The sequence below is a fragment of the Ruegeria sp. CDSB117 genome, assembly GCF_059611005.1.
In genome coordinates, this window is the sequence record NZ_JBXWOS010000010.1 from 115344 (window position 1) to 170840 (window position 55497).

Sequence of the window (55497 nt, forward strand, 5' to 3'; positions counted from 1 at the left end):
GGCGTTGAATTCGGTTGCGTTTCAGGATTGGGACGGGGTGATCGAACAACACCGCCCGGTCAAAACGCCGGCTCAGATCGATCGGATGCGACAGGCCGCTCGTGCGGTCGAGGCGGGCATGGATGCCGCGCTGAGCACCATCGCGCCGGGGCGCACCGACAATGATGTCGCGGCGGCGCTCTATCAGGGGTCCATCGCGGCAGGTAGTGAGTATATCGGACATCCGCCTATGGTGGTCAGCGGCAAACGCTCGGCCCTTTGTTTTGCCTTGTGGAGACGCAAGGTGATCGAGCGTGGCGATGTGGTTTTGCTTGAGGGCGCGGGCTGCGTCGACCGGTATCATGTGATGATGTCGCGTTCGGCCGTGGTTGGAAAACCCACGGATGAACATAAGGGCACTGCGGATGCGCTGATCGGAATTCTGGAAACCGCGATTGACGTGATCAAACCGGGTGAGACCGCGGGCGAAATCGACCGACGCTGCCGGGCCGGGATCGAAAAACTGGGGCTGGGCAAGTACTTTAAAAGCCGCGTCGCCTATGGCATCGGGATCGGTTTTCCGCCCAACTGGGCCGAGGGACACATTTATGCCATCCGCCCGGACGACCCGCTGATGATCCAGGAAAACATGACCTTTCACATCATTCCGACCATGTTCCGCGAGGATTTCGGCATGGCCATCAGCGACAGCATCCGCGTCACCGCGACCGGTTGTGAGGTGCTGACGCAATACCCCCGCGATCTGGTGATCGTGGACTAAGACACAAACATTCAGGGAGATCAAAATGCTTGGAACATACATGAAAACCGGCGGTGCAGCGCTTGCGTTATCGGCAGCAGCGACACTGGCCCAAGCGCAGGAAAAATGGGATATGCCCGCCGCCTATTCGGGCAAAAACTTCATCTCACAATCTTACATCGCCTTTGCCGAGGACGTGACCGCCAACTCAGGCGGTGCGCTTGAGATCGTCGTGCATCCGGCAGGGTCGCTCTATAAAGGGTCCGAGATTCTGCGCGCCGTACGGTCCGGGCAGGTTCCAATCGGGGGCCGTTACATGGGGGCACATGCCAAGGAAGATCCGATCTTCGGCCTCGACACCGTTCCGTTTGTCGCCACCAATTTCGATGAGGCATGGGCGCTGTATCAAGCCTCAAAACCCGCGATTGAGGCAGCACTGGAAGAGCGCGGCATGAAACTGCTGTTCATGCCAGTTTGGCCGCCGCAGGGGCTGTTCTCGGCCAATCCGGTCGAAACCATGGCGGATATGGATGGTGCAAAGTTCCGCGCGGCGGATGCCAATACATCGCGTCTGGCCGTGCTGATGGGCGCGACACCGACCAAGACCGAAGCGACCGAGATCAGTCAGGCGTTTTCGACCGGCGTGGCCGACAGCATGATGGGATCGGGTGCCATCGGTGTATTCCAGAAGATGTGGGACTATGCCGATCACTTCTACACCGTGAATGCCTGGATGCCGAAAAGCGCCGTGATCGTTAACTTGGAAGCCTGGAACGGCCTGGACGAGGCCACGCAGAAGGTGGTCACGGATGCCGCCACAAAGGCCGAGGCTGATGTCTGGGCCGCCGTGGCAGGCGTGACCGATGGTTATAACGCCACCATGGCCGAAAACGGCATGACCGTTGCGGCGCCTTCCGATGAACTGGCGGTGTCGTTCCAAGAGATCGGCACGACGATGGCGCAGGAATGGGCGGACAACGCCGGGGATGCGGGTGCTGCGGCGCTGGATGCCTATAAGGCCGCAAAATAATCAGGCAATTTCAACACCAATTGGCAGGGCTGCCCCGGCTGCCCTGCCCTTAGGGCCGGAGGAAACATGCAAGACCTTATCGGACGCAGCATTGATGTCATCAGCCGCCTGTGCGGCGCGCTGGCCGCCGCGGCGATCATCATTCTGACCGGCCTTGTCGTCACCAGCGTCGTAAGCCGCACACTTGGAATTTATGTTCCTGGCCTGACCGATTATGCAGCCTATTGTCTGGCCTCTGCCGGGGCGATGGGCATGGCATACACATTTGGTCAACACGGGCATATCCGGGTGGAAATGATCATCGATCAGCTGTCCTCGGGCCCACGCTATGTGCTTGAGGTGCTGGTGCTCGCGCTTTCGGCCGCGATGACCACATACCTGGCCTATTTTCTGGTGCGGATGGCCCATACGTCCTGGCTGTATGAGGATCGTAGCGACGGCTCGGATGAAATTCTGATCTGGATCCCCCAAGCCCCCTTTGCCCTTGGGTTCTGTCTGTTTGCATTTGTACTGGTGCTGGCGCTCATACGCGCGCTGATCCGGCGCGACCTTCAGGGTCTTGCGGCTGAGCACAAATCCGAAAGCTGGGAATAACCGATGACCGAAACAACACTTGCCATATTAATGGTCGTTGCCCTTTTGGGCTTGCTCAGCCTAGGCGTCTGGATCGGGCTGGCCCTGATGGGGGTCGGGTTCATCGCAATGGCGCTGTTTACGTCGCGCCCGGTCGGTGACGCGCTGGCCACCACAGTCTGGAGCCATTCGGCGCTTTGGGGGCTCGCCTCGCTGCCGCTGTTTATCTGGATGGGCGAAATCCTGTTCCGATCCCGATTATCCCAGGGGTTATTCAACGGGTTATCACCCCTGATGCGTCATCTGCCGGGCGGGCTGATCCATGTGAATATCGTGGGTTGCGCCACCTTTGCCGCCATTTCAGGCTCGTCTGCCGCCACGCTGGCCACCATTGGCAAGATCACCGTGCCCGAGCTGAAAAAGCGCGGCTATCCCGACAATATGGCCTATGGCACGCTGGCCGGTGCCTCGACGCTGGGCCTGTTGATCCCGCCTTCAATCATCATGATTGTCTATGGGGTCACAGCGCAGGAATCCATCACACGCCTGTTCATGGCCGGGATTTTTCCCGGGCTGATGCTGGCGGTTCTGTTCATGGGCTACATCATCATCTGGGGCATGTTGAACCCCGCTGGCCGTGCCCTGCGCGAAGACCGCGCCTCTTGGTCTGAACGGGGTCGGGGCATTCTGCAACTTGCCCCGGTTGTTGGTCTGATCTTGATTGTCATCGGGTCGATCTACGCCGGTGTCGCCTCTCCGACCGAGGCCGCTGTTCTGGGCGTTCTTGGCGCGTTGATGCTGTCCATTCTCGAGGGGTCGCTAAACTGGGATAAATTTATCGACGGGTTGATGGGCGCCACAAAAACCACGGCGATGATCATGCTTTTGGTTGCCGGATCGGCCTTTTTGACGCTGGCAATGGGGTTCACCGGTTTGCCACGTGCTCTGGCTGAATGGATCGGCGGCATGAACCTCAGCCCCTGGATGCTGATCGCGGCGCTGACGCTGTTCTATGTGGTGCTTGGGTTCTTTCTTGACGGTATATCGTCCATCGTTCTGACAATGGCCGTGGTTGAACCTTTAGTGCGTGGCGCGGGGATCGATATGATCTGGTTTGGCATCTTCGTGGTGCTGGTCGCCGAGATGGCGATGATCACCCCGCCCGTCGGGTTCAACCTGTTCCTCGTGCAAAGCATGACGGGACGCGATCTGGGGTTCATCGCACGCTCAGCCCTGCCCATGTTCCTGCTGATGGTGGTAGGTGTCATTCTGCTAACCGTGTTCCCACAAATCGCGCTGTGGCTGCCCGAATACCTGACGTCGAAAGGATAACAGATGCCCCGACACATTCTGGTCGCCATCGACCTTTTGGACAAAGACTGCTGGGCCATGCTGCGCCCCGAGGTCCGTGATCTGGTAAAACCCGGCACCCACCTGCACCTGATGCATGTCGTCCCGGAACAAAAGGCACTCAGCCCGTTGGCACAGTTTATTCCCGAAGGGTTCGAAGACGCCCACCGGGCCGAAAGCCACAAGGCCCTGGAGGCGCTTGCTGAGGATCTGCCGAAGGGCACAGATGTGCATTTCCACCTGCGCAGCGGCAATGTCTATGTCGAGGTTCTGGAAGCTGCCGAAAAAATAGAGGCCGACCTCATCGTCGTCGGTTCGCAAAGCCCAGATCTAAAGGATTACCTGCTGGGGCCCAAAGCAGCGCGGATCGTACGACATGCCGAATGCTCGGTCCTGGTCGTGCGCGACAAAGGCAAGACGTAAATTACCTGTTCGAAGTGGATATGATCTGAATGGCTGAGTTTCTCATCCTTGCGCTAGGGCTCGGTCTGGCCGGTATCCTGGCAGGGTTTCTGGCCGGATTGTTCGGCATTGGCGGCGGTGCCATTCTGGTGCCGATCCTGATCACCGTGTTTCCCTATCTGAATGTGAACCCTGATGTCGTCGCGCATATGGCGGTGGGCACGTCCCTGGCAATCATCATCCCCACCGCGATCCGATCCTATCGGTCCCATCGCAGTCACGGCGCAGGCAATGCCGAACTGCTAAAGGCTTGGGTGTTCTGGGTGCCGTTCGGTGTTGTGATGGCTTCGCTGATTGTCGGCGGGGTTTCGGGCAACGTGCTGCGCGTGATCTTTGCCGCCGTTGCCCTTCTTATCGCGGTCAAAATGCTGTTCAACCGCGCAAGCTGGACACTGAGCAACCATCTGCCACCCCGTCCCGTCACCAACGGCGTAGGGTTCGGTATCGGATTTCTATCGACCTTCATGGGGATCGGCGGCGGCAATCTGAATAATCTGTTCATGACCAGCTTTGGCCAGTCAATCCATCAGGCCGTAGCAACGTCCGCCGGCTTGGGCGTACTGATCGCGATCCCGGCAACGCTTGGCTATGTCTATGCCGGATGGGGGCTGGAAACACTGCCGCCCTGGACATTGGGTTATGTGCACCTGTTGGGTGCCGCACTGGTCATACCGTTTTCAATGCTGGCCGCACCGTTTGGTGCACGATTTGCGCATAAACTGTCTCCCCGGAAGCTGGAGATCACATTCGGCATCTTTCTTCTGGTTGTCATCGCCCGAATGATGGCTGATGTCTTCGCGTAACCAAATCAGCCCATCGTTACAGAGATCGTTGGGCGTTCGGCATGAGCGGAAGTCACAGATTAGACTTGCGTGTTGCAAGGTTTGCTATCTACAGCATCACTGACATTAGCATTGGGTGCAGCATTTTGCAGTTCCGGGCTCAACCGAACCACTGCCGCGTTGCGACCTTAGGTCTGGTCTGGATTGGCGAACGGCAAGTGCCGCCCGCCAACTTGGTTCAAATGTCGATTTGCTCGGCGATGTTCAGCGCATCTTCAAGTTCGACACCAAGATATCTGACAGTGCTGTCAACCTTTGTGTGTCCGAGCAACAGTTGAACCGCCCGGAGATTTCCGGTCTTGCGGTAGATCTCCGCCGCCTTGGTCCGGCGCAGCGAATGGGTGCCGTAGCCGCTGGGTTCCAACCCAATCGCAGCCACCCAATCCCGCACAAGTCGGCCATATTGGCGGGTTGAGATATGTGGGCGGTCATGAAACCGGCTAGGAAACATGAAACGGCAGCCGATCATTTCCGGCGACTTGATCCATGCGGCAATGGTGTCCCGCGTGTTTTCAGAGAGTTCGAACTGAACGGGCCGCCGGGTTTTGCTCTGGATCACAGACACCCTCTCGCGAACTCGATCATCTCTGACCAAATCGCTGACGGACAGTTTCACCAAATCGCATCCGCGAAGCTTGCTATCAATCGCCACGTTGAACAGCGTGAGATCACGCAAATTCCTGGCCAATTCCAGCCGCGCGCGGATTGCCCACACTTGTTTCGGCAACAGCGGCCTTTTCTGGCCGATTATCCGGCCCTTGTTCCAGGCTCTTCGTTTTGGGGTTACAGCGGGAAGTTGGACTTTTGGCATATTGGGCCCTCCAATCCTCCCACTAGGCCCAGACATCAGCACCGCGCTGACACCCGAATTTTACTGTTGGTTTGAATGGCCGTTGTCCGATTGCTTGTTCTTCGGGAAATGCTGCGGGTGCGTTGGGCTGGTCTGAGCCCTTAGTAACGAATGCTGCACTCGGAACCAATGTCAGTTACCGGGTCAGTGTGCCTTGCATCGGGTGGGATTGGGCGGCAGTGATATGTAAGCGCTACATTACGTATAGAAAGTCGTCGACCCGTGCTAAGGTCAAGCCTCCACAAGGAACTAATCTATGTACCGTGTCCGACTTTTTGCCACCCGCCACGCACGCACATTTGAATGGATCTACAAGCGTGTCGAGCAGGTCATGGTGGCGCTGGACCCCTTTATCGCAAAAATTGGCTACAACCGTGTCGAGCGCCCGATTGCCCTTATCGAAAAGGGAGTGAAGACACTTCTTTTCGATTGCAAAATGTGCGGCCAATGCGTGTTGTCCTCAACCGGCATGTCCTGTCCGATGAACTGCCCCAAACAGCTGCGCAATGGCCCCTGTGGCGGGGTGCGGCATGGAGGGTATTGCGAGGTGAAGCCTGAAATGAAGTGCGTTTGGGCGCTGGGCTGGGACGGGGCCAGCCACATGAAAGACGGGGCCGCGAAGATCAGGGAGGTTTTACCACCTGTCGATCGTAGTCTGCAAGGCTCTTCCTCGTGGTTGCGCGTAAGCCGCGAAATGGCGACACTGAACCGCGAAAAACGGGATGCGGCCCGCATGGCCCTTGCTGACGCCTTTCCAGAGGCACGATTGCAGGAACCAAGCTCGGCTCCTCTGGCAGACGAGCCACCCAAGGCCACGACCTCGGGGCGCGGCACATGAGCGATACCTCACCCATCGAAAACACCCTGCTGCCCTATGCCAAGCCGCCTGAGGGTCATGTCTCTCACAGTCGGCTTGAGCGTGTTTTGCGCTCGGGCCGCTTTGCCGTGACGGCTGAATTGAACCCGCCCGACAGCGCCAATGCGGCGGATGTTTTTGATGCGGCCCAGCCCTTGGGAGAGGTCGCGGATGCGATCAATGCCACCGACGCATCGGGGGCTAATTGCCATATGTCCTCCATCGGCATTTGTGCTCTGCTGACCCGCGCGGGCTATTCCCCGGTTTACCAGATTTCCTGCCGCGACCGGAACCGCATCGCCATTCAGGGCGATGTTTTAGGGGCAGCCGCGCTGGGTGTCAGCAACGTGCTTTGCTTGACGGGCGATGGCGTGGGCGTGGGCGATCAGCCCGGCGCGAAACCGGTGTTCGATTTTGATAGCCTCAACCTGCTGCGCACCCTGCGCACAATGCGCGACGAAGGTGTGTTTCTGTCGGGGCGAAAACTGTCCAGCCCACCGCAGCTGTTCCTCGGGGCGGCAGAAAACCCGTGCATCCCACCTTATGAGTGGCGTGCGGACCGCCTGACCAAAAAGGTCGAGGCCGGGGCCGATTTCATCCAGACCAACTATATTTTTGACATTCCCCTCTTTGAGGCATTCATGGAGCGAGTGCGTGATGCCGGCATGGACAAGCGCGTGTTTGTCATCGCCGGGGTCGGCCCTCTCGCCTCGGCCAAGGCGGCGCGGTGGATGCGCAGCAACGTGCCGGGCATTCACATCCCCGATGCCATCATCGACCGGTTGGAGGTGGCGCAAAACCCTTCGGATGAGGGCAAGAAAATATGCATCGAGCTGATCCAGCAACTGCGCGAGATTGTGGGCGTCTCAGGCGTGCATATTATGGCCTATCGGCGCGAACACCTTGTCTCCAGCATCATCCTTGAATCGGGTGTTCTGGCAGGACGGCGCAGGCGGAAGAAAGGTTAACCTGTCTGGTCGGATAACCATTGCTTGTCGTCATTGAACTTTCGGAACAGCCGACCACTTGCAGCGATTGGCAGACTTCTAACCGTGCTGCTTTTCGCTGCAGACGCAGCATAAGCCCCTGCCCTGCCTTCCACTACCTAGCCATCGGCCCGTAGGAGACATCGGCCCTTAGCCGACATCCACCGGCTTGTCTTGATGCTGCAGTCGCAGCCCGCATAGCCGCCGTTCGTCGCGCGTGCGAAATCCTGTAGAACGGTAACTCACAGTCTGCGGACAAAGGGTGAATTCGCTGCGTTTGCACCAAGGTCTGCAATCTCGAGTAACCGGCCGCACGTGTGCGGCCGATCTTTCGATTTTACCGATCTGTGAGGAGATTTTCAGGTTGGTTCCGCTTCACCGGGGGGTGGAACGTTCAGCCGGTTTCACCAAATCCTTTCGGTACTGGCAAATCAGGCAAGGTTGCCGCTCGTTTTTGCAGGGCCCGCCCGATAACTACACGGCTGATTTCGGTTGTCCCGTCCACAATCCGCAGCATTTGTGCGAGGCGGGACAAACGATCCAGACCATAAGGCTGCAGCAGACCCATACCGCCCAACACTTGCGTACAGGTGTTCGCAACCTTCACTGCGGCATCTGGCACAAACCGTTTGGCATGAGCGGCCATCAGAGGGCCTTCGGGTGTGCCAAGGGATTCTGCCGCCTTTCGATAAAGCAGCTTGGAGGCTTCAAGATCGGTCGCAACCTCACCCAGCATCCACTGGATTCCGTCCAGATCGAGGTTCTTGCCGCCAAACATCTTGCGGTTCTTGGAATAGGACAGAGCCGTATCCAATGCGGCTTGCATCAATCCACAGCATCCTGACGCAATCGACACACGGGCGATATCGATCGCCATGAGCGAGCCTTGCAAGCCCTGACCGATCGGCAGGATGATGTTGTCTTCGCTCACCACCACCTTGTCCATGTACATCTCGGCCAGAGGCAAGAAGCTGTAGGACGGGGTATCATAGAGCGGTCCAAAGCTGAGGCCCGGCGCGTCGGCGGGAATGGCGATCATCGCCATATCCTTGTGGCCGGGTGCGTCACTGGTTTTGACCACGGTGAAATAGACATCAGCCTCACCGGCCAAGCTGACCCATGCCTTCGCACCGCTGATCGTCCATGTGCCGTCGTCATTGATCACGGCCCGCGAATACATGTTTGTGGCATCCGATCCGGATTGCGGTTCGGTCAGTGCAAAGTTCGCCAGTTTGCGGCCAGAGGTCAGGTCTCGCGCCCATTTTTCCTTGAAGGCATCTGTGCCATAGCCGCAGCCCGCGAACGTACAGATGTTATGCATCGACAGGGCAAAGGCATAAGCGCCATCTCCGAGCCCCAGCTGTTCGTAGACCTGAATGCCCTCTGAAAGTGGCAAGCCCTGGCCGCCAAACTCCTCGGGGGCGTAGAGCCCCGTCAGGCCAACGGCCCCGGCCTTGTCTGACGCATCACGGGGCCATGTCTTCGTGGCGTTCCAGGCGTCCACATTGGGCAGGATGACCTGCTCGGCGTGGTCGCGTGCGGCCTGGAGTATGGTGGCGAGTTTGTCTGACATTGATGGATCCTTTCAATGGCGATTGTTCTCAGATGACGCCACAACCCGGCAATCGTGGATGGCCGGACTGATGAGCTATGAAGGCGAAACTTCAGCTGAAAATGCTTCTCTGCGGCAAGACTTAGCGAGCCAGCCCGTTAAGCTCTATCTCGTGTGCTGACAGATAATTGTCCAAAAGTGACAAATGGCCGCTTATGTATGTGATTTGCGATATGCGCTGGGTGTACTGCCGGTCCAGCGTTGAAAGGCCCTGTGGAAATTGGCAGCCGAGGAAAAGCCGACATCATGTGCGATGGCCTCAACGCTTTTGCGTCCCGCTTGTAGATCGCGGATCGCGATGTCGCGCCGCAGGGCATCCTTGATCGCCTGAAACGACGTCCCATCCGACTGCAACCTGCGGATCAGGGTGCGCGGGGTCATGTGCATTGCGGATGCTGTCTGGGTCAGGGTCGCCGCGTCCCATCCCGTTTGGCCCAGATAAGTGCGCACCCGCAGCGATTGGGTGTGTTCACGCGAAGAGGTGAAGATCCAGTCCCGGGGCGCGTTTTGCAAAAACCGGTCAAGATCAGCTGTACTTCGAGTCTGCACTGGACCCAGTGCATTCGGGTCAAACGCGATGGCGGTGGCGGGTTGGCCAAACCGTAGCGGTGCGGGAAAGATGATCGCGTAATCCTGATCAAAGTCCGGGCGGTCAAATGCGAAATCGACGCCCCTGACCGGAACCTCGTGCCCTGCCAGCCAAGACATGAGCCCGTGGGCAAGTTTGAGGATCAGCATATGTCCAAACCGCTGAAGCGGCACTTCGCCTTGTGGTTTCAGGGTAAGCACCAACGCGTTGTCGGCGTCCTCCAGATCAAACTGATAATCATCCAGCAACAAGTTCCAGAACGTTGAAAACCGGTAGAGCGCCGATGCAAGAGACGTGGCTTCCCTGACAGTGGTCAGAAGATGTTGTAGGGCCCTCGGCCGGACGGGTCTGCTCCAAAGCCCCATCATCTCATCACCGGTCTCAACTGCGGCAAGTTGATAGAGGCAAACGATCTGATCCAGCGTGACGCGACCATTCGGCGAGCGCGTATCCGCGTTCAGACCGGACCGGCTAAGCAGCGACGCCATCTGCGCCTCTGGGCACAGGGCACGCAGCGCCGCCAGCCAGTCATCGACAAACTGGCTGGAAACCGTGGAAAGGATCGTTGGCGTGACATTGGTCATAACGCCTCAGGAGGTATCACCAATTCCGGTCGACATGAAACGCAGGCTTGCAGATGGCGGCCTTCGCAGATGACAGAATGTCAATGTCTCAACCAGATAACGCTCTGCTTGAACTCATTTCAGTGGGGTCAGGCGACTTCGAACAACGCTGCGGCCCCCATGCCTCCGCCAACACACATGGAGGTCACCACGTATTTTACGCCACGACGCCTCCCCTCAAGCAGAGCGTGCCCGACTTGTCTCGCACCTGTCATGCCGTAGGGGTGGCCAATCGATATCGCACCGCCGTTCACGTTGTAGATTTCGGGATCAATCCCAAGGTGGTCGCGGCAATAGAGAACCTGGCAGGCAAAGGCTTCGTTAAGCTCCCAAAGGCCGATGTCTTCGATGCGAAGACCTGCATTCTTAAGCAGCTTTGGAATGGCATAGATCGGGCCGACCCCCATCTCTTCCGGTGCGTTTCCTGCAACAGCCATGCCGCGATAGATACCTAGCGGTGTGAGACCCTGTTGCTCAGCCATTTTGCCTTCCATGAGCACACAAGCCGAGGCCCCGTCAGAAAGCTGGCTTGCGTTTCCGGCAGTGATCAGTCCTCCTTCGACAACCGGGTTCAGCTGGCCAAGTGTTTCGGCCGTCGTACCCGGCCTGTTGCCTTCGTCTTTTGACAAGGTCACTTCTTCCAGGGTTTCCTCTCCGGTTTCGCGGTTCTTGACCCGCTTTATCGCAGTGATCGGAACGATCTCGTCATCAAAGGCGCCAGCGGCCTGAGCCCGGGCCGTCCGACCTTGGGAAAGTGCAGCGTATTCATCCTGGGCGTCACGACTGATCCCATATACCTGCGCCACATTTTCCGCCGTCATCAGCATCGGCATATAGGCATGTTCAGATTGGGCGATAACGTTTGGATCTTTCTCATCGCCCGCCCATTTCAGATAGGCATTCTGCAGGATGGAAATATTTTCCTGCCCGCCTGCCACCGAGACATTCTGACCATCCACAATGACCTGCTTTGCGGCCGTCGCAATGGCCATCAATCCCGATGAACATTGCCTGTCGATCGTCTGTCCTGCCACCGTATTGGGAAGGCCCGCCGCCAGCGCCGACAAACGAGCGACATTCATGCCTGCTGTCCCCGCCGTAAGGACCGATCCGATGACGACATCTTCGATCGAACCGGGGTCCACGCCTGCACGTTCAACAGCGTGCTGAATGGCGTGCCCCATCATGGTAGGGGATTTGATGTTGTTCAGCGCACCCTTGAAGGCAACCCCAATCGGGGTTCGGGCGGTTGAGACGACAACGGCTTCTCTCATGATTTTTCCTTTTTGGCATCAAAATACGCGGTAAGTGTCACGCCCGAGGTTGCGAGTTCTTCCAGCAAAGGCGCAGGCGTGAACCACATCTCACCATAGGCACCAAGCGACTGCCGATAGTGGTTCATGCGTTCCAGAATCTGGCTTAATCCAAACTCGTCGGCATAGTGCATTGGGCCGCCGCGCCAGTTCGGAAAGCCATAGCCGTTGGTCCAGATCAGGTCGCAATCACCCGGGCGCGTTGCAATGCCCTCTTCAAGGATCAAGAAGCCCTCGTTGATCAGGGGAAACAGACACCGTTCAAGGATTTCCTGATCGTCGATGTCCCTGCGCTTCACACCATGCAGGTCCGCCAGATCGGAACTGATTTGAACTATCTCAGGGTCTTCGACCCGTGTCCGTCCCTCGTAGACATAGCTTCCACGCCCGGTTTTCTGACCCAGTCGGCCCAGTTCAAACAACCTGTCCTGCACAGCCTGGTATGTCGGGTCATGCGCGATTTCACTACGCCGTTCCTGACGCACGCGTGCGCCCACATCGACTCCGGCCAGATCTGCCATCGCATGAATGCCCATGGCCATGCCGAAGCCTTCAAGGACGTCATCCACCTGTTTCGGCGTCACCCCCTCAAGAAGCAGACGAGATCCTTCGCGGAAGTATGGTTCCAGCATCCGGTTTCCAACAAAGCCGTAGCACACGCCAACCGTGACAGGGAGCTTCCGGATCTTCTTTGCGACCGTGATTGCCGTTGCAATGACATCGGGAGCGGTCTTGGCGCCGCGCACCACCTCCAGCAAGCGCATGACATTGGCCGGGCTGAAGAAATGGAGACCAATCACATCCTCCGGGCGGGACGTGACCGCGGCGATTTCATCAAGATCCAATGTCGATGTGTTTGAGGCCAGTATCGCGCCAGGTTTGGCGTGCTGGTCTAGGCTCGCGAAAATTTGGTGTTTGACATTCATGCTTTCAAACGCCGCTTCAATGATCAGGTCAGCCTTCGCAAGGTCTGCATAGCTGAGCGTCCCGGTGGCGTTGGCGGCGATTGCCTCTGCCCGATCGGCACTGAGCCGCCCTTTTTGAGCCGCACGTTGGAAATGCTCCCGGACCTTTTCCAGCCCCTGTTCCAGCGCAGTTTGTGTGGTTTCCAGAAGCGTGACCGGATATCCCGCCTGCAGAAAGGCGATGGCAATGCCGCGCCCCATCGTTCCGGCACCGATCACGGCGACCGATGAAATGCTACGTGGTTGGTCAGCACGGGTAACGCCGGGAACCTTGGTGCATTCACGCTCTGCGAAGAACAGATGCCGCCCCGCGCGCGATTGAGGTGTGTCGAGCAGTTCAGCGAAACCTGCCTTCTCTTGTGCCAACCCCTCGGCCAGCGGCAATTCGCACGCGGCCTCGATGGATACCAAGCAGCGTTCAGGGGCGACAAGGTTTTTGGACGTGTGCGCTATCTGGTCTCGGAAACCCGTCAGATATCCCTTCGGATCAGGGTGTGTGACGGTCATATCCATGCAACCGCGTTTCGGATCGCCCTCATGGCTGACACGGGTGGCGAAACCCAAAACATGCGCGCGAAAATCCTGGTCGTTCTCAAATAGTGCGTCGACCAGCCCACAAGACAGGGCATATTCGCCTTTCACGGGATCACCCGAGAGGATCATTTGCGTTGCCGCTTCCAGCCCGGCAATCCGGGGTAGTCGCTGGGTGCCTCCGGCACCAGGCAGCAGCCCCAGTTTGATCTCAGGTAGGCCCATCACGGCATCCGGCGTGGCGACACGGTAATCACAGGCAAGCGCGATCTCCAGCGCACCACCCATCGCGGGACCTGCTATCGCGACGATAATGGGTTTCTTGCTGGTTTCAATCGTTTCACACAGGTCTGGCAAGTCCGGCTTGTCCCAAACTGCCCCGGTACGGAACTCGACGATGTCAGCGCCGCCGCAAAAGAGCGGCAGAGCCGAACATAGAACGATGGCTTTGACCTGTTCATCGGCGTCCAACTCGTGGATGGCCGAGGAAAGCGCCAGTCGCATCTTGAGACCAAGAGCGTTCACTGGCGGGGCATTCAGCTCAATGAAAGCGACACCCTCGGTATGTTTAATGGAAATCATGTTTGGAAACCTCAATTGGACTGTTTGGCAAGATCTTGTTCGATCTCTGCCCAATCGTCGAAGTGGATTACATTGCAGGGTGAATTCACGTTCTCGAGCCAGACAAAGACGGAGATGAATGGCTGGTCATAGACCCGGGTGGCGTGGGGATCGCCCGCCGCGTTCCAGATAAGTGATCCAGCCGGATAATCCTGCCAGTCACGGGTGCCAAACCGCCAACCAGATTTCTCGGAAAGGTTCAGGTACAGTTCTGGCGCGTCGTGGTTGTGGTCGCGATACAGCGTCCTTGGTCCCAGCATGAAAATGCCAAGGTTGAAATCGAGATGGTGATATCCACATGCATCCGGCCCGATCAGCAGAGTATGCAGGTTGCACCTTGTGTATCCCTCTCCCAAATCGGCACCGGGGGGATAGAATTGGGCGTTGTCTTCGCGCCAGATCAGATCATCCTTGGCCGCTTTCAGACAGCCTGCGATTTCCTGCAATTCCGGGGCTGCAATCCCGGCGACAGCGTTCTTCAGAACCTCATCATGCCGGGTTCCTTGGGGAGGTAAGTCAATGAGCTTCTCATCGGACAGATCCATGGCTGCCAGCTTGTCCAACGTCAGATCAACGCCGCGCGTGGCAGCTCTGTGAGCCTGCAGATAGGTGACAATCGATTGAATAAGCGCCTGAATACGACGTTGTTTGTCTGTCATGATTTTAGGTCCGAGCGCGTTGAAATATCTTGCCGCACGAGTTTCTTGTCGAGCTTGCCGACGCTGGTTTTAGGTAGGCGGTCGACAAAGATTAATTCGTCTGGAACTGCCCATTTTGAGATCTCGCCTGCGTCAACCCACGACTGGATTTCTTCCATGACTCTCAAGCGCACAAGATCCGGGTCGGCATCCTTTGCGGCTTGAGCGACCAACACTGGCCTTTCGCCCCATTTCGCGTGCGGCAGCCCGATTGCTGCGACGTCCTCAACGCCGCTGCAAGACGATGCTATGTTTTCCAGTGCCAGTGAGGATATCCATTCGCCGCCGGTCTTAATCACATCCTTGAGGCGGTCAGTAATCTGCAACGATCCATTCTCGCGGATATACCCAACATCCCCGGTATGCAGATACCCACCGTCCCAAAGCTCATCCGAGGCTTGCGCATTATCCAGATAGCCTTGTGTCAACCAGGGAGCCCGAGCAACAACTTCGCCGGTTGTTTCGCCGTCATGTGGGACGTCCTGCATATCCGGTGTCACAACACGAAGGTCGACAAGAGGGCCGGGAAAGCCGGTTTGCGCCTGCATCTCGGGGTCATTGCTGGACAAATCGGCCACCGTCAGAAACGGACAGGTTTCGGACATCCCATAGGCCGCATGTAAGGATATGCCTGCCGCCGCGGCGCGGTCCTGCAGGCCTCGCGGCAAAGCGGCCCCGCCAATGATCACTTTCCATCTGTCCAGGTCAATTTGTGGGCAGCCCGGATGGTCGAGCACCATTGACAGAACCGTGGGCACGCAGTGTGAAAAGGTGACGTTTTCGTCTGCAATCAATCGCAAGATTGTGTCAGGGTCATATCGACCGGGATAGACCTGACGCAGCCCCAGCATCGTTGCGGCATATGGAAATCCCCAGCCGTGGACGTGAAACAAGGGCGTCAGCGGCATGTAGACGTCGCCGCGATGAAATCCGGCATTCCCGGGCCATGCGCCGAAACCTGCGATCAAGCTCAATGTGTGAAGGACCAACTGCCGATGTGAATAGCTCACCCCCTTGGGATTGCCGGTGGTCCCGGTTGTATAAAACAAGGTTGCCGTTTGGTTTTCATCGAAGTCCGGGAAGTCAAAGCTGCCTGGGGCTTTGCCTATCCACTCTTCATATCCTTCTCCGTCTCCAATCGGCACGATGGTGATGTCCCGATCAAAGCCCGATTTGATACCCTCAATGAGCGGCATGAAATCGCGGTGCACGATGATCAGATCCGGTTGTCCATGGTTGATCGTATAAAGAACCTGAGCAGGAGACAGACGCACGTTGATCGTGAAAAGGGACCCGCCCATCATCGGGATCGCGAAAAAACACTCAAGATAACGGTGCGTATCCCAATCCATGACACCAACGCGCATACCCTCATGTATCCCGCTCGCCTTTAAAGAATTGGCAAGTTGGCGCACGCGTTTGCCCAAGTCCGCATAGCTCAACCGCATTTCGGTGCCGCTGACGATCTCTTGGCTGGCTGACGCGAGCTGGGATCCGGCCAGCAAGTGTTTAATCAGCAACGGATAGCCATATGCATTTGGCGAGGGTGAAAGTGGTGGCATGAAGGTGGAATCCCATAACATCTCTATCTGTTAATCTGGCATTTCTCACCCCGTGGAAGAATTGAAAGAAATTTCCTTTCATCAAGAAATTCTAACCGATCACATCGCACCGCGAATTGCGTGCTACCCCCTGACAGGTTATGAAAAAGAGTATCAATACCCTGCTATGTTCGCGCCCGTCGTCGGATAACTCTGCTTGAGGGTAAGCAGAATTGATTTCATCGAGGAGATGCAGCAATGACCACTCACATGCCCACGCTGGTTTCACTGCGCGCTTTTGAGGCGGTGGCGCGTCACAAGAGTTTCCGAAAGGCCGCTGACGAGATTTGTGTGACGCATGCGGCAGTCAGCCACCAGGTCAAAGCATTAGAAACAACAATCGGTGTTAAACTACTGGAACGCACAAGCCGTTCGGTCGAGCTAACACCGGCTGGCGAGCAATATTACCCGCCAATACGCGAACACATTCAGGGAATCATCAAAGCCACTCGGCGCATCCAGACACCTGAGGAACCGGACGTGTTGCTCGTTCAGTCCTACGCAAGTTTCAATACAATGTGGTTACAGCCCAGATTGGCAGACTTTCTTCAGGATAATCCGGACACACGCGTGCGCATCGTCTCTACTTTTGAAGACGGTGATTATGACATGCACCGGTTCGATGTGGGCGTGTTCAACGCGCCACCATTTGACAAACGGTTTGACTATAGCCCCTTGTTCGAAACGGATATCTACCCGGTATGTGCTCCGGAGGCCTTGAAAACCGCAAGCGGTGGAATGCCGCTGGAAGAGCTAAGAAATTTCCTGTTGCTGAGTGTCCCAAACACATGGAATGAGCCGGATGACTGGGACTGCTGGTTGGATGCGGCGGGCTTAGATCGCGAAACGATGAAATTTGGCTCTGTTTTCGACAATTACCCGCTGGTCCGTGAAGCTGTTCTAAAAAATCACGGTATCAGCGTCGCAAGAGCACCGTTTTGCACGCGTGACCTTGAAAGGGAGCGCCTGGTCAAACCGTTTGATATTTCGGTGCCCGAGCCAGGCAGCTGGTATCTGGCGACGCAAAAAGAACGTGCACCCAACCCAAAGCTCGATACGTTTGTTGACTGGCTGTTCGAACAGATCGAAGCCGACCCAACCATGCGGCTATTTCGGGCCTGATCTGATGAATTCCAGCTTTGTCGTCAGCGCGCGTCAGGACTGACGTGCGCCTGCTTCGGATGCGACGCGAGGGACGAGTGCGCGAACCAGTTCAGTCATATCCAGTGAGCCGACTGTCTTCTCCCCATCCTTGACAACATAGGCGTGTGACGTATCCCCGCCGGACCGCGCGATCATGCTTTCGAGCGTGTCGTTCACGTCCACTTCGCCATGGGCATCTTCTGGCACTTGGCCACCGACAAGCGGGGTCATAATCGAGCGGACCCGCAGAACCCGTGCTCGGTTGATGTCGCTCACGAAGTCTTCGATGTAAGGATCGTTGGGGTTCAACAGAATATGCTGCGGCTCGCCCTGCTGCACGACAAAGCCGTCTTTAAGGATCACAAGGTGATCGGCCAGCTTCAACGCCTCATCTAGATCGTGAGTGATGAAGATGATGGTCTTGTGCAGCTCTTTTTGCAGCTCGAGCAGCAGATCCTGCATGTCTGTTCGGATCAGTGGGTCAAGAGCCGAGAAAGCCTCGTCCATCAGCATGATCGGTGTGTTCGCGGTCAGCGCCCGGGCAATGCCCACACGCTGTTGCATCCCACCGGACAATTGCGCTGGATAATGGTTCTCGAACCCGCTAAGACCCACGCGTTCCAGCCATTTTGCGGCTTCACGGTCGCAAGTCGTCTCGTCCTCGCCGCGCACCGAGAGCGGCATGCCTGCGTTCTTCAGCACGGTTTTGTGCGGCAAAAGCGCGAACTTCTGGAACACCATCGACATCTTTTCCTGTCGAGCATGGCGCAACCCGTCCTCGGACAGTTGCATCACGTCCTCACCCTGCACGATGATCTCGCCCGCAGTGGGTTCGATCAAACGGTTCAAGTGGCGGATCAGAGTAGATTTCCCAGAGCCGGACAGGCCCATGACCACTGTGATTTCCCCCGCCTGCATATCGATGTTGATGTTGTTGAGCCCCAACACGTGCCCGTGCTGCGCCAGCAATTCTTCCTTGCCCATGCCATCCTGGACATGGTGCAACACGTCCTTGTCGCGGGCGCCAAAGATTTTATAGAGCCCGGACAGGCGGACCATTGGCTGTGTCATTGAACCGGCTCCTTAATGTTTGACTTGGGTCTTATCGACCCGTGTGAGAGCTGCCTTTGACACGCGGTCAAGGATCACGGCCAGCAGAACAATGCCGATACCCGCAACGATGCCCACACCCAGTTCAAGGTTTCGGATACCGCGCAACACGTTCACGCCAAGGCCAGGGGCCGAAACAAGAGAGGCGATCACGACCATGGCAAGGCTCATCATGATGGTCTGGTTGATCCCGGCCATGATGTTCGGCAACGCCAGCGGCAATTGTACTCGCATCAGTTTCTGGCGGTCATTCATGCCAAAGGCATTGGCCGCTTCGATCACATCCCTGTCGACAAGCCGGATGCCCAGATCGGTCAGGCGGATCACCGGGACAATCGCGTAAAGGATGATCGCAATCCCGTACAGTTTGGATTCCGTGACCGAGAACAAGAAAATCAGAGGGATCAGGTACACGAATGTCGGCAGGGTCTGCAGCAGGTCGAGCAACGGAACGACGCCTTTTTGCAGTTGGTCGGATTTCGACATGGCAATTCCAATGGGCACACCGAACAGCACCGAAATCGTCGTACACACAAAGACGATCGACAGGGTTTGCATCGCCACATCGTAGTGGTCTACGAGGGCCAGCATCATAATCGAGGCGGCCACGAAGATCGTCACAGGGCGCGAACGTGACGCGTACCAGGAAATCGCCACCAGAAGCGGGACCATGATGAACCATGGCGTCGCTTCAAACAGCCAAAGTGCGCCATCCAATATCCAGCTCAATGGCTGTGTGATCGGGTCCAGAACGGTTTTCAGGACCGGTTTGGCTGCCAGAAACCCTTCTTCGATCCCGTTGGTTACATCGCGCGACTGCCATATGCGGTTGCAGCTTTCGTGCAGATTATCAAATGAGGGAATTGGAATGAGCGGCCCAGAGGCCTCTTCTCCTCCTGCTTGCGCCGCAAGGTCCGCCAGCGAAAGAGGCGCTTTGTCATCTGACGTGCCACACCATTCGCTCAAACCCAATGCGCTGAACAACTTGTCATAGAAGGCCATTTATCCCACTTTCCGATCTACTTCAGTGCGTTAGGGGCATCGCTGAGGATGCCCCTGTCCATGCAGTTTACTGCAGCAATGCGGAAAGTTTGTCGCGCGCAGCATCGTTAAGCCACGCTCCCCAGACATCCTTGTAGGTCGTCAGAAAGTGCACCGCACCTTCATCGTAGGAGGCATTGTTGTCCTCGACCCATGCCAGCGTTTCGCCCATCTGTGCGTTGGTGAAGGACAGATTTGTCATCAGGTCAGACACTGCTGCGTTTTCGGCCATGAATTCTTTCGACAGAACTGTAACGACTTCACTGCGGGGGAAGGCGCTCATTTCTGGCGTCGCGCATTCCGCTGTGATGTTGCAGGCGTGCTTTTCAGGGTCATGGGGGCCCATATCGACCAGGGTCATCGGGTATTTGCCCAGTACCGATGTCGGTGCCCAATAAAAGCCGAACCATGGCTCTTTGTTTTCGTAGGCGGCAGCGATCGAAGCCGCAAGGGTTTCGCCTGATCCATGCACGAAGTTTTCAATGCCTGCATCAATCAGCCCGCCTGCCTTCATCAGGTTGGTGCTGACATTTAGACAGGTCCATCCCTCGGGGCAGTTGTGAAAGCGATTTCCGACGAGTTCGGGGTTGGCTGCGATGCCTTCAATTGTTGCCAGTTCCGGATGCTCCTCCACAAGGTAGTTCGGAACAAAGAACCCTTCGACACCGCCATCTGACAGAACTTCGGTCACAGGAATGATTGCACCTGAGTCAACCAGCCCTTGGTAAGCCGGCGCGCCGTTTGTCCAGATTTCAGTCAGAATATCGGGCTCTCCTGTCTCGGAAACGGATGCCAGCGCAGGGTTGCTCGAGAGCGGAACCGTGGTCACTTCGCAACCATAGCCTTGCTCCATCAGAAACTTCGAGACCGCGGTCACAATTTGCGCTGACCCCCAATCGGCCTGCATCAGTGATACTTCACCGCATTCGTTTGCCTGGGCCGCCGAAGCGGTGATTGCCGCAGCAAATACGCACCCGAGACCCGCTGAAATCTTGAACATTTCTTTCCTCCTTGTCATCGGCGAAACAGGGGCAGAGAAACGCTCCAAGCCAAAATTCGCCTTGTTTGTAGTGATGATTTGTACCGACAGGCCTAATGGCAAAAAACTGAAAAGAATTTTGGATCATGTACAATTGTTTACAGGTGGAGAATTGAAGCCAGGCTCGAATTTAGTGACCTCCGTTCCAACGAAAGCTTCTTAGATGTAAATCCATAGGTGGCTTATGCGTGTGTATTATTGCCTCTTCTCAGGAGTCGGCAGGAGGAGTGATCAAACCCGGGGACGTCCGTTCTGTGCTCATCACGCCCATTCGAACTAGCTGCAGCATCGGTAGATTGGGCTCGCAGCCGCCGTCGGAGCATCCGCAGCATCTTGCCGTCTGGTGCCTTTGCCCCACAGGTAGGGACGGCCCAGAGCCGACCTTGAACCTGGTCAAAGGATGCTGCAGCCGCAGCCCGCATTGCCGCCATTCGCCGCAAACGCGAAACTCAAAGCAGTTGAGGGTCAGGAGTTCGGTACGAAGCCGCCTTTGTCTCTTGCCACTATTGCTGAGGCAGAAAACCCTCGCTCTCGCGGTGCGAGATTTTGGAAGCGCAGCGAGCTACCCGTCTTCGGGTGGCAATTGCAGCGTCAAGTTTTGGGATGGTTGTTAGCTTGGAACCGTTCATGGCCAAACTGAACTTCCGAAAGTGGTACAGCCCATCGATCACGACTGGTTGCGATGCGAAGGACCAATGCTACCATGGGCGCTTCAGTCTTCGCAGGGTACGCGCGTGAATACGAACGCTCCGAGATCGGCGGGTATTGGCTCGGGTCTCTTGGTGCGCAAAACGCAAATTTTCGCGGCCTGTCCATCGATATGTCTGTATCCGACTATGCTCTCATAGAAAAAATCGCCATTGATCACCAGACACCGCATGGGCGCAACTCCGACGCACGGCACTCTATCGGCGGCAATCTCAAACACCAGTTTTTCCTCGTCATTGCCTGCATTCGCGCTCGGCACCGAAAATGCGCAGATGACCGCCATGATCGCAGTCGTCAGGCATCCGAAACATTTCGATTTGCTCATAAAAATACAGGTGCCTCATACTTGTTAATTGTACTCGCCGCAGTACCGGGTGCCGAAGCTTAAATGCTGCGACTCCAATAACTTAGTTCTGAACCAAAGAAACCCCCGGATGATCAGGTACAGGCATGTTCAGAACCTCTGGATTTTTTAAAATGGCTACGTCCAATACAGGAAGATCAGCGGTCAGTTTCTGATGTGCATCTTCGATCGCATCCGCCAGATCGGCGACAAGGCTGATTTCAACCCCATCGCGTGCCACAAGAGCGGCGACGACGGAAATCGTAGTGATCTGTCGACCCGGTTGTCCATAAGGTTCCATGTCAATCTCGGCCGCTTGGTATACCGGGTTTTGATTGAGGAACTCTGTAATGCTGGGGCCCGCGACAGATACTATTGTCGCCTCACACCTGTCTAATGCCTGTTGGATCAGTTGGTTGGGGTGCCCCATCACAAAGATACTCGCATCAATGCGCCCCTCGCAAAGCTCTTGCAGTGCATTGGACGGCTCCAGTTCGTAGGTCGTGCCAAACAAATCCAGCCCGAGCCCCATTTGGTCAAGGAAACTTCGAATAGACGCGTTCCTGCCGGACGCAGACCGCCCGATGTCCACAGCCTTATCGCGCAAATCACGAATTGTTCGGATACCTGAGTTTGGGGCTGCCAGGATCGTTACCGCCTCTTTGAACAAGGGGGTGACGACGCGTAGGTCGTCCATTGCGCCATATTTTGCGAAAAGGGTCGTGCCTTCGAACGCAGCCTGCTGCCAGTCGGACTGTGCGATCGCAAAATCCAGCTCACCAGATTGCATCAATTTCAGGTTGTAAACGCTGCCCGGAGTAGGCTCTGGACTGCATCTTCGCAACGAGTCGTCGCGCGCGTTGAAGGCATCGCAGATCGCACTGGCAACAGGGAAATAATTGCCCGCAACATTCCCTGATCCAATGCTGAAGACCTTGACCTCCTGAGCGGTCAAAAATCCCGGAAAAAAAAGGGAAATACCAAGGAAAACGCCGAATAATCGTTTTGTCATTGTTCCAACCAATCGTACTATTTCTAAGGTATTAACAAGTGGCAGAGATATGCCTGATTTCATTTATGACATCCCGACCCAAAGCTTGGCTATATGGTTTGTTTTGATCGCTCTTGCTGCGGTTGTAGTCGGGTTGTTTATCGTCAAACCCATTCTTCGTATTCTTCTCGGAACGGGGCCCGATTTCAACTCATCAATAAACTATGTGACGTCCGGATTCAGCTTGTTTTACGGCCTTTTGCTGGGTCTATTGACGGTCGCAGCTTACCAGAATTCCGAACGTACCAAAGAAAGCATTCTGCTTGAGGCAACATCCCTCGGATCGCTTTATGCGCAGCTGAACGTCTATGCCGAACCCTACCGCAGCGAAGTGAAGCTGATCATGCGGGACTATGTCCTCTACACCATCCATAGCGAGTGGCCGGCCCACCAAGAGGGTGAGATTCTGAACGGTGGATACAATCGCGCAGAAGCCATTCGCCGAAAGCTGGCCGAGTATTCCCCCGAAACCGGGGCTGAGCAAATCGTTCACACCGAAGTTGTGTCATCCTTTCAGGATTTTTCCGATGCACGGCAGTTGAGACTGGCTGGTGTTGGAACCGCCATTCCCGACGTGCTTTGGCAAGCTGTGCTGGTTGGCGCCGGGATCAGCATCCTGTTGATGACCATGTTTCGGATCAGGATCCGACAGCACCTTGTCTTGGGTAGCATCACGGCGGTTTTTCTGGGTGTTATCCTGTTCGTAATCGTGACGCTTGATCGACCCTTACGCGGTGGCGCTGCGCTGCAACCTGAACCCTTCAAGCTTCTCTGGAGTCGCCTGATGGTCTGGGATGAACCCCCGGGCGAAAGGTTCTGATATGGCCAAATTCGACGTTACAAATGTTGAGGGGATGCGCCAGTTGCGCATGCATCTGGATGAGGAGACGGTTCAGGCCGCCCGGGGCGCGTTGTCAAACTTTCGCGGTGACATATCCTTTACACCCAGATTGCCCGGGGTGGGCGATATCTTTCGCAACATCTTCGCCCGTGAATCCCGGATCAGGCCATATTACAGCGGGACCGGAACGATCCATTTGCAGCCATCGCTTGCCGGGTTTCACGTGTTCGACGTTCATCCTGACGAGAAATGGATTCTGGAACCCGGCGAGTACTGGGCGAGTGAAGGATCGGTAAAGCTTGGCCTGCATCGCGACCCGATGCTGGCCAGTTGGTGGGCCGGTGATGGCCTGATCGCCTGGAAAACAACATTGCGCGGTGCCGGCAAAGTAGCGATCAACGCGCCGGGTCCGGTGGAGGAGATTTCGGTAACAGATGGAGAACTCAAGGTGCAGGGTCGCCTCGTTCTGGGCCGCACATCAGGGCTGCGGTTTCGGTCTGTCCGGTCGGCGCGGTTTCCCCGGAACCTGATTTCCGGCCAAACCCGGCTGCGGTTGTTTGAAGGAACCGGAAAGGCGTTGGTGTCATGGACGCCTTACTGGAACGAGTACCTCCACAATCAGATGAGTGGTGGGGACCATATCCGGGGGTCTTTGTTTGAATAACCCAAGGGCGCTTTTGGCAGGACTCAAACCTTGTTGCCTTGATCATCGCAGCGGGAAGCCATCCGCGGTGATAGGACCCGTCTCTTCCACGATCCAACCGCGTGCGATCAGGTTGTCCTTTCCAGCGCGCCGGAAATAGACAGCGCTGCAACTGATCCCAATGCAGGCGCCAATGTCGTGCAGACAGCTGCTATCAGTCTGGATTTCATTCGTTTCCTTTGAAGGTCAGAGTTGTCTTGCCGCGAAGGTGTCGCAGCTATTGGGGTTTCCGGATTTGTAGCCCCTGTAGAACCAGTTTTGCCTCTGTTCGCTGGTGCCGTGGGTAAAGCTGTCTGGGACCACCACGCCTTGTTGAGCGCGTTGCAGTGCGTCATCCCCGATGGCAGCAGCCGTGTTGAGCGCTTCTTCGATGTCACCGGGTTCCAGCACCCCAAAGCGTTGATCCATGGCCCCTGCCCAGACACCGGAATAGCAATCCGCCTGAAGTTCGGCACGAACAGACAGGGCATTCGCATCCGCTTGGCTGGACTGTCGTTTGGCTCGGTTCACCTGATCTAAAATCCCCAGGCTGTGTTGCACATGATGGGCCACCTCATGGGCAATGACATAGGCTTTGGCAAAATCACCGCGCGCGCCCAGTCGTTGCTCCATGACCTGAAAGAAGGACGTATCCAGATAAACGCGCTGATCAACCGGGCAATAGAACGGGCCGGTCGCGGACATGGCCCGCCCGCAGGCTGAATGGGTGCGGTCTGCAAACAGGACCAACACCGGCGGTGTGTATTGAATGCCCGAGTCTCTGAATATTTCACCCCATATAACTTCGGTGTCTGCAAGGACGACGGCCACAAACTCCTCTGTTTCATCGTTAATCTGAACAGGCGCATTTGCTTGCGGAGGAGCAACCTGACCCCCGCCACTCAGAAACGGCGTGATATCTACACCAAAAAACAGGCCGATCACCAGGACCACAATCAATCCGGCGCCGCCCATACCGGCACGAGACGCCCCACGTGATGTGTGGCGTCGGTCGTCGATGTTTTTGCTTGTGCGTCGTCCTTTCCAGCGCATGTGGCCGCCAACCCATTCGGGAGTTTAAAACTAACTTCTGACGGCTCCCCGATCTACGAGGTTTGAACGGGGAACCGATCCGGAGTTCCAAAGTCTGAAGCAGTGACCGCCGATCCTAATGGACGATATCGGGTGTCACTTCGCCACCACTCAAATTGCGCTCAGGACTTTGGCGCTTCCGAATTCTTCAACCGTCGATCCCTGCTGTATCGCGTGCAGTCTCAGCCGGTGTACACCGGTTGCTGACGCCGATAGTCGCCTGTTGGACCTGACGTTTCGCGGCCTTTTCCGGTGTGCAATCCGGGTCCACCACGTCACAGCCAGCAAGCGCGACCACGGCGAGCAGCGTCATGCCTCCAAGTGCTTTCATCATTGTCCCTTCTCCTTCCTTTTTTGTTCAAAATCCGGCCAGCCGCTCGGCCAACCAGAACGCGGCAACACATCCGATGGGATATCCGAGGAATTGGCGCGACGGCACTTGTGCTACCGACCACCCCCAGACAATTTGCAGTGTTTTTTTCAGTGTCAGGAACACGCCCAATACCGCAAAGATGAAGGCCAGTTGCCCTGCCTCAACGCCGAGGTTGAAGGCCAGTAAAGCCGCTGGGATGTCCTGTTCAGGCAGACCAATCTCGGCCAGCGCTCCAGCAAATCCCAGGCCGTGCAGCAGGCCGAACCCAAAGGAAATCACCCAGGGGAAACGGCTGGCCAGCGTCTTTGGTTTGTCCTCCGACCGCAGCACTTCGGTCGCGAGAAAGACGATCGACAGCGCGATTATAGCCTCAACGGGCGGGCCCGGTACGTTCAACACGCCAAAAGTGGCCAAGCCCAGCGTGATCGAATGCGCGACGGTAAATGCGGTCACGGCCCAGATCAGCTGGCGCAGATTGCGGATCAGCACCAGCAGAGCAAAGACAAACAGCAGATGATCCCAGCCTTCGAGGATATGTTCAAACCCCAACACGCCGTATTGCCACAGCGTCTGAGCCAACCCTTGCTGCGCGGGCAGCGCGACGGCGGGCGCATCTGGCGTCAGGCGGAAGGTAGCCATGCTCACCGTGTCCAGATAACCCACCCGCACCAAAACATCCGTTCTTTGCGTCTCCAGCCTGTCAATCCGGATCGTATTGCCGCGCAGGTCTTCGGCGCAGGCCATGCGCCAGACCTGCGTCCAGGCGCGGCCGTCAAAGACCGGAGCGTCGAATGCGGGCGATGAGCAGCTCTGGGGCAGCGCGACGTCGATATCCATCGGTGCCCCCCGAACATCGGGCATGCGCCAGAAGACGTACCAATCGCTTTCGGTCTCCTGCGAGATTTCCAGATAGCCGGGCTCCAATGCATGGGCTTGCACAAAGGCGGGCACCAGCAGCCCCGCCATCATCGCAATCAAGAGCAGAAGACGCTTCATGACTCTCCCGCAGACAGGTCAGCTTCTCCGAGGTCTTGGATCACATAGGTGGATCGCAGATTTTCTAAAAAAGTCTCTGTCGCCCGTTCAGCGTGCTTTTCGCGCCAAGCAGCCAAAACGCGATCTCGGATCGCGCCAAACGGCGGCAAGACGGCGTCCCACCTGTTGTCGAGCCGAACCATGTGAAGCCCGAAGGAAGACTGAACAGGACCGCTCCATTCACTCAGTGGCAGGGGGTGCAACTGGTCGAAGAAACCCGTTCCGAAGTTTCCATCAACCGAAGCTCGGATGCTCAGATCAAATCCTGTCGGAAGCAATGACGCCTGACCCAACTGGCGGTGATCTTCCCCTGCAGCCAAACGCGCCTGCGTCTGGTCGATAAACCTGTCGCTGGGGTATTGCCCGAGATAAACAAGGCTGACTGCAAGCTGCGCGGGGGTCGTGAATGTCTCGGCATTGTCGGACAGGTAAGTTTGCAGCACCTCATCTTCAGGCCGGGCCGCGCCTGCCTCCGAGGTCAGAAGAAAGTTCATCTTCTGTACTAGGCGGTTGCGAATGATCTCATCATTTCCATCCAACCCCAGCGCTAACGCTTCGCGCACCAGCACTTCGCGGTTCAGCCAATCCTCTTTCAGCTTTCCCAACTCGTCAGCTGTCGGAGGGCGCCGCCACGTGTCTTCGAACTGACCAGCCAGAACATCGACCTGCCTTTGATCAATGATGATAACCCGCGCGTCAGGATCAATGGACCACTCGTCTGGTTGGACAAGTTTGAACCAGCTAAAGATCGCTATGCTGAGAAGCGAAAAAAGGACAAAAGGTTCCGTGATAATCCGGCGGAACAGGCTCTTTTTTCTTGTCGAAGATTCCATCATTTGTGGAGGATCTGTCGTTCGCCAGCTCACATTCATCAGCTCTTCGCCCATTTCCTTAACCGCCCTTGGGCACCAACAGTTTCAGCGTAAAGCTCACCGTGTCGGCCGCCGAAACCACGTCATCGTAAAAGTTGTGCTCGTAGGACAAGGACCACTGCCACGGTAATCCGTTGCCGCGGACCAACTTGGACACCTTGACCCCCAGAGGCAGGCTGCTGAAAGCGCTGGCCTCCCAGTCGTAGACAAAAACCATCTCTGATGTTCCGGCGGACCAGCCATTGCCGAGGTTGTAGTTGAAGACAGGCTGGACCGTAGACAAGTTGACATCAGGCCGGTTGTCATCCCCGGCGACCGTGAACAAGTTCTGGTTGAATAGGCCCCAAAGCCCCCACTTTTCCTGCTTTGCAAAACCGGCCGCTGGACCCAATGCCCATTTCTCCGCGCTCAGCCCGTCCTCACCTGTTGGTAACAGGGCTATGGCACCTACACCGAAACGACCCCATTGTCGATCAAACGTCACAAGGTCAAACAGTGTGGTGTCACTCAGTCCCGACTGCCCGGTGGCACTGTCCGTCACATAAGGCAGCGTAAGCCGCGCAATGTGGTTGGTTTGCCCCAGCGTGAACGGGATCGCGGCGCGAAATTGCAACAAACTGCTGTCTTCGGGCGAGTTGTGCAGATTGAACGAATGAAATCCCTGCAGCTGGAATGACATGATCGAAGCAGTCGGGTCATTGGCAGCCGATTGCAGCGATTCCGAATTGTCCTGCGCCTGAACACCTGAAGGGACCAAAAGAGCAGCCACCAAACACGACAGGTAAATTTTCTTTGACACGTTTAACACCGCGATTTCAATTTCAGAAAGACAGAGAGATCACGGCCGTCAGGATATCGCTTTCGAACCGCCGTTTTGCTGCAAACTCATGTGTATATTTGAGCTTTAGGGAAGCGTCGGCTCCCAGCAAAGTTCCGCCATCATAGGTGACAAGCGGGCCAATACCGCTGACCTGAGCCCGCAGGCTGCTGGCCCCCAGGGCGATCCGGGTGAGCTCGGCGCCTGCACCACTGTCATCTTCAAGCTGATGGTAAGTGTACCCGGCAAGGCCAACCCCCCAGCCCGAACGGAAGCGTTGCACAACGGCTCCTTCTAATTGAAATGCAGGAGCAGTCTGATAATCGGTCGCATCGTTTTCTTCGCTGAACAACAGGCTGGCCGCGCCTGAAACCTCAAAACCACGTTCCGGAACGAACCAGGTCGCGGCAAAGAAGGGCTGGAAAGACCAGACATTCTTGCCTGCATTCAATACTTGGACGCTGCGCTGCTGAATGTTAATAGATGCGGTATTGTATTCGCCAGTCGGGGCATAAACGGTCAGGCCCGTACTGTAATGCAGATTACCGCGGTGCCAACCCACCAAACCGGTCAGGCTGATGTCCCCGAAGCTGGAGAGCGTGTCGTCGATCATAGCGCCCTGCAGAGGAGGGCGGATCGCTGTGAACGTGAGTTCAGCAACAGGAAATGGAACAGTGAGGTTTATGGCAGGGGTCCCGCCAAATAGCTGCGCGTCGAAAACCTGAGTTACACCCAGTCGCCAAAGATTGAGCTCGAGGTCTGCGTCTGCTGCAATCGGAAGCCCTGCAAGCGAAACGCCGTCCACGCTGCCGTCCAGATGGTCGAATGTCAGGCTTGTGTAAGATCCTGGCTCGGGCACGAAACCGGCAAACGTATCTCTGGTTCCCAGAAAATAGGCGCCCAACCCTCCTTCAACCGCAATCGCTGGTTTTACCGGCAGAACTATAAGCGCAGCAATGGCCGTAGCACCCATCGCTGAGCACATCTCGCGCAAAAACATCTTCATTTGTCACCTCGTTCTAACTTCTTGACGCGTTTGCCGAGCTGTTTGCTCTGTCGGATCACGGCGTGTACCAGATGGGCGATGTATAGGCCCGATCCTGAATTGACTCGGGCGCACCTTCCGGGAGTTCGACGCCAAAGAACTTGCGGTCATAGGTCGTCCAGCGCGGGGTTGGTATTTCCAGAACCCGAACATAGTAGAACGCACTTTGCATTGGATCGAAATCCGGGTCTTCCCAAAAGCCACCCAATATGGCCTGACCGATATCGTTGGTATAAGTGGCCTCCCCGGGATTGACGGTATTGCCGACCAGACCGTCGCAGTTGCCTTCAATCACTTCGCGGCCTCCGCAAGAAACGTCATAGACTCTCTCGGATGTGGTCCCATCTGCGTTCAGCCAACCCTTGATGATCTGAACGCGGTCTAAATTGGCCCCGTCCGGGTCACGCAAGGCCCGCACAAGGAATCGCGGCGCGCGACTTTCGCTCTTACCCAGATCACCCCCCATAGGTACGCCATTGGCGTAGCCATGCGCCGCGAAGTCTGACCGAGGGAGGTCAGATTCTTCAAAATCGTAACCCGCAAATACACGAACACGGATGCGTGTGCCGGACGTTGCATAGACTTCTTTGCGCTGCATCGCATCAAATATGGCTTCGCGCGTATTCTCGCGCGCCCATACGGCGGCCAATCCAGACGCTGAGGTTTGCCAGGCCTTAATTGCGTTTTCAGGAGCGCCCAGCCTTCCTGCGATGGTCTCTTCAAAGCGGACCGGGTCAGCCGTTGGCTCAAGCTGGGCCACTTTGCCAAAAAAATTGTCTTCGCGCGTTGTCGGCAGTGACGTGTGTGCGTCGGTTGATCCAATCATGCCGAATTTGAATGGGTTCGCACCCAACTGCGCTTCATAAGCCAAACCGCGTCGCAACGCCGGACGTACATACTCATTCGGCAACATCTCGGGCGTTTTGGCATCAGCTCCAAAGTTGGCCGTATCCCAAGTTTCAAAATCAGCAAATGGATCATCTGGTGAAAGCATTGGATGCGCTTCGCCATCCCCCTTCATCTGGGTTACTTCGTACAACGGTTCCCACCGCGCCCGACGCTCGGCATAGGCTTTGTCGATGGGTTCATCCGAGTCATACCGGGTGTCATCGAACATCAGCCCGTTAGAAAGATTGCCGTTGTGCGGAATTGCCAAAACCCGCCCACCGGTTTCCACCTCCAGAGCCTCCATCCAGTCCCACAGAGCTTCGGGGTTTACTCCTGAGTCTGACGAAAGCGGAACGCGGCTGTTAGCGACATCCTTGCCATCCCTGTAGACAACCACGCGGTGCATATTGTTGCCGTTTGGTGTCGATGACCATTCGAACCCAATGATCGCAGAAAAAAGTCCCGGCTCATTTGCGGCATCGGCCGCATCAATGGTTTCTTCCCAAGGCCCTCGGGAAAATTCAGGGTTGTTCGAATATGGATTCTTGCCTTCGAACCGGGACCCGGCCCAAAGGTTCCATGCTTCTCCGGCGGCCTCGGCAGATCCATCCTGGACATACCCATGCAAAGTCCGACCAAATTCGGTATCCAGAACAGCAGGGTCGTCTCGTTTCAGCATCGGTGCTACGCCAAGCCCCTCAGCGTGGTCCGAAATCACAAGCCAGTCCAACGGGCGCACGAGACGAACAGGTACACCCATCGAAGAAACCACCTCTTCTCCTTTGGCGAATTTGAACGCCTCGGCGGGACCCAGGTTGTTTCCGATCATGCCCGCATCCGGCGAGTAGGAGGTGTGCAGATGGGTATCGCCAAACAGCACCTGATTGGGAAAATCCTGTTGAGGATAAGGTGAATACTCACGGTCGCCCGGATTCCACGGCGGCGCATCCTGCGCGAAGGCTGCTGAGCAGACCGCCATGGCAGATATAGTTAGTGCTTTCAAATACATGGTGAATTCCTCAGGATGGCGTGTACCAGATGGGCGAAGTGTAGGCGCGCTCCTGGATCGATATTGGGGCGCCCTCGGGCAGTTCAGTCCCAAAAAACTTGGCGTCAAAGGTGGTCCAGCGCGGGGACGGAATCTCCAAGACGCGCACGTAGTAAAAGGCCGATTGCGCCGGGTCGAAATTCGGGTCTTCCCAGAAACCGGCCAGAATGGCCTGACCGATATCGTTGGTCCAGGTCGCCGTTTCCTGATCCACTGTATCGCCCACCGGACCGTCGCAGGCTCCGTCAATCAGCTCACGGCCACCACAGGCGATGTCAAACACCCGTTCGGTAGTGGAACCGTCCGCGTTTATCCAACCTTTGACGATTTGGATACGGTCCAGATTTGCACCGTCGGGATCACGCAATGCCCGTACCATGAAACGCGGGGCGCGATCATCATCGGATGCATTCAAGTCCGCGCCCATAGGCACGCCGTTTTCATAGCCGTAGGCGTCAAAATCCGAACGCGGCAGGTCGGTTTCCACGAAATCGTATCCCGCAAAGACACGAACTCTCATGCGTGTTCCGGTAGTCGCAAAGACTTCACGCCGCATCATCGCGTCAAAGATGGCCTCGCGCGTGTTTTCACGAGCCCAGACAGCGGCGAGGCCCGAGGCCGAGGTTTCCCATGCTTTGATCTGGTTGGCCTCATCGCCAAGCCGGCCGGTGATGGCCTCGTTAAACCGCATCTCATGGGCCGAAGGCTCAAGAGCCGTGATCTTGCCAAAGAAGTTCTCTTCCCGCGAAGTGGACAGAGACGTGTGCGCATCCGTGGACCCGATCATCCCAAACTTAAACGGGTTCGCGCCAAGCGCGGCCTGATGTTGGAGACCCAAACGATAGGCGGAGCGCGCATATTCACGGGGCAGCATTTCGGGGGTTTTGACCTCGGTCCCGAAACTGCCTTTGTCCCATGTCTCGAAATCGGCAAACGCGTCATTCGGGGAAAGCGCGGGATGGGTTTCTCCGTCCCCTTTCATTTGAGTTACTTCATAAAGAGGCTCCAGACGCTGCCGACGCTCGGCATATTCGGCAGACAGGGGCTCTCCAGAGAACCGTTTATCGTCGAACATCAACCCGTTGGACAGGTTTCCATTATGTGGGATGGCCAGCAGTTGGCCGCCAGTTTCGACCTGATATTGCTCCATCCAATCCCATAGTGCTTCGGGATCATTGCTGAGCTCATTGGACAGCGGAATTCGGGTGTTGGCCTCTACCTTCCCATCCCTATAAACAACGACGCGGTGCAGGTTGTTGCCGTCCGGGGCCGAACTCCATTCATATCCGATGAAGGCGGTAAAATGACCGGGTACGTAGGCCTCTTCAGCGGCATCGATGATCTCTTCCCACGGAACCTTGGGCACATTTTGATCCGAAGCCAGATGGTTCGTGCCTTCATACGCGCGGCCGAGCCAAAGGTTGTAAGCAGCCTGGGTGCTCTCAATCGTCTTCTGACTGACCAGTTCGTAAAGTTCTGCGCCCAGGGGGTCTTCCAACAATGTCGGATCAGCGCGTGTCAGCAGCGGCGCGATGCCAAGACCGTCGGAATGATCGGATACCACCAACCAGTCGAGTGGTCTCTGCAATCTGGCGGGAATACCGGTGGACGCAACCACCGTTTCGCCCTTGGCGAACTTATAGGCGTCCGCGGGCGACAGTTTGTTAAAAACCAGCCCGGCATCCCAAGAATAAGACGTGTGCAGGTGGGTGTCGCCAAAGAAGACCTGATTGGGAAAACTCTGTTCCGGGTATGGTGAATATTCAGCCCGATCTGGCGCAACATTGGGCGCATCCTGCGCCATAGCCGAATGTGCTATTATGCCTGCAATGCAAGTTATGGCAGCGTAGTTGATCGCAGAAGTCGGGAATAGAATGCCACGAGAATACTGAGCGGAATGCATCTCCAATGCCCCCATAATATTGTTTATTATCAGGTAATTATGATATTGTAACGTAAACGCTATTGGGCGAAGCTAACAGAACAGTTTTCAAAATACCTTCCCAAATGGGGTAATTGCGATGAAGAAGAAATCTAAAGATGCATTTTTCCCTGTCTTTTCTTCTGCGTGGCTAAATGGCGTATCTCAAGGAAGCTTAGAAAAACTCGAGCAGATTTCGGAAATCGTTGCGTACAAGGATAAGGAAACGATTTACGCAATTGGCGGGCCCCAGAATTCGCTTTACGGAACTGTTTCGGGAAAGGTTCAGGTCCGTCTCACACTGACAGAAATGGAGCCGGTCCTGGGTCATATCCACCACCCTGGTGCCTGGTTTGGTGAATCAGAGTTGTTGCTTGATGTTGACGGTTTGGTTGAGATGAAGGCAGCAGGCGATGTCAGACTGGTCAGGATCGCGTATTCCCGATTTCGGCCACTGGCAAATGCGCGCCCTGATCTGTGGGAGGCATTTGCCCGCCTCAGTTCGATGAACCAACTGCTGGCCATGTCCGCGGCCAACGACCTTGCACAACGAAATACCCGAAAACGCATCGCTGCCGCGCTTTTGCGATTGGGCGGATGGCGTGGCGTTTTGCAGGGCGCTGAACCGACAGACACCGTTGTTGCCAGCCAGCAGGAACTTGCGGACCTGTCGAACATCGCCCTGTCCAAGATCTCTGTTTATTTGGGGGAAATGGCAACCGAAGGCCTGATACGCCTGGAATATGGTCGCACCGTCTTAGTCGATTTGGACGGGTTGCGGCGCGTGGTCGAGGAATAGAGTGATGCGTGCTGCTGCATGTCATAACCGTAGCCAATCTTGGAAAAAGCTGCCCCCGGCCTTTTCAAGGGTTTTCATACTTATTTCGATCTTCTGTTTTGGACTATTTGATCCGCGTTCGGCTTTGGCATGCCAAGTGTGCGTCACGCTGCCCGAGGCCTCACTTGCGGATCATTTGATCACGGCCGACGTCGTCGTCATGGCAGGACCAGCGCAGGACAATCCATTCAAGTTTGCCCCGCGTCAGATCATTAAAGGCACATCGGACGATCTGGAGAGATTTCCTGAAATCCCCTTCTTGATCGACAGCACAACCCGCGCTGCCTTCCGCGCTGACCCCGAGATGTCAGTTCTGCTGACTTACGGAACCGTTGCCAAGGATGGTGCCGGACGCGGCTTGTCACGCAAGTGGACAAGGATATTCACGCTGACCCCCGAGCGCGAAAAATTCTTGGAAGCGCTTAGGACCAAAGCCGAGCTGTGGCAGGGCCGCAATACGGCATCCAATGCGCGCGTTGCGTTTTTTGCCCGATACCTTTCGCACGAAGATCGGGTGCTAAGAGATACTGCCCTGATAGAAATCGACCGTGCACCTTACGCAAGCATCCAGACGTTGCGTAACACAGTTGCGGCAGACGCGTTGCTGCGCGAGTTCGACAGTCTTACTCGCATGAGCTTTGTCCCGATCGCGATCCGATTGCTGGGCCTGCAGGTCGATGATGACAAAGCCAGAAAAATTGTCCGATCACGTTATCCCGGGTCGGTTCTTCAAGGCTCGGGATATGCGTATGATTGGGCTCTGGCTGGGATATCTGTCGATGGGTCAGACGCGATCATGGTTGTCGACGCCGCGTTAGGGTCAGCAAACCTCAAACAGGACCATAAACGATCTCTCATTCGCGCCTTGGCTGACTCCGGTACAGTGTCACCTGCCCTCAGAAATCAGATCATCAGGATTTTTTCCCGCGAGTTGGAACAGGATCACTCGTCGGCTTTGGAGATTGCGATTGCCATGCGCGATTGGAATGAGAAACGTCTGGACAGCCAGTTCGCAAACTTGCTCGAAAACGAAGACGTTGATCCGGTCACTCAGTTCGTCATTCAAACCAAATTGGCACCAAAAAACTGAATGCCAACAGTGTTTCCTCAGAGTGTTGAAGCGGCGCTACGCCTGCGCGCGACGTCGGCGATTGCACTAGCGTATTTTGTCACACAACGGTTTGGGTAGCGAGTTAGAGCAACTCTAAGTCTTGAAAAGCTGACCTTCGTGCAGAGTGCGGCATCGATCAAATCGGGCTCACAGTTGACTTCGGATGCAACGCAGCATCTTGCTGGCAGGCCTGCGTCGCTCGGATGGGGAACGGCCCATAGCCGACGTCCAACCCGTTGTTTCGATGCTGCATTCGCAGCCCGCATTGCAGACCTTCGCCGCGAACGCAAAATCCTGTTCAAACCAAACTCACGCAATGCGGGACAAAGCCAGCTTTCGTCTCAATTGGCCAAATGACTGGTTTTGGCCCAAGCGGTTAGGTCGGATCCGTGGGTTTTTCGAAATGCCGTCATTCGTTGCTTTGTAACACGAGCAGTTCTTGCGATAGTGATAGCTGGCCAACAGTCACCAAGTAATCCGTATTGGCGACATCGCCCAGACCATTATGGCCTCTTCATCTGTTCTGTTGCGAAACCGGTGAGCGATCATTGAGGGATAGGAAAAACTGTCGCCTTCGCGCAAGACGATAATTTCATCGCCAAGGCGCAGCTCGACTTCACCGCTCAGGACAATTGCATGTTGTTCCCCTTCAAAGGAATAACCTTCCAGTGGCTCAGGGGGGGTGCCAGCACCAGGACGAAATCGGGACAGTATCAGGTAGCATTGGCCGGATAGCGTGCTGGAAAGTAGTTCATCCTCAAACCCCAACTCGTCTGTCGAGCGCGTATACATGTCCGACAATGCTCGGCGACTTTCGCCCCGGACAACATGTTTGCGCTCTAACGGTCCATCGCCGGTTTGCTTGGGAAAGAACCAATTGGGATCAACAGCAAGTGCAATACTGATTTCCTGCAATAGCTCGGCCGATACTTTGGCCGACCCCAACTCAATACGGCTGAGGTAGGCCTTGGAACAGGACACCAACTCTGAGAGATCTTTCAATGTAAGCCCTCGAGCCTTGCGCACTTCGCGAATTTCACTGCCAAGCCGTTGGGCATCGGTCTGAGATAGATCGTTATTCATGCATTCGGGATAAATGATTTTAGTTGATTTTTCGAGGTAAAATCAATTTAGTTGAAAAATGAAGTAAAAGTCAACCAACTGTGGGGACTTGGGAGGGCGTAATGCGCTTTGATTTGATTGCCAATTTTAGTCCTGGTGAGACGATTCCGTGGACTCGAACGCTGGAGATTATCCTCGAACAATGTTCGCTGGCCGAGCAGGCAGGTTTTACAACTGCGTGGTTCACCGAGCACCACTTCGCCCATAACGGTTACATGAATGCGCCACCTAACCCGATCCAAATGGGAACCCACGTGGCTGCACATTGCAAGACACTGCGGGTTGGAACAGCGCCTATCATCCTGCCGGACTGGCATCCCTTGCGGGTGGCCGAAGATGCCGCAATGCTTGATAACATGACCCAAGGCCGGTTTGATTTCGGCGTAGCCAAGGGCATCAATGAACGCTCAACCATCCAGTTCAACGCGGATGCGGATCGGCGCGACAGTGCCAAGGTGATGCGGCTGTATCAGGAAAGCCTTGAGATCATCCTGAAAGCCTGGACCAACGAGGCGTTCACCCATCACGGTGAGTTCTATCAATTCCCGGTTCCTGGCTGGAAAGAGACCAACCGGTTCTTTGATCCTCTGGACCCGCGTTATCACGGCAAGGATGGCGAATACAAAGCGATGTATGTGCATCCACGACCCTATTCCAACCCTCACCCACCGGTCTGGCTGATGTCGAATGCCCCGCCCACATTTAAGCTGGCTGGAGAGCGCGGTTGGGGCGTGATCTCGATGGCGGCTGGCCCCAAAGCCACGCTGGCCTGTTGGGAACCCTATCGCCAGGCATTGTCGCAACGCGAAGGCTGTGATGTGAAACTTGGCGAAGGCGTCGGCGTCTGCACGGCGTTTTATGTCGGTGAAAGCATGGAAGAAGCGGTGAACACGATCCGTGGTCCGATCAATGCCTATTACGAATTCCTCGGTGGGTCGCGTCCCAAGGGGGAATGGAGCAAGCGCGGCTATCTGGATGTCGGCGAAGAGATGACGCCCGAAGATGAGGACATGGATTGGTTCGACTTCCTCAATAAACGCGGGATCATAGTGGTGGGCGACGCCGAATATGTCGCGGATCGGTTTGCAGAGCGGCGAGAAACCATCGGCCTCGATCACCTCATGCTGATGCAGCAATACACCGGGGTGCCTTACAAGAAAATTCTGGCCAGCTGGCATCGTCTGTTCGAACATGTTGTCCCGAAGTTCGGCACGCAGTCCATCGCTCAGAAAAGGATGCTGGAACATGCTTGAGATTTGGGGACGCCCCTATTCATCAAATGTCATTCCGGTGATCTGGGCAGCGAATGAACTGGGATTGGATTATACCCTGCAACTTGCCGGAGGCAGCTTTGGCAAGCTCGACACCGAGATGTATGCGCAGATCAATCCCAACAAGATGATCCCGGCGATCCGCGACGGCGACTTCGCACTGTGGGAAAGCCTCGCCATTGTGCGCTATCTCTGTGACCGGTACGGCGCAGGAACGCTAAGTCCTGCCGACATTCAGACCCGTGCGATTGCGGACCAATGGATGGAGTGGTCGGCCAGCCGCGCCTTTGGGCCAGTCATCTATTTGTTCTTCGCTACTGTGCGCACCCAACCCGACCAGCGAGACCCCGAAAAGATAGCGAAACTGCGCGATGAGGCGCATGAAACCCTGACCATTCTGGATCAGCAGCTCGCGGACAAAGCCTATGTCTGCGGCGACAGCTTTACCATGGCGGATATTCCCTTGGGGTGTGTGGCCTATCGCTATTTCAACGTCGAGGTCGCCCGCCCGCCCTTGCCGAATGTCGAGGCCTGGTATCAGCGGCTAGCCGAACGTCCCGCATATAGGGATCACGTCATGCGTCATTTCGGGACCAACCCCGACGAATGGGCTGCGCTGGAAAAAGCCTGTGCCAGCGAAGGGGTGCTATGATGGACGTCCGAGACTATCGCCGCGCACTTGGCGTCTTTCCGACGGGTGTTACCATCGTAGCCACCTATGACGCGGACAAAGAGCCGTGGGGCCTGACCGCCAATTCGTTCACCTCGGTCTCGTTAGAGCCGCCGGTGATTTCGGTTTGTGTTGCAAAGTCAGGCCGGGTCTTCCCAACGCTGTCGCAATCGGATCATTTTGCGGTCAATATCCTGTCGGCCGAGCAGAAAGACCTTGCGATGCACTTCGCAAGCGATGTCGAAAACAGGTTTACCGATACGGATTGGATCGCCGGAGCCGCAACGCCTTTGATTCCCGGTGCCTCGGCGCAATTGGAATGTACGGTACACAGCAGGGTCGACGCAGATGATCATCAAATTCTCCTGGGCCGTGTGGCCAACTACATCTATGTGCCCGTTCCCCCACTTGTCTTTTGCCGCGGTGCGTTCTTTTCCGCGCCTCAATCGGAGCTTTCGTTATGAGCGATCACCTGACCTATCACACCCGCTTCAGCCCCGATAAGATCGACGCGCAATACAATCTGCGGGCAGGACGACCGGACTATGAAGTCACTGTCATCCCAAGCTGGAGCAGCGACAGTGAGGCCGCACGCGCCTCATCCGATTGCAGCCTCGATATCCGTTATGGAAAAGGCAAGAAACAAAAACTGGATGTCTTCCGTTGCCTAGACGCGAAAGCGCCAACGCTCGTTTATGTACACGGCGGTTATTGGCAGCGCGGCGACAAGTCAATCTACAGCTTCATTGCACCGCCCTTTGTCACGGCGGGGTTCAACGTTGTTGTCATTGGCTATGATCTTTGCCCATCCGTGACAATCACGCAAATTTCCGAAGAAGCCCGCGAAGCAATTGACTATATTTGGCGCAACGCGCGCGATTTGGGCGTCAATCCAGAACGTATCACTGTGATGGGCCACTCGGCTGGCGGCCATATCACCCAGATGATGATGGCGACCAATTGGCCTGCTTTCAGAGCGGATCTTCCAGCAGACCTGATCAAATCCGGCATCCCGGTTTCACCGCTCAGCTACCTCGAACCGGTGCGTCTGACAGAAGCACTCAATGCCGGCATCCGGATGACCCCGGAAGAGTCCGAGGCCGAAAGCCCGATGACCAACCATCCCCCGGTTACAAATGCACCGCAGCTGGTCGTTGTTGGCGGCGCGGAAACGGATGAATTCCACCGTCAAGCGCGCATGTATGTCGAAAAATACGAAACCCCAGACCGCCAAATGAGCCTATATATCGTGCCCGACGTCGATCATTTTGACGAGTTAAACACGCTTGTTGACCCGGCGAGCGCCTTCTTCAAACACACATGCAATATGCTTCTAGGAAAAGGATCACACTCATGACTGCTTTGACCCGAGACCTTGTTGACTCTGTTGGCGATGCCTTCAACGCCAATGACATCGACGCCGTGATGAAGCATTTCGCTGAGGATGCAACCTTTGATCACGCCATTGGCCCCAAAGAGCATGGCGTTCGGCTCGAAGGTGCCAATACGATCCGCAGCGCTTTTTCCGCGTTGTTCGAAAAAGTCGATAACGTCCATTGGGACACGCTGGACTGCGCCATCTCCGGCAATAAAGCCTATTGCGAGTATCGCCGCACTGCGACGCATAAGGATGGCACGAAGGAAGAATTCCTGAGCGTCGACATCCTGACTTACCGCGATGGGCTGATCGTCCACAAGGACACGTATTACAAGCAACGGACAACCTGATCGATCAAGCCCTGATGCGAACAGACATTCGGCAGTTTTGTTGGAGGTCCCCGCCGTGGCATGGACAAGCCCAATCACGCGCGGGCTTCGCGCAATTCTCAAGATGCGAAAAATGCTAAGGGCCAACCGCCGTCGCCAACAGTAGCAATACGCGGTTCGCAGTCGCTTATGCGTTGAGCAGCATTCGTTGTATCGGGCTGAGATCCGTCATTCGAGCGTCATGGCGAATAGCTCGGCCTTCCTGAACATCCAAGATAAAGACGCCATCAGTCTTGGCACCCCTTGTTCGACTCGCCCATAAGGCGCACACTAAGGAAACACACCAAATTGTGCCCTGGGTGCGCACCGTGACACGCTTCGCGGCCGGGACGCCTTCGATAACACGGAGGATACCATGACTATTGCAACTCGTCTGAAACGCCATTTGGAAGCCCATAGCCTCCCATTTGACATTGTCCCGCATCCCTATGCCGCAACCGCAAGCGAATGCGCCGAAGCGGCGCATGTGCCCGGCGATCATCTTGCCAAGTCCGTGCTTATTCACATGGAGGAAGGACCAATGCTTGCAGTTCTACCCAGCAATCATCAGGTTGATCTCACTGCTCTACAATCGATGATGGATCGTCGTCTCGGTTTGGCGCCAGAATCCGAAATGAGTGACCTGTTTGATGATTGCGCGCTCGGTGCAGCGCCACCTGTGGGCGAAGCCTATGATGTGCCTACAGTTGTGGACAACAGCCTCACTGGGCTTGACAAAATCTGGTTCGAAGCGGGCGACCATAAAACCCTGGTTGAGATGCGCGGCAAGGATTTCGACACGCTAATGAAAGATGTCAGGCACGGCTCTTTCTGTTGCATGCACTAGGGGCGGGAGAAATATCTCGGAATTTAGGTTTTGAGATCTTAATACAAGTTGTGGCTCTGACCTACGTTCACCACCCGCCGGATTAAGTGTGCCCTTCTATTTCAATCGCGACCCAATGCCGCCGTTGATCACCCCCCTCCACCGTTGCCGTGCAATCCGCCATTCCGGACTTTCGCCGCACACGCAATTGCCGGAGGTGGCGAACATTCAATTTGCGGTACATGGCACTATTTCGCTGCATTCGCCCGGTCGACCGAATTCGCATTCCATGCTGGAAATTTGAAAGGTCATCTGGAAGGTTGCCGCGATCTTCGCCGACAATCCCGCTTATTGACAGATCGTGGGTCATCGATGTAGCATACAGGTATGTACAGGTATAAACATGGCGAGACAGGAATGGAATTGATTGGCGCCTCGAAGTCGGAGCGCATTGCCCATACTCTTGAAAGCGAAATCCGCAGGGGCGTGCTAAATCGTGGCGATGCGTTGGCGAGCGAGAACGCCCTCGTTAAGCGGTTTGAGGTCAGTCGCAGCACCGTTCGAAAAAGTCTCGAAATGTTATCCAGCAAGGGATTGATCACGACCAAAAGCGGGATTGGGTCCTTCGTGACATTTGATGGCATGACGATTGACGATCAGGCTGGGTGGACGCTGGCTCTTTCGTCTTCCACCGTTCAGCTGTCTACCCGGGTCTTGCGGCTTGAGCGCGGTCCCATGGATATTTCGGGATCCGAAATCCCGCTTGGATCTGATTGTCTGATTGTTGATCGTCTCCGCTATCTGGACAACTTGGGCACTGGGGTCTCGCTTGAGCGGAGCAGGGTGCCGTGGCGTGAAACTCTAAATGAGGTATTGCACTCTGGTCTTATCGAAGGATCGCTTAATACAACCCTGCAAAACCATGGGCTGGCCATTGCAAGCGGTGCTGAGTGGGCGGGTGTCGTGCCGTCACTTGCAGCCGGCGACGCTGCCGTGATGGGTCGCAAGGCAGGTGATGCAATGTTGCGACTGCGGCGGCTGACCCGCGAAGAAGACCGCACAATCATCGAATATGTCGAGAGTCTCCTGGATCCCGACATGTTCGGGTTGCACATGGAGTTCTGAGGATATGGATGCGCGAGGTCGCGAATTCGACCACGCTTGTGGTGCGCTGATCGGAATGGCCGTCGGAGATGCGTTGGGGATGCCGTCCCAAACGCTGACGCGCACGGAAATCATCCGCCATTACGGGCAGATCACGGATTTTGTCGCGCCAGTCGACGGCCAGCCGGTGTCGCATGGTCTTTCCGCGGCAGAAGTTACGGATGACACAGAACAGACTTTGCTTTTGGCCGCCCGATTGATCAGCGGGAATGGGGTGCTTGATGAAGCGCTTTGGGCCGCAGATCTGATTGCTTGGGAAGCCGATGTGAAAGAACGCGGGCTTCGCGATCTGCTCGGCCCGTCTACCAAGGCTGCGCTTGAAGCGATGTTGGGCGGCACGTCGCCTGCTGAGGCAGGACGGCGCGGGACAACCAACGGCGCAGCGATGCGGATCGCACCGGTTGGCGTCGCCACGCCGCCTTCGTCGCTGAACGCGTTGGTTGACCAGGTCGAGCTGGCATGCCGGCTGACACACAATACCGGTGAAGCGATTGCCGCCGCCGCTGCAGTCGCATCCGTCATCAGTTCTGGTATTGATGGGCTAAGTTTCGACGCCGCGCTGCCGCAGGCGATTAAGGCTGCTGAACTTGGGCAGGAACGGGGCTATGCTGAGGGCGACCGTCAGATTGCACGCAAGATCTCTGAAGCAGTAGCTGCCGCGCGCAATGGTTTGCCGGTCGAGGAGTTTGCAGACAAAATCGGCACATCCGTTGCGTCTCACGAAGCCATTCCAGCGGCGTTTGGTGTTATCCTTTTGGCCGGGGGTGATCCGTGGAAGGCCACTCTGATTGCCGCGAACATAGGAGATGACACCGATACAATTGGTGCAATGGCCGGCGCAATGGCCGGTGCGTGTGTTGGTGTTTCGGGTTTTCCGGCCAGCAAAGCCAGCCAGGTTCGCCAGGCAAACAAGCTGCCAATTGAGCGATACGCTGCAGGTCTTCTTAAACTCCGTGAGCGCAATGCGCCAATGGGGCGCCCCGCGAGCGAGGCCACCTCATGACCGCGCGGCTCTTGCAAATGTCGGGGATCGTCGCCGACTTGCTTTACGACGTCGATCAGGTTCCGGCGGCGGGCACAGAAGCTATTGTAAGTGGCTTCAAAATCGCACCAGGGGGTGGGTTTAACGCGATGATAGCCGCAAAGCGGTCAGGGATGCCTGTCTCTTACGGGGGTTCCATCGGGTCCGGTCCTTTTGCAGACCTCGTTCATAAAGACCTTATCACTGAAGAAATCCCTTTTCTGCGTACTCGGGACGCGGACCGTGATCAGGGGTGCTGTACGGTGCTTGTCGATCAAAACGGGGAACGAACATTTATTTCCAGCGACGGGGCCGAGGGCCATGTCACACCGGAGGCACTTTCTCAGATCACCTTTGCCGATTTCGAGTGGACTCTGCTTTCAGGGTACGCACTGCACTACCGCAATTCCCGCAGCGCATTTACGGAATGGTTGCGGCAAGCCCCGTCTGTCCCCGGTCTGGTGTTTGATCCGGCGCCGATTGTTGCGTCATTGGCCCCGGATGACTTGAAGATTGTATTGTCCCGCGCTGATTGGGTTAGCGCGAACCTTCAAGAAGCGGCCATTCTGACTTCCCATTCCGACCCGGTAACCGCCGCCAAGGCGCTCGCGAAAAACCGGCCCGGCGGGGCCGTCGTACGCAATGGGGCCGCGGGTTGTGTGGTCGCAACGGCCGAAGCCTGTGTCGAGATACCCGCATTTCACGTGCACGCGGTCGATACCAACGGGGCTGGCGACACACATGTAGGCAGCTTTATCGCCCATTTGTCCCAGACCGGAGATCCGGAATGCGCTGCCCGCTTTGCCAATATGGCGGCGGCAATTTCGACAACCATCAAAGGGCCAGCAACTGCACCAACAGCAGAGCAAATCAACCGAGCCCTCAACAAAAAAAGAAGCAGCTAACGAGCACGTAAGACGGAACAACGTTCAACACGGAGAAGGCAAAAATGAAAACTTTCTTTCTTTCCAACGCGGTAGCGGTCGCCATGGTCGGGTCCGCTGCAAGCGCAGACGAAATTCGCGTTCTGAATTGGCAAGGCTACGGCACTGATCTTGACTGGTCTGTTGCCGCATTTGCCGAAAGCAGTGGGCATACGGTGGTCCACGAATACTTCAATTCCGAGCAAGAGATGCTCACGAAACTGCGCACCAACCCGGGTGCCTATGATGTCGTGCTGATCAACGCTGCCTTTACACCACAAGCCCAAAGCGAAGGTCTGATCGGCCCGATTGACGCATCATTGGTTGGCAATCTTGCCGATGTGCCTGCGAACATGGCGGAGAACGAGGACCTGAATGCAGGGGGCTCCCTGCATGGGGTGCCTTGGACTTGGGGTCTGACATCTTTCGCAGTAAACACCAATGAATTCGAAGAACTGCCGACATCAATCGAGGTGTTATGGGACAGTAAACACGCGGGTAAAGTGTCAATTCGCGACGACGCATTGGAAGCGGTGCAGTTTGCAGCAATTGCCACAGGTCAGGACATCAACAATATAGAAGATCTTGAAGCGGTGAAAACCAAGCTGACAGCTCTGATGCCGCAGATTAAGACCTATTGGGGATCAGAAAACGACTGGAACCAGTTCATGGCGGCAGGCGATCTGGAAGTCGCAACGTTCTGGTCCGGATCTGCCAGCCGTTCGATGGCTTCGGGTTTGCCAGTCCAGTTCGTGGTGCCGGCAGAAGGGGCCATTGGCTGGCTTGACGGCCTGTCCATCCCGTCGTCTTCGACCAAGAAGGACGCGGCGCATGCGTTCATCAACTGGATGATTGACCCGGATTTCTATGTGAAGTGGGCCGCGGACGGCGCCCCTGCATCGGCCAACGCCAAAGCCGCTGCTGCCTTACCCGATGACGCGTTCAACAAGCGCGTTCTGGGCGACCCTGAGGTGGTTGCCCGGGTTCAGTTCCAGCGCCCGGTGTCGGATGAAAACCGCGAAGCCTATCTTGCTCTTTGGCAAGAACTGAAAGCTGCACAATAGTCGCAAACCGCGGAGAGCTCTGATGTCAGCGATGCTTGCCAATCAACAACGTTTTAAGATCTTCAGCCTGCTCTCTCCGGCATACCTTTGGCTGACGGTGGCGATCTTTCTGCCATTGTCAGCCATGCTTTATTTCAGCTTTTTGTCCGATGTACCGTTCGGGCAAAAGGAATGGTTTTACACCACCGAAAACTACCAGGCTTTTTTCCAAACAACGACCTATGCCAAGCTTTTGTGGAAATCGATCAAGCTGGGTCTGATAGTTACGGGCTGTGCCGTTCTGGTCGGGTTTCCGTGTGCCTATGTTCTTGCCAAGTGCATTCAGGGGCGTTCACGGGAGGCTCTGTTTTTATTGGTGATCCTGCCTTTCTGGTCAAACTCGCTGGTGCGCATTTTCTCCTGGGCCATCGTGTTGCGCGGCAATGGCGTTCTTGAGATTGCGCTGAATGCCATTCTCCCGTTTGAGGTGGATGTGGACCTGATGTTCTCCACCCCGGCCATCGTCATCGGGCTGGTTCATTCCTACCTTCCTTATGTCATCCTGACTTCATATCTGGCACTGCAAGCCATCGATGACAGCCTGATTGATGCCGCGCGCTCCTTGGGCGCAAGCAAGCTAACGATCCTGTGGCGCGTTATCCTGCCGCTGTCCATGCCAGGGCTTCTGGCTGGAGCGGTGTTGATCTTCGTGCCGGTTGTCGGGTCGTTCATGGAGCCCCGCATCCTAGGCGGGCGGGTTGGCACCTATTTCGGCACGGTGATTGAGGATCAGTTTGTAGCCGTCTTCAACTGGCCGCTTGGGGCCGCACTATCCTTCATTCTGTTAGCCGTGGTCCTGATGATCCTGGCCTTGGCCAGCCCCATCTTAAGGAGGGCGCAAACATGAGTGGTGTCTTGCTCACGAGAATGGGAAAGATCTGGCTGGCCTGTATCCTGTTCTTTCTGTATGCGCCAATTCTGGTGATGGCTTTCATGTCCTTCAATGCGTCGCAGTACTATCAGCTGCCATTAGAGTTCTCGCTGAAGTGGTATGAAAAACTGGCTTTGAATGCCGAGATCCTAGACGCGGCAGCACGTTCGGTCGCCATCGCAATTGTCACGACTGTGATTGCCACAGTCTTGGGTACAGCCGCATCCGTTGCGTTGTTCCGCTTTGAGTTCCGCGGCAAACGGTTCCTTCAGGTGATGCTCTTCCCTCCGATCGCAATCCCATGGCTCATTACCGGTACCGCCATGCTAATTTTCTTCTTTGGCATTGGACTGGGCCGCGGAACACCATCCGTGATTATCGGACATGTAGCCTTGGCCATTCCCTATGTCATCGTCGTGGTCAGCGCGCGCCTCGCTACATTTGACGCCACGTTGGAAGAGGCGGCACGCTCCCTGGGTGCCAACGCTTGGACTGTGACGAGGCGCGTTACCTTCCCTTGGATCATTCCCGGGATCATTGCGGGCGCTCTTTTTGCCTTTGCCGTCAGCTTTGACCAGTTCGTCATTTCCTACTTTCTTTCCGAACCCGGCGACAGCACCCTGCCGGTTCTGATCTACACCTCGATCCGCAAAGGCTTTACGCCTGAGATCAATGCAATCTCGACCATCATTATATCGGTATCCATGCTTGTGATGCTGATCGCCGCACGCTTTTCGAACTTTGGAGGAGAACGCTAATGGCTGAAGTTTCCGTCAAAAACGTCACCAAGAAATTCGGGAAATTCACCGCATTGGATGATGTGTCGATGGAGTTCCCCGACGGTGGATTTTTTGCCCTCCTCGGACCCTCTGGAAGCGGCAAAACCACCCTGCTGCGGACAATTGCAGGCTTTCTGTTTGCAGATCGCGGGTCAATCCACATCGGGGATAAATCGGTTGACCAGATCCCGGTTGAAAAGCGTGAAATCGGCATGATGTTCCAGAACTATGCGCTGTTTCCAAACATGAGCATTGCGGACAATGTCGGATTTGGGCTGCGGGTACGAAAGGTTGGCTCCGATGAAGAACGGCGGCGCGTCGGCGAAGCGCTCGAGCTGGTGCAATTGAGCAATCTTGGGGTTCGCAAGCCACACCAGCTGTCCGGTGGTCAGCGCCAGCGCGTGGCCTTGGCGCGGGCCATTGTCACCAATCCGCGCGTTCTGCTGCTGGACGAACCGCTCTCTGCGCTCGACAAGTCTCTGCGGGTGGATATGCAGGTTGAGTTGAAGCGCATTCAACACGAAATAGGGATCACGACGATTTTTGTGACCCACGATCAGGAAGAAGCTCTGACGCTGTCCGACAAGATTGGCATTCTGCGAGACGGCCGGATGATTCAGTCCGGGCCACCGCGCTCTGTCTATAACAACCCGGTTGACCGGTTCACCGCCGAGTTTCTGGGCGATGCCAACATCATTGTTGAAAGTGATGGGAATGGACGATTGAACGTGTCAGGCAACCAAAGCATCAAGATCCCCCGGGGCGCCGAAACGGCCAGCGCCTTGGCCGTGCGTCCCGAAAGCCTGAGCATTTCTGCAACTGAGCCCGAACAGGAGGGCCTGTCCAAAGTCAATGGGACGCTGGTTCAGCGGATGTTTGCAGGGGCGACGTCAACCTGCATCGTGCAGTGTGACAACCACACCTACAAAATGGTCGCGCGCGATCAGGATGTTCCAACTTTGTCAGAGGGAGAAAACATCTGGCTCAGTTGGAAACCCGAGCAAACGATTGTCATACCATGAGGACAGCGTTCAAACCGGTGCAGACCAAATGCCATTCGGACATAAAGCACAGATCATGATGCAGGGAAACCTGCGAAGTCGGACGCTCAAGCACAGGGCAGCAATCAGTATTGCGGGCTCCGAGATGCTCTGCGGCGAGGTAGAAATGAATGGGCCAAATTTACGCCGGAATGTCAGCTTCCTCAGATGACACCACTAGATCTCGCACCTGCGAAGAAGGTCCGCTTTCCACCCTCTGTGCAGAAGCTAGAGGTCAAACACAAAATAGGTTCGGTTGCTTGCCCGCCCCTACCCTGCCCGCCTGATGCCACCAGTATTCAAACCCTGGTTTCAGTAATCCGCGCCCTGGCGGGTATCCCAGAGACGCAGGATTTCTATCTGGGTGGGCATTACACGATAGATCAGCGTGAATGGGGTTCGCGGCACTGAAAGCTCCCGTATGTCTCGGCGTGTGTCACTCGGGTGACCTGCATAAGGGTTGGCTGCAAGAGTAAGCTGAATGGCTTTGAGCTGAGTTCGTGCCTTTTCGCTGCCTTCGGGAAAAACTGACGAGTAGTAGTAACGGAACCATTGAATGTCCCGGGCCGTATCTTCGAGAAATATAATCTTCATTGGCTGTTGGATTGCCCGCTTGCTACCGGAGCCGAAAGTTCATTCTCGGTATCCCAGCTGTCTATCCAGGCATTCATTTCGTCTGCCGTGATGAACTTGCCTTGGTCTGCTTTTTCAACAGCCGCATCAATGGCTGCACGTTTAGCGGCCTTGGATTCTAACATCATTCTAATTGCCCGTACGGCGAGTTGTGCAGGCGGTCGATCTTCGATCGCAGCTTCCCGTTCCAGGGTCTTTCTCAGGTCTTCATCGAGACGGATTGAATATGGGCTGGTACTCATCGCAATCACCTGTTTCCGTATTGTAGTACAATGTAATACATTGGCATTCTATTCACAATAGACCGATGGCATGTACTGCACCTATTGTTCTGAACTCATGAGCGTGAGGAGATATCATGGGTATGGCCTGCACTTCCGCGGATTTTTGAACTATGCGTCAACAATGCGGTTGGTTGCATATCTCCCCGATCGATTTTCGAGATCAGTGAGATCAAATAAGCTTGGTGAGATTTTATATTCTCAGCTCGTTGAAAAATATATCCGAGCACCATGAAACGGAGAGCTGGGCCATATGTCGATTTCATAGCATACCAGGTCTGACCAAATCGTAAGTACTCGGCGATATCGTCCATAAGCCGGTCACAATGTGACTGATCCCGGGCAAAGCGAAGTTCCGAGCACAAACGTGGAAAGCTGCGCTCCATTTGATTTGGAGAAACTTGAATCTGAGAATGTTTTTCTTTCTTAACTATCGGATTCAAAGAGTCCTCTTTGTGCCCCTCATTTTCATGGTCATAGGCCCTCATTTTTCCGGTATGAGCCGGTGTTATCTCTGAGATTTCCACAGAGATTTCAGCCAGAAGTTTCCGGAGGACACGCGCATCCGGCTTACGGCGCAGCGCATTGCGCACGGAGGTCATCAAATCTGTGATGGAGCCACCGTCTGCTACAAGCTCTTTCAGACGAGCCAGAGCGGCCGATACCTTGTCGCGGAGTAACGTGAATTCGAGAACGCGGTCAGCATGCTTCTGGGCTTCCTGGAGGAACTCAGCATGCCTTTCAGACAATGGCATCAGGGAAAGACCGGTCGCTGTGACCACCCTGCCCTGTCGGTCTCGGCGTGCCCAACGTTTACCATTTGAGCTCATTACGCGTCGGACAATCCCAAGCTTGGCCAGAGTCGAGATATGACGTTCAACAGTTGGAACGCTGACATGGGCTCGTTTGGCAATCGCGGCGTTGGATGCGAAGCAGATATGATCATCATCCTGATCGACTGAAATCTGATCTCCTTGCAAAAAGGAAATCATTGCTCTTAGGACGTTGAGAGAAGTGGACTTCAGCCCAAGCGGCTCTCTCGCCTCTTCAACGGCTCGAAGAAGAATCCATTTCTTGGGCGTATAAGTCCCCTGCCCTGTCGAGCTCGACAAGGTTGCTCCTGACGGAGCCATTGCTGTCACTGTTTTCATGAGTTTATGTCAGCAGACAAAAAATACCCGTTCGCTCAGGAGCGTTTTTTCTTGTATGGCGATTCGGGGACTGCTAGATTCTAGGTGTCTAATCTAAGAATTGCGCTTAGCGCAGCAGCCCTCGAAGCTCCGGTTTCGGGGGTTTTTCTTTGCTTGCCTTCCTCCTTTCTGCTCGTCCTCAGTTATTTTGCTTGTTGTTTACAGCTGTAAACTCGGCGTGTGATCTCTTGATGATTTTCGTCAGATTTTTGTCCAACCACTCAGCAAAATCCGCGTTCGAACCTGTCTTTCTAACTGACAATGTAAGAGACCCGCTGCCGGACTTGATAGTCACGCCATCAATGGGGCTGGTTTCACCAACGCCGTCCTTTTGTCGGGCACCACGTTTTGCGGCCGCTTTAAGTAGGGTTTCCAGCCGGTCATCTGAGGAAACCGATGGCTCGACGGCTTGAAGCAAGTCCGTTGCGTCTTCAATTGTCAGCTTGCCTGCCAAGAAGTGCTCAGCAAGTGCAGTCCACTTCGGGCGGCCTGACTTTGGAGCTGCGCCGATTATTTCTCCGACCTCAAAAGGAACGTTTTGCGTGACCTTAGTAAGGTGGGACAATCCTGATGCTGACAGGTTCAGAACTCGTTTCACCGTGGCTGTATCATGCCCAGCAGTCTGAATTGCTTCCGCAAAGCGAGCTTTTTCGTAGAAGGACAGGTTGCGCCTCGCTGCGTTTTCAAGGCCTTTGGCAAGGAGCGCCGACGCATCGTCGATATCTTGAACATTGGCGCGAACTTTGATTTTGAGCTCACGACATGCTTTGAGCCTTCTCCTCCCATAAATCGCCTCGTAACGACCTTCGGTTTTCGACTTCCGAACGAGGATGGGCACTTGTTGACCGCCGTCTTGGATGCTCGATTTCAAACTCTCAAAGCTATCGTCATCTTCATCAGGGTTTACAGCTGTAAACTCACCAAGCCGATCAATCGGTCCCCAATCGTCTATGAGAGATGGGTCAATTTCCCTAATTGCGGCAAGGGATCCTTGAAGCGCACCGAGAGCAGGGGCGTTGGCTCTTACCGGTCTGTCTGCGGTCTTAGATCCGGAACGTGCAATCGTGCTCGCTATACCCGACATTTCTTGAAGAGATTTTCTAGCCATTAGCTACGTCCCCATGCTTGGTGGATCATTTGCTCTACCTCAGAGCCGATCGCATCCATTGAGTTCTTTGCCCGGTCATAGGTTGCGCGTGTCATTTCCGAACGCACAACCTCGTAGATCGACTGCTTGAGCATTGTTGCGTCACTGATCGCAGTGCTCTTCAGAGCCGTTGCTGACATAACGCGGTCCTGAAACAGTGCTCGCATGAACGAAGCCAGCTGTTGAGATGGAACGTCTGTTGGCTCGTCACGTGTTATAAGGAACTTGAAGCTGTCGTATTCGAGAGTGGCGCCGGCGTCTTCAATGACAGCCATATAAGCACCAGCAAGTTCGAGAAATTGAGCTGTCGAAGACACGTCCAACATAGAAGGTGTTAAGGGCACGAGCAAAGAACTGGCGGCAGCCATCCCCGCGATGGTTAGGAACCCGAGTTGTGGTGGACTATCAATAAGAACAAGGTCAAAATCGTCTTCCACTTGGGCCAGAGCATTCCGTATTCTCGTAAAAAACGGATGGTCAGGGTTAGAGTGGACGGCGGATTCCGTCTCAAATTCAGAAAGAACAAGCCGTGACGGTGCCACAGACAATCCGGGGAAATATGTCGGAAGCACGACATCTGCCATATTAACCGGGTCTTCATAGCGAATGGCATCGTATATCGTTAGCCCATCGAACTCGATTTCAGGGCTGATGCCGCACATGGATGTAAGCGAGCCTTGGGGGTCTAGGTCAACGGCCAGCACACGGTATCCGCGAAGCGCGAAAAAATGAGCCAGATGAATTGTTGTAGTGCTTTTGCTGCTACCGCCTTTGAAGTTCATCAACTGCCAAACTTGAAGTTTCTCTCCTTCCGTCCGGCGAGGGATGTAGCGTCCTTGTTTGCGCGAGGTCTTCTCAAGCGTTTCACGTGCTTCCCAAAGCTCTTGCGCAGTATAGTAGCGTCGACCGCTTCGCACGTCTTTTGGTTCAGGAATTGTACCTTCTGAGTGGACCTTGCGCATGAATTGACCCGAGACGCCCAAAAGTTCGGCCGCTTCTGGTGCTGCGAATGTGCGTAGTGATTTTGTGTTGTCAGGTGCAAAGGCAGCAAGAAGATGCTCTCGGATAGCCGAGTTCAATCTCTCGGAAATTTCCGTGGCGAGTGCCGATGGTCGATCTGCCGTAAGTGGTGTCACGGGAATCATGTAGTTGCCTCAAATTAAAGAATGTGGTCATTTTCGCGCCACTTGAGACAAACAGCCGTGATTCACTGCCCTAAGTCAAGAATTTTCGCCTATATTGTGGGCTGCGCTGACCGGCAGACTACATGCGCTTTGTATCAGAGCAGGGTGGTTTACAGTTGTAAACCCGGTAGAAGAGAATTGTGGGCTCTCAAATCAGAGGTGGATCTTCCGCAGATCAAGCAGGCATGCGCGTGAAACTTCTCTAAATGCTCCGCTTTGAGTGGAGCATGTCCTGCCGAAGGCTGTGTCATGAATGAGCGAGGTGCGTTGTAAGAAGGGTATCAGGGAAGGTTAGGGGGTTAGTTGAGCTGATTGGTTGAATCACACCCCAACAAATCCGCAGCCGGGTTCTGGGCGATATCGACGCCGTCATAGCATTTCTGAGCCAGTGCGATAGGTGCAAACCGGTCTTGAGCGGTGCGCCGTCCTGCGCGGCTTGGGTCAGGAATCCCGAGCGCAGCCAATGCGATGAGGCATAATCCTTCGTAGTCCTGTCACCTTCAGTCGGTGTTTGACGATCTGGGCGATGGCGTCCAGGTTAAGGGGGCGTTTCCGAATCCAGCCAGATTTCGAGACCGAGTGAAACAGGGGGTTGTCCTCGATCTGACCCACTTTGCTCCAATGCACCAACGGCTTCGCTGCGCGGCCCTTGCGCACCAACCGTGGAGTCTTGTCTTTTTGGGTGGTCTCAACTACCAGCAGCGACAATTAAATCATGTAATTCTCGTTGAATTCCTTCAGCGACACATCCCCCAAAAAGATCTCGCCGATCACCGAACGCTGCCATCTACCCGAGGTCAGCCCAGTAACAGGATGATCCGGTCACGGCTGTCCCGGCACGAACCTTGAATGGTGACCATCTGCTGTTCGAGAATATCACCGGTAATCGGATGGGCGGTGTTCGGGGCAAGGAGGTCGGCCCTGTGTTTGGAATTTGCGAAAGCGTAGGGGCGATGGTTAACCCTGCCACGGCGGTGAGCACTTATTTGCTCTGTCAGGCCGGCAATAAGAACGGCTTGATTAAACTACCGGGTGTGGAAACTTCAATTGTTGAACAAGTACCTTCGTTGGCATATATTGCCAATCAGGAGGCTTAAGCCATGGTAACCCGCAATGTCGTACTTACAGAAACGCAGGATCAACTGGTGCAGGACCTGGTTGCGTCCGGTCGCTATCAGAACGCCAGTGAAGCGTTGCGCGCTGGTCTTCGTCTTCTGGAGCGGGAAGAGGCGGGACTGGTGTCTCTCAGGCAAGGCCTGCAGGAGGGCGTAGCCCAGGCTCAGGCAGGAGATCTGGCAGAAGGCGGCGGTACGGATGCGATCCGTCGTGCCTTTGTAAAGGCACGAACCAAAGCGTGACCAAACCCTTTCGACTGACACGCCGTGCTGAAGCCAGCCTGGTGGAAATTGCCCGATGGACCATCGACAAGTTTGGACGGCATCAAGCCGATCTTTATGAACAAGAACTGATATCGCGCTGTCAGGCCATTACGGAGGGCAGGGCGGCCAGCCGCAGCTGTTCTATATTGGTAGAGGAGGCAGCTGATCTCAGATATGTACGGGCGGGAGAGCACTTCCTAGTCTACCTGGATCAGCCGGACGCGGTGATCATTGTTGATATCTTGCATTCCCGCTGCGACCTGCCGCGACATGTTTCCGCGCTGGCCACGTTAACGGATGCGACAGGAATCAAGACATAGGCACAGCAGCCGGAGTTTCCCTCAAGCTGGGAATTCTTTAAGTAGGCAGTATGTGCTCACCCCAGCAGGTCTGTCGCAGGGTTCTCTGCAATATCCACGTCATCGTAGTATTTCTGTGTCTGGGCCATGGAGCGGTGCAGGGACAAGCGCATGGCGGCCTGGATCGGGGCGCCATCCAGCGCGGCCTGGGTCAGAAACCCTGAGCGCAGCCCATGCGGTGATGCGAAATCTTCTGGCAGCCCGGCCAGTTTCAGGCGGTGCCGAACAATCTGATAGATCGCATCCGGGCTGAGGCGTCGTTTCAGAACCCGGTCGGCTTTGGAAACAGGGCGGAACAAAGGGCCGTCGTTGATCCTACCCACATCGATCCAATGCACCAAAGCCTGCGCTGCGCGGGATTTCAGCACCAATCGCGGCGTTTCGCCCTTCTGGGTCGTCTTGGTTTCCAGCAATGAGATCCAAACACGATCTTTTTCCTCAAATTCCTTGAGCGATACATCCTCGCGCATCAGCCCGGTCAGTTCCGACCGGCGCCGACCACCGCTGGCCCAACCCAGCATCAGGATGGCGCGGTCGCGGCAATCGCGGCGGGAACCGCGACAGGTGGCCAGCAGCTGTTCGAGGATGTCACGAGTAATCGGATGCTGCGACTTTGGGGCAGGGGGCCGGGCGGCGGCGCGGCGGGCCTTGGCACGGGCTTGTTTCACTTGCGGCGCGTCAAAGGGCGCGGCGAGGTTCTTCATCCGGTGGAAGACCAGCCAGGAGGCAATGCGCCGGTCCAAGGTGGACGAGGCAGGGCAGGCCAGCGATCTGCGTAGCCCTTGTGCGATCAGAGCTTCGGTGGTTACACGCGCGATGTCGTCTTCTGGTGCGTCGCTCAGGTCGCGGGCGTGGTCGAGAATGAAAGCCAGCGCCGCCGCTTCCGTTTCGGGCCAGTCTAGCGCCGACCCGAAGCGCGCAGCCTTCCAGGCGGTGATGTAGAGCAGATCGCGCTCATACGCCCTAAGCGTATTGTTCGGCGTGCCGCGGATATAGAGATCCGTCAGCGCCTCCTGATCTGCGTGCGACAGGGACGGGGTGGGGCCGGGAAGATAGGGGGCAGGGGGCTTCATGAAGTGTATCCTGCGCCAATTCAGGTCAGAATTCAATCATATGTGATAAGGGATACTTATCGGGTATAATAGTGATTTAGTGGTGCAACAGAGCTAATGAACAAAAGGGCAAGTTTTTGCGTATAAAGCGGTTAGCTTATTCGGATCGCAGCAAATTCGGCGGGATTCCATTGAAAAGTTTTGAACAAATCTGGTGAATAACGCATCGGAGCAACGAAGTGCGCGATGCGTCCAAATGACGAACAGGGCAGCGAAGGCAACGCTAAGCTAGGCACTGAAGTTCACGATAGTTAAGCTCCTTTTGGAGGAGGTGTAATTTGGAACGTCGCTTGCTCACTATTCTTGCGATGGACGTCGTCGGTTATTCGCGGCTGATGCATAACGATGAAGAGGTGACCCTTGCCGAACTTATGGCCAGCCGGAATCTGATCGAACAAAACATAAAACAATTCGGAGGCAGACTTTTCGGCAGTTCA

The 55497-nt window shown here is 55.6% G+C and carries 57 protein-coding genes (2 of these 57 running past the window's edge); 31 read left to right on the forward strand and 26 right to left on the reverse strand.

The features are described from left to right. The 6 genes from AC2FJC_RS13095 to AC2FJC_RS13120 form a co-directional block, all read left to right on the forward strand. Window positions 1-760 carry the 3' portion of a M24 family metallopeptidase gene (locus tag AC2FJC_RS13095; RefSeq protein WP_496739832.1) on the forward strand. Its footprint begins 434 nt before the window's first position, so only the last 760 of its 1194 coding nucleotides appear in the window; the start codon falls outside the window, past its left edge; the stop codon is at window positions 758-760. A 25-nt stretch (window positions 761-785) separates the two neighbouring features. Continuing rightward, a complete protein-coding gene (locus AC2FJC_RS13100; RefSeq protein ID WP_496739833.1) occupies window positions 786-1769 on the forward strand; it encodes a TRAP transporter substrate-binding protein in 984 nt (327 codons plus the stop codon). Window positions 1770-1835: 66 nt separating this feature from the next. After that, entirely contained in the window at window positions 1836-2363 is a 528-nt protein-coding gene (locus AC2FJC_RS13105) for a TRAP transporter small permease (protein WP_299667793.1), read from the forward strand. A gap of 3 nt (window positions 2364-2366) precedes the next feature. Next, window positions 2367-3674 (forward strand): TRAP transporter large permease, encoded by a 1308-nt coding sequence (locus tag AC2FJC_RS13110; RefSeq protein WP_299667796.1) that lies wholly within the window; start codon window positions 2367-2369, stop codon window positions 3672-3674. Between the two features lie 3 nt (window positions 3675-3677). Then, complete coding sequence (locus AC2FJC_RS13115; RefSeq protein ID WP_496739834.1) at window positions 3678-4115, forward strand: universal stress protein; 438 nt, start codon at window positions 3678-3680, stop codon at window positions 4113-4115. Window positions 4116-4144: 29 nt separating this feature from the next. After that, on the forward strand, window positions 4145-4957 hold the full coding sequence (locus tag AC2FJC_RS13120) for a sulfite exporter TauE/SafE family protein (protein WP_496739835.1): 813 nt from the start codon (window positions 4145-4147) through the stop codon (window positions 4955-4957). A 217-nt stretch (window positions 4958-5174) separates the two neighbouring features. Here AC2FJC_RS13120 and AC2FJC_RS13125 read toward each other — a convergent pair whose 3' ends face one another. Next, window positions 5175-5807, reverse strand: a complete 633-nt coding sequence (locus AC2FJC_RS13125) for a tyrosine-type recombinase/integrase (protein WP_299667805.1) — start codon at window positions 5805-5807, stop codon at window positions 5175-5177. 295 nt (window positions 5808-6102) lie between these two features. On the opposite strand from AC2FJC_RS13125, the gene AC2FJC_RS13130 reads away from it, so the two are divergent. Beyond that, window positions 6103-6684 (forward strand): methylenetetrahydrofolate reductase C-terminal domain-containing protein, encoded by a 582-nt coding sequence (locus AC2FJC_RS13130; protein WP_496739836.1) that lies wholly within the window; start codon window positions 6103-6105, stop codon window positions 6682-6684. After that, entirely contained in the window at window positions 6681-7670 is a 990-nt protein-coding gene (locus AC2FJC_RS13135) for a methylenetetrahydrofolate reductase (RefSeq protein WP_496727384.1), read from the forward strand. Before AC2FJC_RS13130 ends, AC2FJC_RS13135 begins: the two co-directional genes overlap by 4 nt. Window positions 7671-8082: 412 nt before the next feature. Here the strand turns inward: AC2FJC_RS13135 and AC2FJC_RS13140 are convergent, their stop codons facing one another. The 6 genes from AC2FJC_RS13140 to AC2FJC_RS13165 form a co-directional block, all read right to left on the reverse strand. Next, window positions 8083-9261: an acyl-CoA dehydrogenase family protein gene (locus AC2FJC_RS13140; protein ID WP_496739837.1), complete on the reverse strand. Its 1179-nt coding sequence runs from the start codon at window positions 9259-9261 to the stop codon at window positions 8083-8085. A 192-nt stretch (window positions 9262-9453) separates the two neighbouring features. After that, the gene (locus tag AC2FJC_RS13145; RefSeq protein WP_170520204.1) at window positions 9454-10473 is read right to left on the reverse strand and encodes an AraC family transcriptional regulator; all 1020 of its coding nucleotides are present in this window, start codon (window positions 10471-10473) and stop codon (window positions 9454-9456) included. A gap of 128 nt (window positions 10474-10601) precedes the next feature. Further along, window positions 10602-11786: an acetyl-CoA C-acyltransferase gene (locus tag AC2FJC_RS13150; protein WP_496739838.1), complete on the reverse strand. Its 1185-nt coding sequence runs from the start codon at window positions 11784-11786 to the stop codon at window positions 10602-10604. Then, window positions 11783-13903, reverse strand: a complete 2121-nt coding sequence (locus AC2FJC_RS13155; protein WP_496739839.1) for a 3-hydroxyacyl-CoA dehydrogenase NAD-binding domain-containing protein — start codon at window positions 13901-13903, stop codon at window positions 11783-11785. Before AC2FJC_RS13155 ends, AC2FJC_RS13150 begins: the two co-directional genes overlap by 4 nt. Before the next feature lie 11 nt (window positions 13904-13914). Continuing rightward, on the reverse strand, window positions 13915-14601 hold the full coding sequence (locus AC2FJC_RS13160) for a dimethylsulfonioproprionate lyase family protein (RefSeq protein ID WP_058277181.1): 687 nt from the start codon (window positions 14599-14601) through the stop codon (window positions 13915-13917). Then, window positions 14598-16202, reverse strand: a complete 1605-nt coding sequence (locus AC2FJC_RS13165; protein ID WP_142638589.1) for a fatty acid--CoA ligase — start codon at window positions 16200-16202, stop codon at window positions 14598-14600. Before AC2FJC_RS13165 ends, AC2FJC_RS13160 begins: the two co-directional genes overlap by 4 nt. 237 nt (window positions 16203-16439) lie before the next feature. Here AC2FJC_RS13165 and AC2FJC_RS13170 point away from each other — a divergent pair, with 237 nt between their 5' ends. Continuing rightward, entirely contained in the window at window positions 16440-17363 is a 924-nt protein-coding gene (locus AC2FJC_RS13170) for a LysR substrate-binding domain-containing protein (protein WP_058277183.1), read from the forward strand. A gap of 33 nt (window positions 17364-17396) precedes the next feature. Here the strand turns inward: AC2FJC_RS13170 and AC2FJC_RS13175 are convergent, their stop codons facing one another. From AC2FJC_RS13175 to AC2FJC_RS13185, 3 genes are all read right to left on the reverse strand, one after another. Beyond that, window positions 17397-18455: a quaternary amine ABC transporter ATP-binding protein gene (locus tag AC2FJC_RS13175; protein ID WP_496739840.1), complete on the reverse strand. Its 1059-nt coding sequence runs from the start codon at window positions 18453-18455 to the stop codon at window positions 17397-17399. A 12-nt stretch (window positions 18456-18467) separates the two neighbouring features. Beyond that, window positions 18468-19496 (reverse strand): ABC transporter permease, encoded by a 1029-nt coding sequence (locus AC2FJC_RS13180; protein WP_496739841.1) that lies wholly within the window; start codon window positions 19494-19496, stop codon window positions 18468-18470. A 67-nt stretch (window positions 19497-19563) separates the two neighbouring features. Then, window positions 19564-20535 (reverse strand): ABC transporter substrate-binding protein, encoded by a 972-nt coding sequence (locus AC2FJC_RS13185; protein ID WP_058274113.1) that lies wholly within the window; start codon window positions 20533-20535, stop codon window positions 19564-19566. A gap of 742 nt (window positions 20536-21277) precedes the next feature. On the opposite strand from AC2FJC_RS13185, the gene AC2FJC_RS13190 reads away from it, so the two are divergent. Further along, window positions 21278-21670: a hypothetical protein gene (locus tag AC2FJC_RS13190; RefSeq protein ID WP_496739842.1), complete on the forward strand. Its 393-nt coding sequence runs from the start codon at window positions 21278-21280 to the stop codon at window positions 21668-21670. A gap of 19 nt (window positions 21671-21689) precedes the next feature. On the opposite strand, the gene AC2FJC_RS13195 is transcribed toward AC2FJC_RS13190, so the two are convergent. Continuing rightward, entirely contained in the window at window positions 21690-22637 is a 948-nt protein-coding gene (locus tag AC2FJC_RS13195; protein ID WP_496739843.1) for a TAXI family TRAP transporter solute-binding subunit, read from the reverse strand. Between the two features lie 49 nt (window positions 22638-22686). On the opposite strand from AC2FJC_RS13195, the gene AC2FJC_RS13200 reads away from it, so the two are divergent. Together AC2FJC_RS13200 and AC2FJC_RS13205 are read left to right on the forward strand one after the other, a co-directional pair. After that, on the forward strand, window positions 22687-23496 hold the full coding sequence (locus AC2FJC_RS13200) for a bestrophin-like domain (RefSeq protein ID WP_496739844.1): 810 nt from the start codon (window positions 22687-22689) through the stop codon (window positions 23494-23496). A gap of 1 nt (window position 23497) precedes the next feature. Further along, window positions 23498-24181, forward strand: coding sequence for an AIM24 family protein (locus tag AC2FJC_RS13205; RefSeq protein ID WP_496739845.1), 684 nt, complete (start codon window positions 23498-23500; stop codon window positions 24179-24181). A gap of 225 nt (window positions 24182-24406) precedes the next feature. On the opposite strand, the gene ypfJ is transcribed toward AC2FJC_RS13205, so the two are convergent. From ypfJ to AC2FJC_RS13245, 8 genes are all read right to left on the reverse strand, one after another. Then, on the reverse strand, window positions 24407-25252 hold the full coding sequence (gene ypfJ, locus AC2FJC_RS13210) for a KPN_02809 family neutral zinc metallopeptidase (protein ID WP_496737750.1): 846 nt from the start codon (window positions 25250-25252) through the stop codon (window positions 24407-24409). A gap of 187 nt (window positions 25253-25439) precedes the next feature. Further along, window positions 25440-25625: a hypothetical protein gene (locus AC2FJC_RS13215; RefSeq protein ID WP_496720983.1), complete on the reverse strand. Its 186-nt coding sequence runs from the start codon at window positions 25623-25625 to the stop codon at window positions 25440-25442. Window positions 25626-25649: 24 nt separating this feature from the next. Further along, a complete protein-coding gene (locus AC2FJC_RS13220; protein WP_496739846.1) occupies window positions 25650-26660 on the reverse strand; it encodes a HupE/UreJ family protein in 1011 nt (336 codons plus the stop codon). Then, the gene (locus AC2FJC_RS13225; protein WP_496739847.1) at window positions 26657-27586 is read right to left on the reverse strand and encodes a peptidyl-prolyl cis-trans isomerase; all 930 of its coding nucleotides are present in this window, start codon (window positions 27584-27586) and stop codon (window positions 26657-26659) included. Before AC2FJC_RS13225 ends, AC2FJC_RS13220 begins: the two co-directional genes overlap by 4 nt. 4 nt (window positions 27587-27590) lie before the next feature. Next, window positions 27591-28370, reverse strand: a complete 780-nt coding sequence (locus AC2FJC_RS13230) for a hypothetical protein (RefSeq protein ID WP_496737752.1) — start codon at window positions 28368-28370, stop codon at window positions 27591-27593. A 22-nt stretch (window positions 28371-28392) separates the two neighbouring features. Continuing rightward, window positions 28393-29394, reverse strand: coding sequence for a SphA family protein (locus AC2FJC_RS13235; RefSeq protein ID WP_496739848.1), 1002 nt, complete (start codon window positions 29392-29394; stop codon window positions 28393-28395). A 55-nt stretch (window positions 29395-29449) separates the two neighbouring features. Further along, on the reverse strand, window positions 29450-31330 hold the full coding sequence (locus AC2FJC_RS13240; protein ID WP_496739849.1) for a DUF3604 domain-containing protein: 1881 nt from the start codon (window positions 31328-31330) through the stop codon (window positions 29450-29452). Between the two features lie 10 nt (window positions 31331-31340). Then, the gene (locus AC2FJC_RS13245) at window positions 31341-33272 is read right to left on the reverse strand and encodes a DUF3604 domain-containing protein (protein WP_496739850.1); all 1932 of its coding nucleotides are present in this window, start codon (window positions 33270-33272) and stop codon (window positions 31341-31343) included. A 118-nt stretch (window positions 33273-33390) separates the two neighbouring features. On the opposite strand from AC2FJC_RS13245, the gene AC2FJC_RS13250 reads away from it, so the two are divergent. Together AC2FJC_RS13250 and AC2FJC_RS13255 are read left to right on the forward strand one after the other, a co-directional pair. Continuing rightward, the gene (locus tag AC2FJC_RS13250; RefSeq protein WP_496739851.1) at window positions 33391-34089 is read left to right on the forward strand and encodes a Crp/Fnr family transcriptional regulator; all 699 of its coding nucleotides are present in this window, start codon (window positions 33391-33393) and stop codon (window positions 34087-34089) included. 136 nt (window positions 34090-34225) lie between these two features. Next, window positions 34226-35218, forward strand: a complete 993-nt coding sequence (locus AC2FJC_RS13255; RefSeq protein ID WP_496737757.1) for a hypothetical protein — start codon at window positions 34226-34228, stop codon at window positions 35216-35218. Window positions 35219-35704: 486 nt separating this feature from the next. Here AC2FJC_RS13255 and AC2FJC_RS13260 read toward each other — a convergent pair whose 3' ends face one another. Beyond that, window positions 35705-36322 carry a helix-turn-helix domain-containing protein gene (locus AC2FJC_RS13260; RefSeq protein WP_496739852.1) on the reverse strand — a complete coding sequence of 206 codons (618 nt, stop codon included), beginning with the start codon at window positions 36320-36322 and terminating at the stop codon, window positions 35705-35707. 101 nt (window positions 36323-36423) lie between these two features. Here AC2FJC_RS13260 and AC2FJC_RS13265 point away from each other — a divergent pair, with 101 nt between their 5' ends. From AC2FJC_RS13265 to AC2FJC_RS13325, 13 genes are all read left to right on the forward strand, one after another. Beyond that, window positions 36424-37614, forward strand: coding sequence for an LLM class flavin-dependent oxidoreductase (locus AC2FJC_RS13265; protein WP_496739853.1), 1191 nt, complete (start codon window positions 36424-36426; stop codon window positions 37612-37614). Next, window positions 37607-38284 carry a glutathione S-transferase family protein gene (locus AC2FJC_RS13270; protein WP_496739854.1) on the forward strand — a complete coding sequence of 226 codons (678 nt, stop codon included), beginning with the start codon at window positions 37607-37609 and terminating at the stop codon, window positions 38282-38284. The genes AC2FJC_RS13265 and AC2FJC_RS13270 overlap by 8 nt, the downstream gene beginning before the upstream one ends. Continuing rightward, window positions 38281-38766, forward strand: a complete 486-nt coding sequence (locus tag AC2FJC_RS13275) for a flavin reductase family protein (RefSeq protein WP_496739855.1) — start codon at window positions 38281-38283, stop codon at window positions 38764-38766. The genes AC2FJC_RS13270 and AC2FJC_RS13275 overlap by 4 nt, the downstream gene beginning before the upstream one ends. Next, a complete protein-coding gene (locus AC2FJC_RS13280) occupies window positions 38763-39659 on the forward strand; it encodes an alpha/beta hydrolase (RefSeq protein ID WP_496739856.1) in 897 nt (298 codons plus the stop codon). The genes AC2FJC_RS13275 and AC2FJC_RS13280 overlap by 4 nt, the downstream gene beginning before the upstream one ends. Continuing rightward, on the forward strand, window positions 39656-40030 hold the full coding sequence (locus AC2FJC_RS13285; RefSeq protein ID WP_496739857.1) for a nuclear transport factor 2 family protein: 375 nt from the start codon (window positions 39656-39658) through the stop codon (window positions 40028-40030). The genes AC2FJC_RS13280 and AC2FJC_RS13285 overlap by 4 nt, the downstream gene beginning before the upstream one ends. 394 nt (window positions 40031-40424) lie before the next feature. Continuing rightward, window positions 40425-40895 carry an aminoacyl-tRNA deacylase gene (locus AC2FJC_RS13290; RefSeq protein WP_496739858.1) on the forward strand — a complete coding sequence of 157 codons (471 nt, stop codon included), beginning with the start codon at window positions 40425-40427 and terminating at the stop codon, window positions 40893-40895. Between the two features lie 396 nt (window positions 40896-41291). Next, window positions 41292-41999 carry a GntR family transcriptional regulator gene (locus tag AC2FJC_RS13295; RefSeq protein ID WP_496739859.1) on the forward strand — a complete coding sequence of 236 codons (708 nt, stop codon included), beginning with the start codon at window positions 41292-41294 and terminating at the stop codon, window positions 41997-41999. Between the two features lie 4 nt (window positions 42000-42003). Continuing rightward, window positions 42004-43041, forward strand: a complete 1038-nt coding sequence (locus AC2FJC_RS13300; RefSeq protein WP_496739862.1) for an ADP-ribosylglycohydrolase family protein — start codon at window positions 42004-42006, stop codon at window positions 43039-43041. Next, window positions 43038-43964, forward strand: coding sequence for a PfkB family carbohydrate kinase (locus tag AC2FJC_RS13305; protein WP_496739863.1), 927 nt, complete (start codon window positions 43038-43040; stop codon window positions 43962-43964). The genes AC2FJC_RS13300 and AC2FJC_RS13305 overlap by 4 nt, the downstream gene beginning before the upstream one ends. Before the next feature lie 44 nt (window positions 43965-44008). Continuing rightward, complete coding sequence (locus AC2FJC_RS13310) at window positions 44009-45046, forward strand: ABC transporter substrate-binding protein (protein ID WP_496739864.1); 1038 nt, start codon at window positions 44009-44011, stop codon at window positions 45044-45046. 22 nt (window positions 45047-45068) lie between these two features. Next, complete coding sequence (locus AC2FJC_RS13315; RefSeq protein ID WP_496739865.1) at window positions 45069-45932, forward strand: ABC transporter permease; 864 nt, start codon at window positions 45069-45071, stop codon at window positions 45930-45932. Continuing rightward, on the forward strand, window positions 45929-46714 hold the full coding sequence (locus AC2FJC_RS13320; protein ID WP_496739866.1) for an ABC transporter permease: 786 nt from the start codon (window positions 45929-45931) through the stop codon (window positions 46712-46714). The genes AC2FJC_RS13315 and AC2FJC_RS13320 overlap by 4 nt, the downstream gene beginning before the upstream one ends. Beyond that, on the forward strand, window positions 46714-47757 hold the full coding sequence (locus AC2FJC_RS13325) for an ABC transporter ATP-binding protein (protein ID WP_496739867.1): 1044 nt from the start codon (window positions 46714-46716) through the stop codon (window positions 47755-47757). The genes AC2FJC_RS13320 and AC2FJC_RS13325 overlap by 1 nt, the downstream gene beginning before the upstream one ends. A gap of 330 nt (window positions 47758-48087) precedes the next feature. Here the strand turns inward: AC2FJC_RS13325 and AC2FJC_RS13330 are convergent, their stop codons facing one another. The 5 genes from AC2FJC_RS13330 to repA all read right to left on the reverse strand — a co-directional run bounded on the left by AC2FJC_RS13330 (window position 48088) and on the right by repA (window position 52171). Beyond that, window positions 48088-48369 (reverse strand): type II toxin-antitoxin system RelE/ParE family toxin, encoded by a 282-nt coding sequence (locus AC2FJC_RS13330; protein ID WP_496739868.1) that lies wholly within the window; start codon window positions 48367-48369, stop codon window positions 48088-48090. Beyond that, complete coding sequence (locus tag AC2FJC_RS13335; protein ID WP_170555471.1) at window positions 48366-48650, reverse strand: CopG family ribbon-helix-helix protein; 285 nt, start codon at window positions 48648-48650, stop codon at window positions 48366-48368. Before AC2FJC_RS13335 ends, AC2FJC_RS13330 begins: the two co-directional genes overlap by 4 nt. 95 nt (window positions 48651-48745) lie before the next feature. Next, on the reverse strand, window positions 48746-49840 hold the full coding sequence (locus AC2FJC_RS13340; protein ID WP_496739870.1) for a helix-turn-helix domain-containing protein: 1095 nt from the start codon (window positions 49838-49840) through the stop codon (window positions 48746-48748). A gap of 178 nt (window positions 49841-50018) precedes the next feature. Continuing rightward, window positions 50019-50987, reverse strand: a complete 969-nt coding sequence (gene repB, locus AC2FJC_RS13345) for a plasmid partitioning protein RepB (protein ID WP_496739871.1) — start codon at window positions 50985-50987, stop codon at window positions 50019-50021. After that, complete coding sequence (gene repA, locus AC2FJC_RS13350; RefSeq protein WP_037317392.1) at window positions 50987-52171, reverse strand: plasmid partitioning protein RepA; 1185 nt, start codon at window positions 52169-52171, stop codon at window positions 50987-50989. Before repA ends, repB begins: the two co-directional genes overlap by 1 nt. 884 nt (window positions 52172-53055) lie before the next feature. Here repA and AC2FJC_RS13355 point away from each other — a divergent pair. From AC2FJC_RS13355 to AC2FJC_RS13365, 3 genes are read left to right on the forward strand one after another with little or no spacing between them, the layout of a single operon-like run. Then, window positions 53056-53307 (forward strand): hypothetical protein, encoded by a 252-nt coding sequence (locus tag AC2FJC_RS13355; protein WP_480685960.1) that lies wholly within the window; start codon window positions 53056-53058, stop codon window positions 53305-53307. Window positions 53308-53310: 3 nt separating this feature from the next. Then, window positions 53311-53568, forward strand: a complete 258-nt coding sequence (locus AC2FJC_RS13360; protein WP_496739872.1) for a type II toxin-antitoxin system ParD family antitoxin — start codon at window positions 53311-53313, stop codon at window positions 53566-53568. Continuing rightward, the gene (locus tag AC2FJC_RS13365) at window positions 53565-53909 is read left to right on the forward strand and encodes a type II toxin-antitoxin system RelE/ParE family toxin (RefSeq protein WP_496739873.1); all 345 of its coding nucleotides are present in this window, start codon (window positions 53565-53567) and stop codon (window positions 53907-53909) included. Before AC2FJC_RS13360 ends, AC2FJC_RS13365 begins: the two co-directional genes overlap by 4 nt. A gap of 56 nt (window positions 53910-53965) precedes the next feature. Here AC2FJC_RS13365 and AC2FJC_RS13370 read toward each other — a convergent pair whose 3' ends face one another. Beyond that, entirely contained in the window at window positions 53966-55021 is a 1056-nt protein-coding gene (locus AC2FJC_RS13370; protein ID WP_496739874.1) for a tyrosine-type recombinase/integrase, read from the reverse strand. Window positions 55022-55338: 317 nt separating this feature from the next. Here AC2FJC_RS13370 and AC2FJC_RS13375 point away from each other — a divergent pair, with 317 nt between their 5' ends. Beyond that, a protein-coding gene (locus AC2FJC_RS13375; protein WP_496739875.1) for a hypothetical protein crosses the window boundary here: on the forward strand, window positions 55339-55497 show its 5' portion. It continues 147 nt past the right edge of the window; 159 of the gene's 306 nt are visible here — the first part of the coding sequence; its start codon is at window positions 55339-55341; the stop codon falls past the right edge of the window.

Excerpts from the sequence above, each read along its gene's own strand:
- AC2FJC_RS13275 (WP_496739855.1), top strand. The coding sequence starts at position 38,281 with ATGATGGACGTCCGAGACTATCGCCGCGCACTTGGCGTCTTTCCGACG.
- AC2FJC_RS13240 (WP_496739849.1), bottom strand. The coding sequence starts at position 31,330 with ATGTATTTGAAAGCACTAACTATATCTGCCATGGCGGTCTGCTCAGCA.
- repB (WP_496739871.1), bottom strand. The coding sequence starts at position 50,987 with ATGGCTAGAAAATCTCTTCAAGAAATGTCGGGTATAGCGAGCACGATT.
- AC2FJC_RS13295 (WP_496739859.1), top strand. The coding sequence starts at position 41,292 with ATGGAATTGATTGGCGCCTCGAAGTCGGAGCGCATTGCCCATACTCTT.
- AC2FJC_RS13160 (WP_058277181.1), bottom strand. The coding sequence starts at position 14,601 with ATGACAGACAAACAACGTCGTATTCAGGCGCTTATTCAATCGATTGTC.
- AC2FJC_RS13270 (WP_496739854.1), top strand. The coding sequence starts at position 37,607 with ATGCTTGAGATTTGGGGACGCCCCTATTCATCAAATGTCATTCCGGTG.
- AC2FJC_RS13225 (WP_496739847.1), bottom strand. The coding sequence starts at position 27,586 with ATGGGCGAAGAGCTGATGAATGTGAGCTGGCGAACGACAGATCCTCCA.
- AC2FJC_RS13170 (WP_058277183.1), top strand. The coding sequence starts at position 16,440 with ATGACCACTCACATGCCCACGCTGGTTTCACTGCGCGCTTTTGAGGCG.
- AC2FJC_RS13125 (WP_299667805.1), bottom strand. The coding sequence starts at position 5,807 with ATGCCAAAAGTCCAACTTCCCGCTGTAACCCCAAAACGAAGAGCCTGG.
- AC2FJC_RS13165 (WP_142638589.1), bottom strand. The coding sequence starts at position 16,202 with ATGCCACCACTTTCACCCTCGCCAAATGCATATGGCTATCCGTTGCTG.
- AC2FJC_RS13320 (WP_496739866.1), top strand. The coding sequence starts at position 45,929 with ATGAGTGGTGTCTTGCTCACGAGAATGGGAAAGATCTGGCTGGCCTGT.
- AC2FJC_RS13130 (WP_496739836.1), top strand. The coding sequence starts at position 6,103 with ATGTACCGTGTCCGACTTTTTGCCACCCGCCACGCACGCACATTTGAA.
- AC2FJC_RS13360 (WP_496739872.1), top strand. The coding sequence starts at position 53,311 with ATGGTAACCCGCAATGTCGTACTTACAGAAACGCAGGATCAACTGGTG.
- AC2FJC_RS13135 (WP_496727384.1), top strand. The coding sequence starts at position 6,681 with ATGAGCGATACCTCACCCATCGAAAACACCCTGCTGCCCTATGCCAAG.
- AC2FJC_RS13140 (WP_496739837.1), bottom strand. The coding sequence starts at position 9,261 with ATGTCAGACAAACTCGCCACCATACTCCAGGCCGCACGCGACCACGCC.
- AC2FJC_RS13265 (WP_496739853.1), top strand. The coding sequence starts at position 36,424 with ATGCGCTTTGATTTGATTGCCAATTTTAGTCCTGGTGAGACGATTCCG.
- AC2FJC_RS13200 (WP_496739844.1), top strand. The coding sequence starts at position 22,687 with ATGCCTGATTTCATTTATGACATCCCGACCCAAAGCTTGGCTATATGG.
- AC2FJC_RS13315 (WP_496739865.1), top strand. The coding sequence starts at position 45,069 with ATGTCAGCGATGCTTGCCAATCAACAACGTTTTAAGATCTTCAGCCTG.
- AC2FJC_RS13195 (WP_496739843.1), bottom strand. The coding sequence starts at position 22,637 with ATGACAAAACGATTATTCGGCGTTTTCCTTGGTATTTCCCTTTTTTTT.
- AC2FJC_RS13335 (WP_170555471.1), bottom strand. The coding sequence starts at position 48,650 with ATGAGTACCAGCCCATATTCAATCCGTCTCGATGAAGACCTGAGAAAG.
- AC2FJC_RS13205 (WP_496739845.1), top strand. The coding sequence starts at position 23,498 with ATGGCCAAATTCGACGTTACAAATGTTGAGGGGATGCGCCAGTTGCGC.
- AC2FJC_RS13325 (WP_496739867.1), top strand. The coding sequence starts at position 46,714 with ATGGCTGAAGTTTCCGTCAAAAACGTCACCAAGAAATTCGGGAAATTC.
- AC2FJC_RS13105 (WP_299667793.1), top strand. The coding sequence starts at position 1,836 with ATGCAAGACCTTATCGGACGCAGCATTGATGTCATCAGCCGCCTGTGC.
- AC2FJC_RS13110 (WP_299667796.1), top strand. The coding sequence starts at position 2,367 with ATGACCGAAACAACACTTGCCATATTAATGGTCGTTGCCCTTTTGGGC.
- AC2FJC_RS13190 (WP_496739842.1), top strand. The coding sequence starts at position 21,278 with ATGGGCGCTTCAGTCTTCGCAGGGTACGCGCGTGAATACGAACGCTCC.
- AC2FJC_RS13235 (WP_496739848.1), bottom strand. The coding sequence starts at position 29,394 with ATGAAGATGTTTTTGCGCGAGATGTGCTCAGCGATGGGTGCTACGGCC.
- AC2FJC_RS13305 (WP_496739863.1), top strand. The coding sequence starts at position 43,038 with ATGACCGCGCGGCTCTTGCAAATGTCGGGGATCGTCGCCGACTTGCTT.
- AC2FJC_RS13120 (WP_496739835.1), top strand. The coding sequence starts at position 4,145 with ATGGCTGAGTTTCTCATCCTTGCGCTAGGGCTCGGTCTGGCCGGTATC.
- repA (WP_037317392.1), bottom strand. The coding sequence starts at position 52,171 with ATGATTCCCGTGACACCACTTACGGCAGATCGACCATCGGCACTCGCC.
- AC2FJC_RS13100 (WP_496739833.1), top strand. The coding sequence starts at position 786 with ATGCTTGGAACATACATGAAAACCGGCGGTGCAGCGCTTGCGTTATCG.
- AC2FJC_RS13330 (WP_496739868.1), bottom strand. The coding sequence starts at position 48,369 with ATGAAGATTATATTTCTCGAAGATACGGCCCGGGACATTCAATGGTTC.
- AC2FJC_RS13245 (WP_496739850.1), bottom strand. The coding sequence starts at position 33,272 with ATGCATTCCGCTCAGTATTCTCGTGGCATTCTATTCCCGACTTCTGCG.
- AC2FJC_RS13290 (WP_496739858.1), top strand. The coding sequence starts at position 40,425 with ATGACTATTGCAACTCGTCTGAAACGCCATTTGGAAGCCCATAGCCTC.
- AC2FJC_RS13145 (WP_170520204.1), bottom strand. The coding sequence starts at position 10,473 with ATGACCAATGTCACGCCAACGATCCTTTCCACGGTTTCCAGCCAGTTT.
- AC2FJC_RS13215 (WP_496720983.1), bottom strand. The coding sequence starts at position 25,625 with ATGATGAAAGCACTTGGAGGCATGACGCTGCTCGCCGTGGTCGCGCTT.
- AC2FJC_RS13370 (WP_496739874.1), bottom strand. The coding sequence starts at position 55,021 with ATGAAGCCCCCTGCCCCCTATCTTCCCGGCCCCACCCCGTCCCTGTCG.
- ypfJ (WP_496737750.1), bottom strand. The coding sequence starts at position 25,252 with ATGCGCTGGAAAGGACGACGCACAAGCAAAAACATCGACGACCGACGC.
- AC2FJC_RS13310 (WP_496739864.1), top strand. The coding sequence starts at position 44,009 with ATGAAAACTTTCTTTCTTTCCAACGCGGTAGCGGTCGCCATGGTCGGG.
- AC2FJC_RS13250 (WP_496739851.1), top strand. The coding sequence starts at position 33,391 with ATGAAGAAGAAATCTAAAGATGCATTTTTCCCTGTCTTTTCTTCTGCG.
- AC2FJC_RS13150 (WP_496739838.1), bottom strand. The coding sequence starts at position 11,786 with ATGAGAGAAGCCGTTGTCGTCTCAACCGCCCGAACCCCGATTGGGGTT.
- AC2FJC_RS13115 (WP_496739834.1), top strand. The coding sequence starts at position 3,678 with ATGCCCCGACACATTCTGGTCGCCATCGACCTTTTGGACAAAGACTGC.
- AC2FJC_RS13185 (WP_058274113.1), bottom strand. The coding sequence starts at position 20,535 with ATGTTCAAGATTTCAGCGGGTCTCGGGTGCGTATTTGCTGCGGCAATC.
- AC2FJC_RS13280 (WP_496739856.1), top strand. The coding sequence starts at position 38,763 with ATGAGCGATCACCTGACCTATCACACCCGCTTCAGCCCCGATAAGATC.
- AC2FJC_RS13155 (WP_496739839.1), bottom strand. The coding sequence starts at position 13,903 with ATGATTTCCATTAAACATACCGAGGGTGTCGCTTTCATTGAGCTGAAT.
- AC2FJC_RS13285 (WP_496739857.1), top strand. The coding sequence starts at position 39,656 with ATGACTGCTTTGACCCGAGACCTTGTTGACTCTGTTGGCGATGCCTTC.
- AC2FJC_RS13180 (WP_496739841.1), bottom strand. The coding sequence starts at position 19,496 with ATGGCCTTCTATGACAAGTTGTTCAGCGCATTGGGTTTGAGCGAATGG.
- AC2FJC_RS13175 (WP_496739840.1), bottom strand. The coding sequence starts at position 18,455 with ATGACACAGCCAATGGTCCGCCTGTCCGGGCTCTATAAAATCTTTGGC.
- AC2FJC_RS13340 (WP_496739870.1), bottom strand. The coding sequence starts at position 49,840 with ATGAAAACAGTGACAGCAATGGCTCCGTCAGGAGCAACCTTGTCGAGC.
- AC2FJC_RS13260 (WP_496739852.1), bottom strand. The coding sequence starts at position 36,322 with ATGAATAACGATCTATCTCAGACCGATGCCCAACGGCTTGGCAGTGAA.
- AC2FJC_RS13300 (WP_496739862.1), top strand. The coding sequence starts at position 42,004 with ATGGATGCGCGAGGTCGCGAATTCGACCACGCTTGTGGTGCGCTGATC.
- AC2FJC_RS13220 (WP_496739846.1), bottom strand. The coding sequence starts at position 26,660 with ATGAAGCGTCTTCTGCTCTTGATTGCGATGATGGCGGGGCTGCTGGTG.